The organism is Streptomyces sp. NBC_00075, assembly GCF_045041225.1.
GTDB lineage: Bacteria > Actinomycetota > Actinomycetes > Streptomycetales > Streptomycetaceae > Streptomyces > Streptomyces adonidis.
Window position 1 is genome coordinate 4,430,514 of sequence record NZ_CP108243.1, and the last position, 55,900, is coordinate 4,486,413.

The 55,900-nt window shown below is 70.9% G+C and carries 52 protein-coding genes and 1 pseudogene (1 of these 53 running past the window's edge); 19 read left to right on the forward strand and 34 right to left on the reverse strand.

Annotated elements, in window-relative coordinates; genetic code table 11:
* Positions 1 to 510, forward strand: coding sequence for a hypothetical protein (locus OG787_RS19045; RefSeq protein ID WP_369034447.1), 510 nt, complete (start codon positions 1 to 3; stop codon positions 508 to 510).
* 92 nt (positions 511 to 602) lie between these two features.
* Positions 603 to 1,349 carry a DUF899 domain-containing protein gene (locus tag OG787_RS19050; RefSeq protein WP_405535821.1) on the forward strand — a complete coding sequence of 249 codons (747 nt, stop codon included), beginning with the start codon at positions 603 to 605 and terminating at the stop codon, positions 1,347 to 1,349.
* A gap of 5 nt (positions 1,350 to 1,354) precedes the next feature.
* Here the strand turns inward: OG787_RS19050 and OG787_RS19055 are convergent, their stop codons facing one another.
* Positions 1,355 to 1,690: a hypothetical protein gene (locus OG787_RS19055; RefSeq protein WP_405535822.1), complete on the reverse strand. Its 336-nt coding sequence runs from the start codon at positions 1,688 to 1,690 to the stop codon at positions 1,355 to 1,357.
* 68 nt (positions 1,691 to 1,758) lie between these two features.
* Positions 1,759 to 4,221 carry an excinuclease ABC subunit UvrA gene (gene uvrA, locus OG787_RS19060; RefSeq protein ID WP_405540525.1) on the reverse strand — a complete coding sequence of 821 codons (2,463 nt, stop codon included), beginning with the start codon at positions 4,219 to 4,221 and terminating at the stop codon, positions 1,759 to 1,761.
* Positions 4,222 to 4,338: 117 nt separating this feature from the next.
* On the opposite strand from uvrA, the gene OG787_RS19065 reads away from it, so the two are divergent.
* Complete coding sequence (locus OG787_RS19065; protein WP_405535823.1) at positions 4,339 to 5,136, forward strand: MerR family transcriptional regulator; 798 nt, start codon at positions 4,339 to 4,341, stop codon at positions 5,134 to 5,136.
* Here OG787_RS19065 and OG787_RS19070 read toward each other — a convergent pair.
* The 4 genes from OG787_RS19070 to OG787_RS19085 are packed head-to-tail and all read right to left on the reverse strand — an operon-like array spanning position 5,087 to position 10,587.
* The gene (locus OG787_RS19070) at positions 5,087 to 7,501 is read right to left on the reverse strand and encodes a bifunctional serine/threonine-protein kinase/ABC transporter substrate-binding protein (protein WP_405535824.1); all 2,415 of its coding nucleotides are present in this window, start codon (positions 7,499 to 7,501) and stop codon (positions 5,087 to 5,089) included. The genes OG787_RS19065 and OG787_RS19070 overlap by 50 nt on opposite strands.
* 53 nt (positions 7,502 to 7,554) lie before the next feature.
* Complete coding sequence (locus OG787_RS19075; protein WP_405535825.1) at positions 7,555 to 9,702, reverse strand: bifunctional serine/threonine-protein kinase/ABC transporter substrate-binding protein; 2,148 nt, start codon at positions 9,700 to 9,702, stop codon at positions 7,555 to 7,557.
* Entirely contained in the window at positions 9,702 to 10,088 is a 387-nt protein-coding gene (locus tag OG787_RS19080) for a hypothetical protein (protein ID WP_405535826.1), read from the reverse strand. Before OG787_RS19080 ends, OG787_RS19075 begins: the two co-directional genes overlap by 1 nt.
* Positions 10,039 to 10,587, reverse strand: coding sequence for a hypothetical protein (locus tag OG787_RS19085; RefSeq protein WP_405535827.1), 549 nt, complete (start codon positions 10,585 to 10,587; stop codon positions 10,039 to 10,041). Before OG787_RS19085 ends, OG787_RS19080 begins: the two co-directional genes overlap by 50 nt.
* 174 nt (positions 10,588 to 10,761) lie before the next feature.
* Between OG787_RS19085 and OG787_RS19090 the strand changes: the two genes are divergently transcribed.
* Positions 10,762 to 11,070, forward strand: coding sequence for a hypothetical protein (locus OG787_RS19090; RefSeq protein ID WP_369034440.1), 309 nt, complete (start codon positions 10,762 to 10,764; stop codon positions 11,068 to 11,070).
* Positions 11,071 to 11,076: 6 nt separating this feature from the next.
* Here the strand turns inward: OG787_RS19090 and OG787_RS19095 are convergent, their stop codons facing one another.
* Positions 11,077 to 12,618, reverse strand: a complete 1,542-nt coding sequence (locus OG787_RS19095; protein WP_405535828.1) for a hypothetical protein — start codon at positions 12,616 to 12,618, stop codon at positions 11,077 to 11,079.
* Between the two features lie 190 nt (positions 12,619 to 12,808).
* Here OG787_RS19095 and OG787_RS19100 point away from each other — a divergent pair, with 190 nt between their 5' ends.
* Both OG787_RS19100 and OG787_RS19105 read left to right on the forward strand, forming a co-directional pair.
* Positions 12,809 to 13,750 carry a transglutaminase-like domain-containing protein gene (locus OG787_RS19100; RefSeq protein WP_369034438.1) on the forward strand — a complete coding sequence of 314 codons (942 nt, stop codon included), beginning with the start codon at positions 12,809 to 12,811 and terminating at the stop codon, positions 13,748 to 13,750.
* A 251-nt stretch (positions 13,751 to 14,001) separates the two neighbouring features.
* Entirely contained in the window at positions 14,002 to 15,180 is a 1,179-nt protein-coding gene (locus OG787_RS19105; RefSeq protein ID WP_405535829.1) for an alpha/beta fold hydrolase, read from the forward strand.
* Between the two features lie 30 nt (positions 15,181 to 15,210).
* On the opposite strand, the gene OG787_RS19110 is transcribed toward OG787_RS19105, so the two are convergent.
* On the reverse strand, positions 15,211 to 16,494 hold the full coding sequence (locus OG787_RS19110) for a PucR family transcriptional regulator (RefSeq protein ID WP_369034436.1): 1,284 nt from the start codon (positions 16,492 to 16,494) through the stop codon (positions 15,211 to 15,213).
* A 109-nt stretch (positions 16,495 to 16,603) separates the two neighbouring features.
* Between OG787_RS19110 and OG787_RS19115 the strand changes: the two genes are divergently transcribed.
* The 4 genes from OG787_RS19115 (at position 16,604) to OG787_RS19130 (ending at position 21,946) form a co-directional block, all read left to right on the forward strand.
* Positions 16,604 to 17,071, forward strand: a complete 468-nt coding sequence (locus OG787_RS19115; RefSeq protein WP_405540526.1) for a nucleoside deaminase — start codon at positions 16,604 to 16,606, stop codon at positions 17,069 to 17,071.
* Complete coding sequence (locus OG787_RS19120; RefSeq protein ID WP_369034435.1) at positions 17,064 to 18,041, forward strand: isopenicillin N synthase family dioxygenase; 978 nt, start codon at positions 17,064 to 17,066, stop codon at positions 18,039 to 18,041. Before OG787_RS19115 ends, OG787_RS19120 begins: the two co-directional genes overlap by 8 nt.
* A gap of 168 nt (positions 18,042 to 18,209) precedes the next feature.
* A complete protein-coding gene (locus OG787_RS19125; RefSeq protein ID WP_405535830.1) occupies positions 18,210 to 20,330 on the forward strand; it encodes a hypothetical protein in 2,121 nt (706 codons plus the stop codon).
* A complete protein-coding gene (locus OG787_RS19130; RefSeq protein ID WP_405535831.1) occupies positions 20,330 to 21,946 on the forward strand; it encodes an ABC transporter substrate-binding protein in 1,617 nt (538 codons plus the stop codon). Before OG787_RS19125 ends, OG787_RS19130 begins: the two co-directional genes overlap by 1 nt.
* Positions 21,947 to 21,958: 12 nt before the next feature.
* Here the strand turns inward: OG787_RS19130 and OG787_RS19135 are convergent, their stop codons facing one another.
* From OG787_RS19135 to hemL, 9 genes are all read right to left on the reverse strand, one after another.
* The gene (locus tag OG787_RS19135) at positions 21,959 to 22,963 is read right to left on the reverse strand and encodes a CU044_5270 family protein (protein ID WP_405535832.1); all 1,005 of its coding nucleotides are present in this window, start codon (positions 22,961 to 22,963) and stop codon (positions 21,959 to 21,961) included.
* The gene (locus OG787_RS19140) at positions 22,960 to 23,580 is read right to left on the reverse strand and encodes an RNA polymerase sigma factor (RefSeq protein ID WP_405535833.1); all 621 of its coding nucleotides are present in this window, start codon (positions 23,578 to 23,580) and stop codon (positions 22,960 to 22,962) included. Before OG787_RS19140 ends, OG787_RS19135 begins: the two co-directional genes overlap by 4 nt.
* A gap of 78 nt (positions 23,581 to 23,658) precedes the next feature.
* Positions 23,659 to 24,750: a c-type cytochrome biogenesis protein CcsB gene (gene ccsB / locus OG787_RS19145; protein ID WP_405535834.1), complete on the reverse strand. Its 1,092-nt coding sequence runs from the start codon at positions 24,748 to 24,750 to the stop codon at positions 23,659 to 23,661.
* Complete coding sequence (locus tag OG787_RS19150) at positions 24,751 to 26,490, reverse strand: cytochrome c biogenesis protein ResB (RefSeq protein WP_405535835.1); 1,740 nt, start codon at positions 26,488 to 26,490, stop codon at positions 24,751 to 24,753.
* A gap of 3 nt (positions 26,491 to 26,493) precedes the next feature.
* Entirely contained in the window at positions 26,494 to 27,270 is a 777-nt protein-coding gene (locus OG787_RS19155) for a cytochrome c biogenesis CcdA family protein (RefSeq protein WP_369034488.1), read from the reverse strand.
* A gap of 10 nt (positions 27,271 to 27,280) precedes the next feature.
* Positions 27,281 to 27,919, reverse strand: coding sequence for a TlpA family protein disulfide reductase (locus OG787_RS19160; protein WP_405535836.1), 639 nt, complete (start codon positions 27,917 to 27,919; stop codon positions 27,281 to 27,283).
* Positions 27,920 to 27,985: 66 nt separating this feature from the next.
* Positions 27,986 to 29,308, reverse strand: a complete 1,323-nt coding sequence (locus OG787_RS19165; RefSeq protein WP_405535837.1) for a hypothetical protein — start codon at positions 29,306 to 29,308, stop codon at positions 27,986 to 27,988.
* A 110-nt stretch (positions 29,309 to 29,418) separates the two neighbouring features.
* Entirely contained in the window at positions 29,419 to 30,141 is a 723-nt protein-coding gene (locus OG787_RS19170) for a histidine phosphatase family protein (RefSeq protein ID WP_369034426.1), read from the reverse strand.
* Entirely contained in the window at positions 30,138 to 31,460 is a 1,323-nt protein-coding gene (hemL, locus tag OG787_RS19175; RefSeq protein ID WP_369034425.1) for a glutamate-1-semialdehyde 2,1-aminomutase, read from the reverse strand. The genes OG787_RS19170 and hemL overlap by 4 nt, the downstream gene beginning before the upstream one ends.
* Before the next feature lie 593 nt (positions 31,461 to 32,053).
* Between hemL and OG787_RS19180 the strand changes: the two genes are divergently transcribed.
* Positions 32,054 to 32,491, forward strand: coding sequence for a hypothetical protein (locus OG787_RS19180; protein ID WP_019061278.1), 438 nt, complete (start codon positions 32,054 to 32,056; stop codon positions 32,489 to 32,491).
* Between the two features lie 144 nt (positions 32,492 to 32,635).
* The gene (locus tag OG787_RS19185) at positions 32,636 to 32,815 is read left to right on the forward strand and encodes a hypothetical protein (RefSeq protein ID WP_405535838.1); all 180 of its coding nucleotides are present in this window, start codon (positions 32,636 to 32,638) and stop codon (positions 32,813 to 32,815) included.
* A gap of 30 nt (positions 32,816 to 32,845) precedes the next feature.
* Here the strand turns inward: OG787_RS19185 and OG787_RS19190 are convergent, their stop codons facing one another.
* The 4 genes from OG787_RS19190 to OG787_RS19205 all read right to left on the reverse strand — a co-directional run bounded on the left by OG787_RS19190 (position 32,846) and on the right by OG787_RS19205 (position 38,066).
* The gene (locus OG787_RS19190) at positions 32,846 to 33,739 is read right to left on the reverse strand and encodes an RNA polymerase sigma-70 factor (RefSeq protein WP_405535839.1); all 894 of its coding nucleotides are present in this window, start codon (positions 33,737 to 33,739) and stop codon (positions 32,846 to 32,848) included.
* Between the two features lie 72 nt (positions 33,740 to 33,811).
* Positions 33,812 to 34,990 (reverse strand): NAD(P)/FAD-dependent oxidoreductase, encoded by a 1,179-nt coding sequence (locus OG787_RS19195; RefSeq protein ID WP_405535840.1) that lies wholly within the window; start codon positions 34,988 to 34,990, stop codon positions 33,812 to 33,814.
* Positions 34,991 to 35,215: 225 nt separating this feature from the next.
* On the reverse strand, positions 35,216 to 35,509 hold the full coding sequence (locus OG787_RS19200) for a putative quinol monooxygenase (RefSeq protein ID WP_405535841.1): 294 nt from the start codon (positions 35,507 to 35,509) through the stop codon (positions 35,216 to 35,218).
* 28 nt (positions 35,510 to 35,537) lie between these two features.
* On the reverse strand, positions 35,538 to 38,066 hold the full coding sequence (locus OG787_RS19205) for a GH32 C-terminal domain-containing protein (RefSeq protein WP_405535842.1): 2,529 nt from the start codon (positions 38,064 to 38,066) through the stop codon (positions 35,538 to 35,540).
* Between the two features lie 431 nt (positions 38,067 to 38,497).
* Here OG787_RS19205 and OG787_RS19210 point away from each other — a divergent pair, with 431 nt between their 5' ends.
* From OG787_RS19210 to OG787_RS19225, 4 genes are all read left to right on the forward strand, one after another.
* Positions 38,498 to 39,514, forward strand: a complete 1,017-nt coding sequence (locus tag OG787_RS19210; protein ID WP_405535843.1) for a sugar ABC transporter substrate-binding protein — start codon at positions 38,498 to 38,500, stop codon at positions 39,512 to 39,514.
* A gap of 214 nt (positions 39,515 to 39,728) precedes the next feature.
* Positions 39,729 to 40,724: an ABC transporter permease gene (locus OG787_RS19215; protein ID WP_405535844.1), complete on the forward strand. Its 996-nt coding sequence runs from the start codon at positions 39,729 to 39,731 to the stop codon at positions 40,722 to 40,724.
* Positions 40,721 to 41,560 (forward strand): ATP-binding cassette domain-containing protein, encoded by an 840-nt coding sequence (locus OG787_RS19220; RefSeq protein WP_369036531.1) that lies wholly within the window; start codon positions 40,721 to 40,723, stop codon positions 41,558 to 41,560. The genes OG787_RS19215 and OG787_RS19220 overlap by 4 nt, the downstream gene beginning before the upstream one ends.
* Before the next feature lie 73 nt (positions 41,561 to 41,633).
* Positions 41,634 to 42,656, forward strand: coding sequence for a LacI family DNA-binding transcriptional regulator (locus OG787_RS19225; protein WP_369036530.1), 1,023 nt, complete (start codon positions 41,634 to 41,636; stop codon positions 42,654 to 42,656).
* A gap of 58 nt (positions 42,657 to 42,714) precedes the next feature.
* Here OG787_RS19225 and OG787_RS19230 read toward each other — a convergent pair whose 3' ends face one another.
* The 5 genes and pseudogenes from OG787_RS19230 to OG787_RS19250 all read right to left on the reverse strand — a co-directional run bounded on the left by OG787_RS19230 (position 42,715) and on the right by OG787_RS19250 (position 46,564).
* The gene (locus tag OG787_RS19230) at positions 42,715 to 43,536 is read right to left on the reverse strand and encodes an MOSC domain-containing protein (RefSeq protein ID WP_405535845.1); all 822 of its coding nucleotides are present in this window, start codon (positions 43,534 to 43,536) and stop codon (positions 42,715 to 42,717) included.
* 79 nt (positions 43,537 to 43,615) lie between these two features.
* Complete coding sequence (locus OG787_RS19235; RefSeq protein WP_369036528.1) at positions 43,616 to 44,020, reverse strand: ArsI/CadI family heavy metal resistance metalloenzyme; 405 nt, start codon at positions 44,018 to 44,020, stop codon at positions 43,616 to 43,618.
* A gap of 28 nt (positions 44,021 to 44,048) precedes the next feature.
* The gene (locus OG787_RS19240; RefSeq protein ID WP_405535846.1) at positions 44,049 to 45,401 is read right to left on the reverse strand and encodes an NAD(P)-binding domain-containing protein; all 1,353 of its coding nucleotides are present in this window, start codon (positions 45,399 to 45,401) and stop codon (positions 44,049 to 44,051) included.
* 129 nt (positions 45,402 to 45,530) lie between these two features.
* A pseudogene (locus tag OG787_RS19245) lies at positions 45,531 to 46,241 on the reverse strand (aquaporin); the annotation flags it as partial.
* An 8-nt stretch (positions 46,242 to 46,249) separates the two neighbouring features.
* Positions 46,250 to 46,564 (reverse strand): ArsR/SmtB family transcription factor, encoded by a 315-nt coding sequence (locus tag OG787_RS19250; protein WP_369036525.1) that lies wholly within the window; start codon positions 46,562 to 46,564, stop codon positions 46,250 to 46,252.
* A gap of 81 nt (positions 46,565 to 46,645) precedes the next feature.
* Here OG787_RS19250 and OG787_RS19255 point away from each other — a divergent pair, with 81 nt between their 5' ends.
* Both OG787_RS19255 and OG787_RS19260 read left to right on the forward strand, forming a co-directional pair.
* On the forward strand, positions 46,646 to 47,077 hold the full coding sequence (locus OG787_RS19255) for an arsenate reductase ArsC (RefSeq protein ID WP_405535847.1): 432 nt from the start codon (positions 46,646 to 46,648) through the stop codon (positions 47,075 to 47,077).
* A 43-nt stretch (positions 47,078 to 47,120) separates the two neighbouring features.
* Positions 47,121 to 47,783: a precorrin-8X methylmutase gene (locus OG787_RS19260; RefSeq protein WP_405535848.1), complete on the forward strand. Its 663-nt coding sequence runs from the start codon at positions 47,121 to 47,123 to the stop codon at positions 47,781 to 47,783.
* A gap of 15 nt (positions 47,784 to 47,798) precedes the next feature.
* On the opposite strand, the gene OG787_RS19265 is transcribed toward OG787_RS19260, so the two are convergent.
* From OG787_RS19265 to OG787_RS19285, 5 genes are all read right to left on the reverse strand, one after another.
* Positions 47,799 to 48,917, reverse strand: coding sequence for a HoxN/HupN/NixA family nickel/cobalt transporter (locus OG787_RS19265; protein WP_405535849.1), 1,119 nt, complete (start codon positions 48,915 to 48,917; stop codon positions 47,799 to 47,801).
* Between the two features lie 114 nt (positions 48,918 to 49,031).
* Positions 49,032 to 49,778: a cobalt-precorrin-6A reductase gene (locus OG787_RS19270; protein WP_405535850.1), complete on the reverse strand. Its 747-nt coding sequence runs from the start codon at positions 49,776 to 49,778 to the stop codon at positions 49,032 to 49,034.
* Positions 49,766 to 50,332, reverse strand: coding sequence for a GNAT family N-acetyltransferase (locus OG787_RS19275; RefSeq protein WP_369036520.1), 567 nt, complete (start codon positions 50,330 to 50,332; stop codon positions 49,766 to 49,768). Before OG787_RS19275 ends, OG787_RS19270 begins: the two co-directional genes overlap by 13 nt.
* Before the next feature lie 31 nt (positions 50,333 to 50,363).
* Positions 50,364 to 51,092, reverse strand: a complete 729-nt coding sequence (locus tag OG787_RS19280; RefSeq protein ID WP_369036519.1) for an SDR family NAD(P)-dependent oxidoreductase — start codon at positions 51,090 to 51,092, stop codon at positions 50,364 to 50,366.
* A complete protein-coding gene (locus tag OG787_RS19285; protein WP_369036518.1) occupies positions 51,070 to 51,834 on the reverse strand; it encodes an SDR family NAD(P)-dependent oxidoreductase in 765 nt (254 codons plus the stop codon). The genes OG787_RS19280 and OG787_RS19285 overlap by 23 nt, the downstream gene beginning before the upstream one ends.
* Before the next feature lie 176 nt (positions 51,835 to 52,010).
* On the opposite strand from OG787_RS19285, the gene OG787_RS19290 reads away from it, so the two are divergent.
* Positions 52,011 to 52,925 carry a LysR family transcriptional regulator gene (locus OG787_RS19290; RefSeq protein WP_369036517.1) on the forward strand — a complete coding sequence of 305 codons (915 nt, stop codon included), beginning with the start codon at positions 52,011 to 52,013 and terminating at the stop codon, positions 52,923 to 52,925.
* Positions 52,926 to 52,979: 54 nt separating this feature from the next.
* On the opposite strand, the gene OG787_RS19295 is transcribed toward OG787_RS19290, so the two are convergent.
* From OG787_RS19295 to OG787_RS19305, 3 genes are all read right to left on the reverse strand, one after another.
* Complete coding sequence (locus tag OG787_RS19295) at positions 52,980 to 54,950, reverse strand: EamA family transporter (protein ID WP_405535851.1); 1,971 nt, start codon at positions 54,948 to 54,950, stop codon at positions 52,980 to 52,982.
* Positions 54,951 to 55,041: 91 nt separating this feature from the next.
* On the reverse strand, positions 55,042 to 55,212 hold the full coding sequence (locus OG787_RS19300) for a hypothetical protein (protein ID WP_369036515.1): 171 nt from the start codon (positions 55,210 to 55,212) through the stop codon (positions 55,042 to 55,044).
* A 176-nt stretch (positions 55,213 to 55,388) separates the two neighbouring features.
* Positions 55,389 to 55,900, reverse strand: partial view of an ABC transporter ATP-binding protein gene (locus OG787_RS19305; protein WP_369036514.1) — the 3' portion only. Its footprint extends 232 nt past the window's final position; the window shows 512 of its 744 coding nt (coding positions 233–744); its start codon lies off the right edge, out of view; it ends in the stop codon at positions 55,389 to 55,391.

Sequence of the window (55,900 nt, forward strand, 5' to 3'; positions counted from 1 at the left end):
ATGACCGACGAACAGCACATCGAGCCGGGGACGACGACGAGCCGGCGGGCGGCCATCCACCACTCGGGGCTCCACCTGCTCCCCGCCACGGTCTATCCGTCACCTCCCGTACCCGTCCCGGACTGCGCCACCTGCGACGAGCTGGCCGAGATGCGGCGCACCGCCCGGACCGAGGCCGACCGCAGCCGCGAGGCCGACGCGAACGTGCTGCTCCGCCGCCACCAGCGGCTGGCGCACACCGGGGACGGGGAGGGTGGGGTAGGTACGGAGAAGCCTCGCCGCCGCGTCTTCCGGTACGTCCCGTACTCCATCGTCCAGGACGGCTCCGCCGAGCCCGAGTACGAAGCGCGCTGCGTCTCGGGCGACGAGCACGACTGCGGGGCGGTGTCAGGACGGCACCCGGACCCTGCGAAGGTCGAGGAGTGGCAGCGCCTGCACACCCAGGAGACCCGCCACACCCGCTACCGCCGCTGCTTCGCCGACTACTCGGTACTGGAGCCGCAGGCATAAGAGCGAGCGCCCGTCGCGATGAGTTTCGACCGGGCCGGGAGTCTGTTGTGGTGACGACCGTCGCTGGAGCTGGAGTACGTACGGAGGACACCATGACGAAAACACCCGTCGTCGACCTGGCCACCTGGCAGGCCGCCCGTGACGAGCTGCTGGTCCGCGAGAAGGCCCACACCCGCGAGGGCGACGCGATCGCCGCGGCCCGCCGCCGACTGCCGATGGTGGAGTTCGACGGGACGGTCGAGGTCGTCGGACCCGACGGCCCGGTCCCGTTCCTGGACCTGTTCGAGGGCCGCGACGAACTCGTCGTCTACAAGCACATGTGGTACGACGGCGCACCGCACCAGGGCCAGTGCGAGGGCTGCACCACCACGGCCTGGCACCTGAAGGACGCCGTCTACCTCAACGCCCGGGGCGTGTCCTTCGCCGTCCTGACAACGGGCCCTTGGGACGAGGTGGCCGACTTCGTCGAGTTCATGGGCTACACCCAGCCCTGGTACTCGGTACGCGACGTCGACGGCCCGGCCGGCGGCGACATGGGCTACCTCACCTCCTACCTGCGCGACGGCGACCGCGTGTTCCTCACCTACTCCACGACGGGCCGTGGCAACGAACGGGTCAACAGTTCCCTGGGCCTGCTCGACATGACCCCGTACGGTCGCGGCGAGGCGTGGGAGGACAACCCCGAGGGCCGTCCCGAGGGAGGGGCCCCGTGCTGGTCCTGGCGCTCGGACGCCGACGGCAACCCCACCTGGGGCCCGACCAGCCGCCCGGTCCCCCAGTGGACCCGCCCCGACGCGGCCCCCGTCCAGACCCTCGGCCGCCACGGCCCCCACCACTGACACCGTCAGCGACGTGCCGTGGTCGCCGCCGACCACACGCCGGCCCCCACACATACGACGACCAACACCCCCAGAACGACGATCCCCGGGTTCACCCACACCGGCACGAGGTCGTAGTCCGCGTTGCACTTGTTGTGCAGCGGAAACCCCTGGCCCGGCTCCCGCCAGTGCTCGGCGCGGTACTCCTCGTCCACACGCTGTCCAAGGGAGGCGCAGGTCTCGTCGAGTTCGTGGCCGCCGGAGAACATACCAACGAAGTACGTCACCCCCAGCAGAAGCAAGGAGACGAAGGCCAGAGCGAGCCACACCAACGGCCGCAACAAGCCCGATCGACGTCGCATCAACTGGCCCTCCCCCAGGCGGCGTTCGAGGCCATCCTCCGTGATCACCGGGCCCCGCCACCCGGGAATCAGGTACCCCGAAGAAACCCACCCGTCAGGGAGCCACCCGCACCCGCCGCCATTTCCGCGACCTGCTCCGGCGTCCCCTCCGCCACCACGCGCCCGCCCCCGGCGCCGCCCTCCGGGCCGAGGTCGACGAGCCAGTCGGAGGCGCGCATGACGTCGAGGTTGTGCTCGATCGTCACGACCGAGTGGCCCGCGTCGACGAGTCGTTGGAGTACGTCGAGCAGGCGGGCGGTGTCGGCGGCGTGCAGGCCCGTGGTCGGCTCGTCGAGGAGGTAGAGGGTACGGCCGGTCGCGCGGCGCCCCAACTCCTTGGCCAGCTTGAGGCGTTGGGCCTCCCCGCCGGAGAGGGTGGTGGCCGGCTGGCCGAGGGGGAGATAGCCGAGGCCCACGTCCGAGAGCCGTTGCAGCCGGGCCGCGACCTGCCGTACGCCCCGGAAGACGGTCAGCGCCTCGTCCACCGTGGCGGCCAGCACCTCGGCGATGTCGTACCCGTCGTAGCGGATCGCCAGTACTTCACTCCGGAAGCGGCGGCCCCGGCAGCCCGGGCACCGCACCTCCACCGCGGGCAGGAAGTGCATGTGCACGGCGAGCACACCGGCGCCCTCGCACCGCTCGCAGCGCCCGCCCGGCACGTTGAAGGAGAAGGAGGCGGGAGTCAGCCCCTTGGACCTTGCCGTGTCCTGCGCGGCGAAAAGCTCTCTCACCGGCGTGAAGACATCCGCGTACGTCGCCGCGTTCGAGCGCGGCAGGCGGCTGATCGGCTCCTGGTCGATCGTCACGACCTTGTCGAGGTGCTCCCACCCGTCGATACCGTCATGTTCCCCCGGCGACAACACCCGTGCTGAGTCGAGGCGTTGATGTGCCGCCCGCCCCAACACATCCAGTATCAGCGTCGACTTGCCCGACCCCGACGGCCCGGTGACCGTCACCAGCCGCCCGAGCGGAATCCGTACGGTGACGTCCCGGAGGTTGTGGGCACGAGCCCCTCGGATCACCAACTCCGCATCCGTATCCGTCGAAGGCCGTTCCTTCCGTACGGGGTGCTGGAGCCGCCCCGACAGGTACGCCCCGGTGACCGATCCCTCCGTCGCCGCCACCTCCTCCGGCGTCCCCGAGGCGACGACCCAGCCGCCGTCCCGGCCCGCGCCCGGACCGATGTCGACGACGTGATCGGCGGCCCACAGCACGTCCAGGTCGTGCTCGATGACGAGGACCGTGTTGCCCAGGTCGCGCAGGCGGCGCAGTACGTCGACGAGGCGGGCGGTGTCGGCGGGGTGCAGTCCGATGGTCGGCTCGTCGAGGACGTACAGCATGCCGGTGAGGCCGGAGCCGAGCAGCGCGGCCAGGCGCAGCCGCTGGGACTCGCCGGCGGAGAGGCTGGTGCTCGACTGGTCGAGGGTCAGATAGCCGACCCCGGTGTCGACGAGCCGCCGTACCCGCTCCTCCAGGTCGGCCACGACGGGCTCGGCGAACCGCCACTCGTCGCCGACGGCATGCGACTTCAACTGCCCGACCCAGTCGGCGAGTTCGGTGATCGGCAGCCGGGCCGCGTCGGCAATCCCGAGGCCATGCACGGTGACGGCCCGGCTCTCGGCACGAAGCCGGGTGCCCTCGCACTCCCCGCAGACCTCCTTCACCATCGAACGCTCGGCCTTCTGCCGGTAGTCGGTGTCGTCGATACGGTCGGCGTAGCGCCGCATGAACGCGGTGACGACCCCCTCGAAACGGCCTGCGGAGACGGTGGCCGGGGGCTCGACAGCGGGGAAACGGTTGCGGAACTCCGGTGACTCGACGCCGTACAGGAGCAAGTCCCTTGTCTCCGGGGGTAGTTCGGCTACCGGGGTGTCCCCGTCGAAGGTGAGGCCGTAGTGGTGGGCCGCCGCCAACAGCAACCGCACGTTCCGCTCGACGAGTTGGCGGGGCCAGCCCCGCACCGCACCGGCGGCGACGCTCGACTCCTCGTCCACCAGGGTCCGTACCTCCACCCGGATCACCTCGCCGAGCCCCGTGCAGGACGGGCAGGCACCGGCGGGCTTGTTGAAGGAGAAGGAGCCCATGGCGAGTTCGGGCACGGAGGCGGAGCAGCGCGGACAGTCCGCGAGAGGGACGCGTTCCCCGCAGCTCGGGCACGGACGTACCCCGATCCGGGACCACAGCAGCCGCAGATAGGTGAAGACCTCGGTCGCGGTGCCGACCGTCGAGCGCGGGCCGCGCCCGGCCGGGCGCTGGTCGACGCTGACGGACGGGGACAGCCCGGTGATCGAGTCGACGGAGGGCCGGCTGACACCGGCGGTCGCCACGCCCCACGACTCCATGTACTGCCGGTGGCTCTCCCGGTGGAGGGTGTCGAGGGCGAGCGTGGACTTGCCGGAGCCGGAGAGGCCGGTCATGACGACCAGTTTCCGCTTCGGGATCGCGAGCGAGACGTTCTTGAGATTGTGGAGACGGGCGCCTTTGATGTGCATCACGGAACTTCGGTCAACCGTGTCTTCATCCATACCTTCAAGTTTTTCATTGAAGTTCCTGTTGAGACTTTTAGGCAGAAACACCGGGCCGCACTGCCCCTAAGCTTCAAATCCGTGATGAACCACGAGTCGCGACTCCGTCCCGTCGACCTCGCCCGGCTGTCGGGACTGTCGACGCAGCAGATCCGCAACTACGAGGACGCGGGCGTCCTGCCCCCGGCCGCGCGGACGGAGTCGGGATACCGCGTCTTCGGGGACGTGCACCGGCGCGCGCTGCTGACGTACCGGGCCCTGCAACCCGGGTACGGCCCACTGGCGGCGACCGCCGTCATGCGGACCCTGCACGACGGTGACGTACCGGGCGCCCTCGCGCTGGTCGACGCGGCGCACGCCGGGCTGCACGAGCAGCGGACGGCACTGCGGGCGACACGCGAGGCCCTGGAGGCGCTGGCCACCGGGCGCACTCCGGCGACGACGCCCCGTACGGCCGACCTCGGCCTGCGGATCGGTGAGTTGGCCGCACTGCTCGGCGTACGGACGTCCGCGCTACGGGTGTGGGAAGCGGCGGGACTGCTCACCCCGGCCCGCGAACGCGGCACGCGCTACCGGCAGTTCGGCCCCGACGACATCCGCGACGCCCGCCTGATCCAGACCCTCCGACGCAGCCACTACCCCCTGGACCAGATCCGCCCGGTACTGGAAGAACTGCGTCAGCAGGGCAGCACGGAGGAACTGCGGGCCGCGGTCGTGGCACGCGGGGAGGCGCTGGCGGGGCGTACTCGGGCGATGCTGGCGGGGGCGGGGCGGTTGGCGGAGTACATCGAGTACGTCGAGCAGCGCGTGACGGCCTGCGGAACGACGCCGGTCAGCTCACCTGGTCGTACCGGCCGAGGAAGCGGAACTCTCCGTCCTTGACCTGGTACAGGAAGCTCGTGTTCTCGGGCCTGAGGCCGTGGGTGATGTCCTGGTTGAAGCGGATGGGCTTGGCCACACCGTCGTAGGTGAGCTTGAAGAGGCGCTCGGCGACCTGCCCGGGGGTGATGCCGTCGCCGCCGCCGTTGGCGTTCAGGGAGGCGGCGATCAGACCCACCGCGTCATAGGCCTCGGCGGCCCAGCGGGCGGGAGGCGCGTCGTAGCGGTCGCGGTACGCGGCGGTGAAGGCCCGGGCGGCCTTGCTGTCCGACGACTGCGGTTCGCTGTAGGGCGCCCCCGACACCCAGCCCTCGGCGGCCTCGCCCGCGGCCTCCGGGAAAGCCGGGCGCATGACGGGTTCGAAGGTCACCCGGGGACCGGTGAAACCCGCGGTGGCCAGCGCGCGGGCACAGGCCGCGGCCCGGGTCGGCGAGGTGCCCGCGTAGACGACGGCCTCGGGGCGCGTGGCCAGCGCGGCGGCGACGACCGGGCCGAAGTCGTCCGTGCCGGACGCCACCGGGTGGACGGTGGTGGTGCCCTCACTGGGCGGTGTCTCGCGCAGGTCGCGGGCGAGGCCGGCGGCCATCCCGCCCGCGGCCTGGTCCTGGACGACGGCGGTGCGCTCGACCTTGTGGACCCAGGTCAGGTAGGCGAGCACCGGTGTGGTCCGGTACCTGCTCGGGGCCGTGGTCACGCAGAGGGTGCGTTCCGTGGCCGCGGACAGCCCCAGCGCGTCGTAGTCGGCCGAGACGAGCAGGACCGGCGTGGACGCCTCCCCGTACAAGGGGACCGCCACGCGGGCGGCGGCGACGGTGGTGGGGCCGATCACCGCGCACAGGGACCGCTCGGCGAGCAGCTCGCGGGCCCCTGCCTTCGCCCGCCCGGCCTCGCCCCGGTCGTCGTACGAGGTGAGGGCGAGCCGGAAGCGGGTGTCCTCGCGGGCGTTGTGGGCGGCCACGGCGAGCCGGGCGCCGCGCTCCTGCGCAAGTCCGACCTCTTTCTGGTCACCCGTCAGGGCGGCCTGGAAGCCGATGACATGGGTGGGCAGGTTCTGCGCCGCGCCTCCCTGTGCGGTTTTCTGACGGTTCGTCAGGATGATCGCGGTGCCGGTGCCTGACGCGGCGAGGACCGCGGCGGCCGAGCCGCCGATGGCGAGGATCCGGCGCCGGGAGGGCGCGCGTCCCTCGTCGACGACCGTGGGCTCCAGCAGGGTCATGGGCCCGTCCTGCCTGGGCGGCGGGTCCAGGGCGCGGGCCGAGCGGTCGGCGACCAGGCGCAGCACGGCGGAGGACAGCCAGTCGGGCGGGAGGGCGGCGGTGAGGGTGAACTCCTGTGCGGGGGAGGCCTGTTGATGGGGCGGCATGGCCTGGTGGTCGGGAGCGGCCCGGTGAGGGGGAGCGGCCTGGTGGTGGGGAGCGGCCGGTCGACGGGGATCGGCCGGTCGACGGGGATCGGCTGGTCGACGGGGATCGGCTGGTCGACGGAGATCGGCCTGGTGGTCGGGAGCGGGCCGGGGAAAGGGATCGGCCGGTTGATCTGAGCCCGTCGTCGGCTGCTCGGCAGCTCGCAGGGCGCGGGCGAGTTCTGCGGCTGTGGGTCGCCCGGCGGGGTCCTTGGCCAGGCAGCCGGTGATCGCCGTACGCAGGGGGAGCGGCAGCCGGTCGAGGCCGGGTACGTCGGGTTCCTCGTGCACGGTGCGGTACAGGACGGCGGCCGGGTCGCCGAGGCCGAAGGGCCGCTGCCCGGTGAGGGCGTACGCCAGCACACAGCCCAGGGCGAACAGGTCGCTCGCCGGGGCCGCCTCGCCACCGGTCCGGACCTGCTCGGGGGCGAGGTAGCCAGGGGTGCCGACGATCGCGCCGGGCTCGGTCAGCGCCGTGGCACCGCCGACCTGGGCGATGCCGAAGTCGATCAGGCGGGGGCCGTCGAGGGCGAGCAGGACGTTGCCCGGCTTGACGTCCCGGTGCACCAGGCCGGCACCGTGCACCTCGGTCAGTGCCTCCGCCAGCCGGGCGCCGAGCGCGGTGACGGCGTACGGCGTCAGCGGGCCGTGACCGTCCACCGCCTCGGCCAGGGACGGCCCCGGCACGAACGCGGTGGCCAGCCACGGCTCGCGGGCCTCGGCATCGGCGTCGGTGACCGGCACCAGCCAGCGGCAGGTGAACCCCCTGGCCAGCCGCGCCTCGCGCCGGAACCGTTCCCGGAAGGCCCGGTCGGCGGCGTACTCGGCGCGGATGACCTTCAGGGCGACCAGGGTCCCGTCGGCGGTGCGGGCCAGGTAGACCACGCCCATGCCGCCCGCGCCGAGCCGGGCGAGCAGCCGGTGCCCGCCCAGCTCGCCGGGGTCCCGCGCGTGCAGCGCCCGCATCGGTCCAGCTCCTCCAGTACCTGTCGCGTCGGATCGCGTCGGATCGCGTCGGATCAGTCTCCGGTGAGGTCCCGGGCGCCCGCGTAGGCGAACCGGCCGTTCTGGACGCGGTACTGGTGGAGCAGTTGCTGCTTCATCCGCTTCTGGTCGTCGAAGGCGTAGGTCGCGGCCACCCCGGTGAACCGGGCCGCGGCGAGGGCCTGGGTGAGCCGGTCGCGGGTGGGTCGCTTGCCGCCCTTCGGGGCGAGGGCGGTGAGCCGGTCGGCGAGCAGGCGCGTCACGTCGTACGCCTCGGCCGCCCACGGGCCCGGCGCGCTGCCGTACCGCTTGCGGTAGGCGGTGGCGAAGGCGCTCACGGGTGCGGCGTCGGGTCCGATGTACGACGTCAGCACCTGCCAGCCCTCGGCCGCCCGGCCGGCCCCGGAGACGAAGGCCTCGGCGGCGCAGGCGTCGTCGAGGTAGCGGGGCCCGGTGAAGTTCCGCTCCGCGAGGGTGCGGGCGACCGCGGCGGCACGTTCGGGGGTGCCGATGTAGTAGAAACCGTCGACACCGCGGCTGAGCATGTCGTCGGTGACGGGTGCCAGGTCGCTCGTGCTCGCGAGGGCGGGCACCACGCGCAGGTACAGCTCCAGCTGGCCGCTCGCGGCGCTGCTGGTCACGAGCACTGACTCCATGCCGACCAGCCCGCCCGCCCTGTCGCCCAGGAGACCCAGCTTGCCGACACCCCGCTCACCGAGTGCGGTGACGGTGGCGAAGGCGCCGTACGCGGACAGCGTCGCGGCCCTGAAGTACGAGCGCGGGTCGGTGCCGGCGATGCCCGCCTGCGCGGCGCGGGTCGACAGCTCCGACACCGTCAGCAGTGGCATCACGGCGCCGTCGTAGACCTCCAGCGCGGCCAGCGTCGAGGCGTAGCCGGTGGGGCCGAGCACGGCGAGGACATCGGCGGCGCCGGTCAGCCGCCGCGCCGCCCGGACCGCGCGGGCCGGCTCCCCCCGGTCGTCCTCGGTCCGCAGGGCGAGGGTGAACGGCCTGCCCTTACGTGCGTTGAACCGCTCCACCGCCAGCCGCGCGCCCCGCTCCTGCGCCCGCCCGCTCTCCCGCAGCGGGCCCGTCAGATCCGCGTGGAGGCCGATGACCCAGGGGCTGCTCGCGGTCGGTGTCCCCGGGTCGTCGTCGCGCAGCGCCGCCCACAGCGCGGCCCCTCCACCCGCCATGAGCAGCGCCGCGCCGCTGCCCAGGGCGAGGACCCTGCGGCGGCTGTGCCCCGGGGACTCCGGCGACTCCGGCGACACCTCGGTGGGCTCGATGCCCGGCAGGGCGAGCATCTCCGCCGACCGTTCGGCGATCATCCGTACGACCGGGTCGGGCAGCCAGTCCACGGTGCCGGCCGGGGCGTCCTCCACCAGTTCCGCGTCCACCTCGGCGGCCGTGGGCCGCTGTTCCGGCTCCTTCGCCAGGCAGCGGCCGAGCAGCGCCCGCAGCTCGGCATCCGCCACCCCGTCCAGCTCGGGCTCGTCGTGCACGGTGCGGTACAGCAGCGCGTCCGCCGCGCCGGTGCCGAACGGCAGACGGCCGGTGGCCGCGTACGCCAGCACGCACCCCAGCGAGAAGACGTCGCTCGCCGCGCCCACCCGCTGCGCCCGTGCCTGCTCGGGGGAGAGGAAGCCGGGGGTGCCGACCACCATGTTGTCCGAGGTCAGCTCGGTCTCGTCGGTCGCTGTCGGACGCGCGATGCCGAAGTCGATCAGGCGGGGGCCGTCGAGGGCGAGCAGGACGTTGCCCGGCTTGACGTCCCGGTGGACCAGGCGCGCCTCGTGCACGGCGGTCAGGGCGCGCGCAAGTACCTTGCCCAGCACCCGTACCGCACGGTCCGGCAGCGGTCCGCAGGCCGCGACCGCATCGGCCAGGGCGGGTCCGGGCACGAACGTGGTGGCCAGCCAGGGCGCCGCCGCCTCCGTGTCGGCGCCCAGCACCCGTACCACCCACGGGCTGTCGACCTGCCCGGCGGAGGACGCCTCGCGGCGGAAACGGGCCCGGAACTCGGCCTGGTCGGCGTACTCGGGCTGGATCACCTTCACGGCGGCCAGGTCGCCGGTCCCGGTGCGGGCCAGGTAGACCACGCCCATGCCGCCGGCTCCCAGGCGGCCCAGCAGGCGGTTGTCGCCGAGACGGGAGGGGTCGGCGGGAAGGAGACGCTCCATCACTCGCCGCCCTTCTTGTCCCCGACGGTGGGGCTGCCGGAGGGGGTGGCCGGGTCCGGTGAGGCCGAGTCGGCCCCGGTGGGGCTTCCGATCGCGTCCTGCACCCGCAACAGCATCCTTACGGCCACATCCAACTCGCTCGACGTGCCCTCCTGCCCTCCGCACGAGGACGCGGAGATCACGACCGGGCCGAACACGGACTGCGTCCACGAGTAGGGGTACGGACCGCCCCGGGTGTCGCTGACGCACGCGCCCGACTCCGACAGCGAGTCGTCGCTGGACGTGTTGCCGCTCTCGCCCCACGCGACGGCCACGGAGGAGAGATCGGTCAGCCGCTCACCCGCCCGCAGGGTCTGTTCCGGGCAGCCGACGCCCTCCTCCAGCATCCCGGCCTGCTCCCAGGCGGCGTCCAGCGCCGTCCGGTGCACCGTGAGTGGTCGACATCCGCACCGCCCCCTCGGCACCGCTCGCGGGCACCTCGAAGTGGCGGGTGAGCGTGGCCAGTACGTCCTCCGGCAGCCCCTCCCGCTGCCATGCGCAGTTCTCGCCCAGCACGGCCCAGGTGTTCGGGTCGCTCTCGTACGGCGTCCCCGGCGCCGCCCCCGACCCGACCAGCTCCGGATCGGCGATCACCTTCCGGACGAACGCCCACGCCTCGGCCGCGCTGTGCGGCTGCTTCGCCGGGTCCGCCTGTTCGGTCGGCGAGGCCGCGGGTAAGGCATCGGCGCCGGTGACCGCGTCCGTGTCGCCATCACTCCGGGCGACATCCGGGCTCGCCCCCCGCGTCGTCTCCCCGCCCGGACCGCCGCCGTCCGTACAGCCGGCCAGCAGCGTCGCGCACGTCATCACCGCCCCGCAGACCAACCGGGCTCTCGCATGCATCACGGTCTCTCCCCTCCCCCAACACCCCGTTTCCTCAAGGTAGTTCAGAGTGCTCGTGGTGTACGGGACATGCCTCGTGAACTGTCGGCAACCTGTGACACCGGCACCTGGGCCGGCGGAGTACATCGAGCGTGTCGAGGGGTAGGTAGCCTTGGACGAGGGGATGGGGGGACGGGCATGGGCAACTGGGTCGTGATCGCGCAGTACTTCAACGGTGAGACGCACAGCACCGAGTTCATCTGCCGTGGGCGGGAGACGAAGGGCCAGGCGCTGGAGGAGCTGCGTGCCGTCCTCCACACCTACCTGCCGAGCAAGAACATCATCGAGAAGCGGCGCCGCGTGTACCGCTTCACCGACCAGGAGTCCTACCTGGTGGTGATCAAGGGCAGGCTGACGGAGTGGGAGTGCACCCTGCGCGTCGCGGAGCTGCTCTCGGACTCGGCCGACCCTGACGGGCCTCAGGACCTGATCCCGCCCGGGTTCTGAGAGCGGCTAAGGCATCAGCTCCGGCATCACCGCGCACGGCAGCGACGGATTGCGGGCCGCCGCCTCCACCACCTCCGAGTGCTCGTCGGCGAGCAACTCCACGATGGCCGCGGGCGGGAGTGCCGGGTGGCCGGCGGCTATGGGTCTCGCCTGGATGTCCGCCAGGCACGCGAGCAGTGCCTGCGGGGTCGCGCGGGGGTGTCGGGCGATCTCGCGGAACGCCTTCTGTACCGGCGGCCGGTGGCGGGTGAGGTCCTCCAGCAGGGCGCCGGACGCATCCGGGTTGGTCGCCACCTTGGCAAGCACCCGGACTCCGTGCCGGTCGACCATGGCACGCAGCTGTGCCTCGGAGAGGCCCGGGTGCGGGGCGATCGACTTGAGCACCTTCGCGTCGGGGTCGGCGGCCAGCGCGTCGCGTATTCCGGCGGGCAGATCGCGGCGCAGGGCCAGGAGCATCCGTACGGTCGGGTCGGTCGAGCGGGCCAGTTCCGCTACCTCGGCGGTCGACGCGGTCGCGATCCGTGGGGGCAGGGCGGCGCCCAGTTTCGTGGTGGCGGCCAGGCGGGTGAGTGTGTCGAGCGGCACGTACGGGTTGTGCGCGAGGTGGCGTCGTACGCCGGGATCCTCGTCGTCGGCCAGCGTGCGCATCAGGGCGTCGTCGATCGCCGGGTTTCCGGCGAGGTCGGCCCGGATGCCGGGGATGGGGTCCGCGGCGAGGCGTCGGCTCACCTCCGGGGGGAGGTCAAGGCGTTCGGCGAGGGGCCGGCGCAGCATCGTCGACGGGTGGTCCGCGAAGGCGACCACGGCTTCGGTGGGCGTGGCGGGGTTCCGCAGGGCCGCGTGCTGTATGTCGTGCACGGTGGACTCGTGGGAGCCGTCGCAGGAGGCACCCGGCGGCAGATCGCAGTCGGCCCGATCGCAGTCCGGGGCGTGCGTGTACGGCGTCTCCTCACGTTCGCAGACCGAGCAGCGTCGCGCGGGCGGCAGCCCTTCGCCGCCGATCAGCGCCGCCAGTACGGCCGGCGGCGTCGCCTCGTTCCAGGCCAGCGCCCTGCGGACCTCGGCAGACGGATGCTCCGCGAGCCTCTTGGCGACCTCCGAAGCCGTCGTCCACAGGGCGAGTTCCGCGACGACCCGCAGGTCCGGGTCGGCGGCGAGCGTCTCGATCACATCAGACGGAAGGCCTGCACAGGCGGCCAGTCGCTCCCGGCGCACGGCCCATGGATCCGCCGCGAGGAGCCGGGCCCACTCCGGTTCGCCGCGCCCCTCGTCCAGCAGCGCGAGTGCGGCGTCCGGCTCGGCGGCGGGATCGACGTCGGCTGACGTCAGGCGCCCCTCGCGGGCCAGCAGTACGCCGGTCTCCGGGACGCGTGCGAACAACGCGAGCGTCTGCGCGCGGCTGAGGTCCGCACGGCCGGCGAGGTCGTCCACGAAGTCGGCGTCCGCCGCCGCGACCTCGATCAGCCGGTCGACCAGCTCCGACGGCAGGGCGGTGTTGGCGGCGAGCCCGCACAGGACACGGGCATGGACATGATTCGCAGGGGGCACAGGGGCATTCTGGCCGGGGCAGGACCGGCGTTCACATGCTTTTCCGCTCCCCTGCCAACCCCCCGGCCCGCTCCCCTGCCCGCTCCCCTGGACAATCTGCGGCGAATTTTGGCACGGTGGTGCGAGCCGGCCGACATTCGAACGTACGACCGAACACGTACTCGACCCCCAGTTCTCAGGGAGCCCCATCGTGCCGTCCACCCACCCCGGTCTCGCCCCGGAAGCCGCCGACTTCTACCGCACCCACAGCACCTTCTCCGACCCCGGCGACCTCGCCCCGCTGTACGCCGAACTCCCGTCCTCCCCCGCCCAACTCGCCCGTACGGCACGCGACTTGATGATTCACAGACTTGAGGGCGACCTCTTCCGGCACACACACCCCGCCGAGCGGCTGCGGCTCGACGCCGAGACCCGCTACATCGACGACATCCTGCGGATCGTCATCGCCCGCGACGGCTCCCCGCTGAACCGGCGGCGCGCGGCCGGGGACCGGTTCGTGGGCGTCTGCCGGGACTTCGCGCTGCTGCACTGTTCGTTGCTGCGGCACAGCGGCGTTCCCGCGCGGGTGCGGTCCGGGTTCGCCGACTACTTCGGGACGGACGGTTTCCACTGCGACCACGTCGTCACCGAGTACTGGGACGAGGCGTGCGGCTGGCGGCTGGCCGACGCGCAGCTCACCGATCCCGGCATCGCCGCCGCCTGGAACGTCGACTTCGACCCCATGGACGTACCCCGTGACCGTTTCCTGGTCGCGGGCCGGGCCTGGCGGGACATCCGGGCCGGGGACGCCGACCCCGCCACCTTCGGGCTGCACCCTCCGGAGGAAGGGCCGCTCAACGGCGAGTGGTTCGTGGCCGGCAACGTGCGGCTCGACCTCGCCGCGCTGAACAAGGTGGAGACCCTGCTGTGGGACATCTGGGGAGCCGAGGCCGAGGACCACGGGCGGACGATGCCCGAGCCTCTCCGTGAGCTGTACGACCGGGCCTCACTGGTCGTCGCCCCCGACGCCCCCGACGCCGTTCCCTTCGAGGCCGTACGGCAGTTGTTCGCCGAGGAGGACGGGCTGCGGACGCCGAAGACCGTGCTGTCGCTGTCCGAGTACCACGCTCCGCGCCACGTCACCCTTCGCTGAGCTGACCCATGTCCTCGACGCGCCACCTCGGCCGCACCGACGTAACGTGGAAAGTGCCTGCTCAACCCGTCGCGCTTTCGAGGCAGACGATCCGTTCCGTCCCCTTCGGCCACGGCTGCCGATGCGGCTGCCGCTGCCGCCTGTTGAAGCCTCGACGCGGGCGGAAGAGAACTCTCCAAGACCGCACTTGACGGATGGTGGGAGTTCGCCGTGAACAGGGGGGCTGACGCGACCAGAAACGGAGCACAGTCATGGCAGAACCGATCCTGACCGACCACAACATCCCGTGGACTTCGACCATCCCCGCGAACTACGGCAAGCCCGCCACGCTGTTCGTGCGGGAACGCAACGGCACCAAGCCGAACCAGCCGCGCAGGCCCGTCCTGATGCTCCACGGCCGCAGCGTGCCGGCCCTGGCGGGCTTCGACCTCCGGCACGGCAAGTACAGCTGGGCCGAGTTCCTGGCCGACGCGGGCTACGACGTGTTCGTCATGGACCTCCAGGGGTCCGGCCGGTCCACCCGCCCCCAGATGGACGACCCACGCAATGTGAACCCCGCCCAGAAGCACCTCCTCACGACACATCCGGGCGGCGTGCTGGACCCTGTGCAGTACCCCCACCAGCTGGACAACTCCCAGAGCAACTGGGAGGAGGTGCACAAGGTCGTCACCTTCATCCAGGGCCTCACGGGCGCGTCCAAGGTCGACCTCATCGGCTGGTCGGCCGCCGCGCAGCAGCTCGGCCCGTACGCCATCCAGCACAAGGAGAACGTCAAGAGCCTGCTCCTGCTCGCGCCGATCTTTCCGCCGAACGGCAGGCAGAGCAAACCCGGGACGCGCTGGGACCCGCCCGTGCCGCTGCCGCAGAGCACACCCGCCGCCTTGTTCGGCTTTCCCATGACCCTTACCGGCAAATCGGGTCTCGAGTCCTCGTGGGACAAGGACGTGAAGTGCCACAAGCAGCGGGAGGACGGGATCGTCGACGTGGTGTGGAAGGCGATCATGGAGAACGACCCCATCGGCGCCAAGTGGGGCCATGAGGTGGAGGGGATGCCTGGGGTGCCCGGGGGCCTCGCGCGCGTCAAGAACCCGTACTGGTGGGGCTGGAACTCCACCACCGTGCCGCTGGACGGCACCCTCGGCTCGGACGTTCCCGTGCTCATCATCTACGGGGAACACGACTCCGTGGTCAACACGTCGCCCGACCTCGGCCTGCTGTACTTCTCGGTGCCCGCGCTCTACAAAGCCGTCCCCGGCGGCCAGAAGCTGATGTTCCGCATCGCCTGCGCGGGCCACCAGATCGTCTGGGAGCGCCAGGCCAAGGTGGTGCACAACATGTCCAAGCAGTGGCTGAAGAACGGCACTGTGGAGGACCTGGCGAAGGGCAGCTACTTCCTGGACGAGGACGGTGTCGTCACCTCGACGGAATGACGGCAGAACCTCCCCCGGCTCCCGCCTCCCCTACGCCACCGTCCGCAGGCCCCTTACTCCCGCCCCCGCCGCCCCGGTCCCCCGCACCACCCGCCACGCACAAGCCGCCGTCAGCAGCTCCCCCAGCAGGTCCGGGTCGTCGATCTCCAGGCCCAGGAGGGACTCGATGCGTTCCAGGCGCTGGTAGAGGGACTGGCGGCCGATGTGGAGGAGGGTCGCCGTGCGGGTCGGGGAGCAGCCGTTGCGGAGGTGGACCTCCAGGGTGCGGACCAGGTCGCTGGGGTGGGCCGCCTCCCAGGCCAGCAGGGGACCCAGGGTGTGCTGGACCAGGCGGGTCAGGCGGTCGTGGTTGGCGTCGACTCCGCCTCGGGTCAGTTCCCGTTCGAGGGCCAGGGCACGGGACGAGGTCACCAGGGGGCCCTGGGGTGCGTTCGGCTCCGGGGGCGGCACCGTCAGTGCCAGTTCCAGCGTCGTACGGGCCGCGCGCAGCGTCTCGCTCCAGCGCAGCCAGCCGCTGCCGGCGTCGACGGCGTGGCCCACGGCCACGGTGAGGCCGGGGGCGGCGGCCGACGTACGGAAGGCGTCCTGCACCGCCCGTACCGGGTCCCGGCCCCTCGCCGTCTTCGCCCCCGCCTCCGGCAGCACCGCCACCAGCGCCAGCACGTCCCCCGGGAACGCCGCCCGCAGTACCGCCCCGCCCAGGGTCCGCACCGCCCGGTCCACCGCCCCGACCTCCCGCGTGCCGTGCACGGAGACGCCGATCAGGCGGGCGCCGGGGCCGGGGTGGAAGCCGGACAGGGCCGCGCGGGCCTCGACCTCGGGCTGGTTCAGGGGCTGGGCGTCGGCGAGGTCGGCGAGCAGGGCGGCGGTGTGGTCGTCGCCCCAGGGGCGGACCACCGTACGGCCGGACAGGCCCCGGGCGACGATCGCGCGGTTGGCGGCCTCCGTGATGCGTACGAAGGGGACGACCCGGCGCAGCGCCAGCAGGGGCAGGCCAAGGCGGCGGGCCTCGTCCGTCACTTCGGGCGGCATCGCCGGGAGCGAGCGGCCGATCTCCACCGCGAGGCCCGCCGCACCCCGGGCGGTCAGCTCACGGACGTACCGGCGCCGCACCTCCTCGTCCGTGTCGGTGAGGCCGAAACCGTTGGTCAGCAGCAGCTCGCCGCCGTCCAGGAAGTTCGCGCCCTCGTACACCTCGCTGGAGTGGACCCAGCGCACCGGACGGTCCAACGCGGCCTCGCCGGTGAGGAGTTCGGGCTCGGCGGCGCGGACCGGGTCGAGGATCAGGACTTCACGGAGGGTGAGTGCGGGCACGGGTGCCTCCAGGGGCGCTGACACTTCGTCCTGCTGCGGGATGTCCGGAGAGTACTTTCCGCACGTTGCCCCGGTGTTTCCGTCGAAGGAGAGTGGACCCATGGATCAGATGGATCAGATGGTTCAGCTGGATGAGGTTCGGGCCCGCTCCTGGCTCGCCGTCGCCGTCGAGGAAGCCCGTGCCGGGCTCGCCGAGGGCGGTATCCCGATCGGTGCCGCGCTCTTCGGCGCCGACGGCACGCTCCTCGGGCGTGGGCACAACCGGCGCGTCCAGGACGGCGACCCCTCGACACACGGGGAGACGGCCGCGTTCCGGAACGCGGGACGGCAGCGTTCGTACCGTGGGACGACCATGGTCACCACGCTCTCGCCCTGCTGGTACTGCTCCGGTCTGGTCCGGCAGTTCGGTATCTCCCGGGTGGTCGTGGGCGAGGCCGTCACCTTTCACGGCGGCCACGACTGGCTCGCCGAGCACGGCGTCGAGATCGTGCTGCTCGACGATGCCGAGTGCGTCGGGCTGATGCGCGACTTCATCAAGAACAATCCCGCACTGTGGAACGAGGACATCGGTGAGTGACCTTCGTACGACCCCGCGAATCCCGACCGTGGACCTGCGCCCCTGGCTCTCCGGGGACCCCGACGCCCGCGCCGCCATCGCCCGTACCGTCGACGAGGCCCTCCAGACCGCCGGTTTCCTGCTGGTCACCGGGCACGGCGTCGATCCCGCCCTGCGCGCCGGGGTCCGGGAGGCGGCCCGGGCCTTCTTCGCGCTGCCCGCCGAGGTGAAGGAGCGGTACGCCGTCAAAGTCGGGGGGAGGGGGTGGCTGGGGCCCGGGGCCGAGGCCAACGGGTACTCGGAGGGGACCGAGACCCCGCCCGATCTGAAGGAGTCGCTGTCCTTCGCCACTCACGAGCCCTTCGACGACCCGGTCGTCAACGCCGAGTGGTACGCGCCCAACGTCTGGCCCGCCGAGGCGCCCGAGCTGCGGGCGCTGTGCGAGGAGTATCTCGACCGGATGGGCGAGCTGGAGAAGGAGCTGCTCACCCTGCTCGGTGACGCGCTCGGGCTCGAACCCGACTTCTTCTCCCGGCACATGGACCATCCGACCTACGGCTTCAACATCAACTGGTACCCGGGGATCGAGGTCGTCGGCGAGCCGGAGCCGGGACAGTTCCGGATCGGGCCGCACACCGACTTCGGGACGGTCACCATCCTCGACCGGCAGGCCGGGAAGGGCGGGCTTCAGGTCTACACGGACGAGGGCGGCTGGGAGGACGCGCCCTTCGATCCGGAGGCGTTCACCATCAACATCGGTGATCTGATGGCCCGTTGGACGGGTGATCGGTGGCGGTCCGGGCGTCATCGCGTACTGCCGCCGCCGGCCGACGCGCCCGCCGAGGAGCTGATGTCCCTCGTGTACTTCGGCGAGTGCACCCCGGGCACGATCGTCGAGTCGGTGCCCGCGCCGGTGGGGCGGGTCGCGTACGAACCCTTCGACTCGCACGTCTATCTGCGGGGCCAGCTGGACTCGATCACGGTCGAGTAGGGGGCCGTTCAAAGCTGAGCATCGGGCCGATAATTTCGTAACTCAACGGACATCTCACTATCTGGTCCGATGCAACTCCCTCTTCTTACACTGGTGTTGCTGCGACACACAGCAGACTGAACAGCGCTGCTGCACAGCACTTCGAACCGCGCCAGGGGGAGGGATGCGGTGCTCAGACGGCTGCACGGACGCGGGGCGCTCTTCGACACCGAGCCGCCGGGGCTCGCGCCCCGGCTCATCGGACTGCGGCCCCACCACCACATCGCCGCTCCCCTCGAACACCCCCGCGAGCTGCCGTTCGTCGTGCTCACCGCCGGGCGCGGGCTCGGCAAGAGCGCCGTCCTACGGGAGCTGCGCGCCGCCTACCAGGGGCACACCCCGATCGCGCTGATCGACTGCGAGGACCCGCAGTTCACCGGGTCGTTCGAGTCTCGTCCGGCGCAGGCCTGGTCGCCGCTCGCGCAGGCGCTCCTCGTGATCGCCGAGCAGCTCGCCGAACCGGTCACCGGCGCCCGGCGGATCGCCTTCCCCCGGCTGATGTCGGGGCTGATCGCGGTGGCCGCCGGCGGCTGGGGCAACGCCGACACCGAGCGCATCCGGTGGGAGGTCCAGCGGATGCTGCTGCTCAACGAGAGCGGCTCGTGGTTCAGCGGGTTCGCCGCGCGCTGGGCGGGCCGGGTGGCCGCGAAGGCGGTCGCTGCGGCGATCAGCGACGACCCGCTGGTGTCGGCGGTCATCGAGGCGACGCTGGAGGCCATGACGGAACGCTCCTCGGGCGCGCGCCAGCGCCGGGCGTCCACCTGGTACCGGACCTACCCCAACGCCGGGGACCGCGCCGAACTCGGACTCCGGCTGCTCTCCGACCACTTCAGGGCCGGCGGCACCTCCCGCGAGCACGCCGAGCGCTACCTCGTCCGCGCCCTGCTCGCCGACCTCACCGACGCCTACAGCGGCGTGCGGGCGCACCTCCAGCGGCTCGGCCGTCCGCTCGTCCTCGTCGACAACGCCCAGGGATCGCCGGGCCGCGAACTCATCGAGCAGGTGCTGCGCGACCGGTCCGAGGGCATCACCGACCAGGTCGCCTTCATCGCCGCCGTACGCGGCAGCGGCGGCCAGTCCGCGCTGCGCAACGCCGTACGCCGGGACCTGCGCGAGACCGCCCAGCGCACCCGCTGGACCCCGGCCGACACGGTCGCCTCCCGGGCCCTGCTGGTGTCGCTGCCACCGCTCTCCTCCGACGACACACTGCACATCGTCGACGCGGTCTGCACGGGTACGGCGGTGCCCGTACCGGCCGAACTCCCGCCCGCCACCCACCGGTTGACGTGCGGGAACCCGCTGGGCATCGCGCTGCTCGCCGAGTCGGCCCGGCAGAACCTGCCCCAACTGCCGCCCACCGCGCCCTTCGGCGCCCTGCTCACCGCCGACCTCGTCCTGTACGAGGACCGCGACGGCCGTCCCGCCTACCGCGAACTCCTCGACCGGCTCGTCCCCGCCGACCGGCTCGACGAACTCACCGTGCTGGCCGCCGCCCACGACCACGACTCGGCCTGTCTGCTCGCCGCCGTCCAACTCCCGGACGACTTCGGCCCGTCGAGCGTCCGCGCCCTGGAGACCCGGCTCACCGCGGAGGGACTGCCCGCCGTACCGGGGCAGTTCGTCGGCGACGCCTTCGTCCGCACCCTGCTCCTGCTGCGCCTGCACCACCGGCACGCCGACCACGGCAAGTGGCGGGACGTCCACGAGACCCTCATCCAGCACTACGAGGGACCCGAACCGTCGGCGGCCCGCTACCGCCTCCACCACGAACTCGCCCTCGGCGACACCGGACCGGCGGTCGCCCATCTCCGCGACACCTTCCACAGCCTCGACACCCGCACCTGGCTGGACACCCTCCTGTTCGTCGCGTCCGCGCCCTACTTCCACGCCCACGACACCGAGGGCCACGACTTCGCGGGCGGCGACCACCTCCGCGCCCGGATCGCCCTCGGCCACACCGACGCCGAACAGCTCCCACCGGACGACGTGGACGCCGTACTGCATCTGCGGGTACGCCGACTCCTGCACGCCGTCTGGCAGTTGACCGATCCGCTGGTGCTGCCCGACCGGAAACTGTGCGACCGGCTGCGCTACGAGCTGGAGCAGCTGTCCAACGACCCGCTGGCCAGCAACGCGCTGCTGTGGCAGGCCTCGCAGGAGTGGCCCGAGGACGCGCTGGCCGGGCGCCCGCTGCGCGTCCCGGGCGACGAGGACTCCGCCGACGACGACCGCAACGACGGAGGCGCGTGATGGCCCGCACAGGTTCCAGGGGTACGGGGTCCAGGGGTGTCGGCCGGTGGCTGCGCGAGGGGGTCTGGGCGATCCCGTTGCGCCGCTATCTGGCCCTGCTGGTCACGGCGGCCCTGGTGACCGGGCTCGGCTTCACCGTGCGGAAGCTCACCGAGGACGACCGTTCCTGCGCGCCCGGAGTGGTCAGACCGGCGGGCAGCGACGAGTGCGTGGGCGTCTCGACGACCGGTTTCTCCTTCGGGCGGAAGCAGCTCGCCGACACGATCACGGCGATCGACCGCGAGAACGACTCCCTCACCGACGGCAAGGACGACAAGGGCTTTGTCACCGTCGCCCTGTTCGAGCCGTTCACCGCGACCGACGCGGACAACCTCGGGGATGTGCTGCACGAACTCCAGGGCGCGTACCTCGCCCAGTGGAAGGTGAACCACGACGCGAACGGCGAGGGTCCGCCGATCCGGCTTGTGCTCGCCAACCCGGGCCGCACCGGCGCCCATTGGGAGCACACGGTCGACCAGCTGGAGAAGATGACGACCACCTCCGACCGGCTGCGCGCGGTCACCGGGATAGGGCTCAGCACCGAGGAGAACGCCCGGGCCGTCAAGGAGCTGACGAGCCGTGGCATCCCCGTCGTCGGCACCTCCATCACGGCCGACAGCCTCGCCAACGGCCAACAGGACAACCCCGAGGGCATGATGCCCTTCCCGGGGCTGGCCCGCGTCGCCCCCACCAACACCGACGAGGCCCTCGCCCTCGCCTCCTTCGCCAAGGTCGCGGCCGACAAGGCGGTGCTGGTGTACGACGATCCGGGCGACCCGTACACGCTCACCCTGCAAGCCTCGTTCGAGAAGCTGCTGAAGGGCTCGCGCTACCAGCCGTGGCCCTTCACCCCGCTCGCCGACCGCACCAAGGAGGGCACGACCGCCAACGACTTCCGGCAGATCAGGGAGCTGGTCTGCGACACCGCGCCCGCCGTGGACACCATCCTGTTCGCCGGCCGCCACACCCAACTGCGCCAGTTCATCAACGCACTTGGCGAACGGGGCTGCCAGCAGCGCGAGTTCACCATCCTCACCGGTGACGACGCCTCCTATCTCACCGGCGACGCGAAGCTCGACCCCGAGGCCCTGAAGCACGGCATCTCGGTCCGCTACAGCGCCCTCGCCCACCCGGACGCGTGGATCAAGAGCCCCCCGAAGACCGGGGGTTCGGCGGCCGACGCCCAGGACCTGGCCGACCTGCTGACCGCCGCCCAGGCCAACAGGACGGCCAAGACCGACAGTCCCCTGCCGATCGGCGAGGTCGACCTGGAGGACGGCCAGCTGATCGTGGCGTACGACGCGATGCGGCTCACCGTCGAGGGCATCCGCGAGGCCACGCCCCGCGGCCAGTCCGCGCCGACGCTCGCCGACGTCGGCGACGAGTGGACCCTCATCAAGGGCTCCTCGGGGCGGGTGAACGGCGCGAGCGGCTGGATCTGCCTCGACAACTACGGCAACCCGTACGACAAGGCCGTACCGATCGTGGAACTGACCCCCGACCGGCACGCCCGCTTCGTCGAGATCGCCTGGCCCACCGGGAAGCCCCCGGAGAAGGACTGTCTGCCGCCGTCGTGACTCCTTACGTCCTTACGGGCGTTGGCCGGTCCGGTCCACCACCGCCCGCTCCAGGATCGCGCTGCTGCCGACCAACTCGCCGTCGCGGAGCACCCGTTCGCCGAGGAAGGTGTACGTCTTCCTGTCGAAGATCAGCTGCTGCTCCTCACCGTCGGCGCCGGTCCTGGTGACCGCGATCCCCGTCCTGCCCTCCGTGTCCTTCACGTCCGGGACCACCTCGACGCCCGGGATCTTCGCGGCGGCCCGGTAGAGCGCGGCGCTCACCTTCGGGGGCATCAGGGTCTCCCGGATCAGGTCGCCGAAGAGGACGAAGGCCCGGTAGTCCTTGTCGGGCTGCTCGTCGTCGACCTCCTTGCTGACCGTCTCGTACAGCCAGGCGAGCATCTTGTCGGGGTCGGCCGGCAGCTTGGACAGGGAACGGTAACTGGTGGCCGACGGGGTCTTGGGCCGCTCGAACAGGTCCCCCTCGTAACCCAGTACCTGGTGCTCGTGGCCCTCCTTGTCCTCCTCCAGGAGTCCGTCCCGGATGCCGTCCACCGACAGCCAGACCTCCCGGTCGTGGACCGGATCCAGCTTCCCGGGCCCGCCGTTGGTGTAGGTCATGTAGGCGAGCCGGCTCTTGATGTAGACGAACTGGTCGTCACGGATGCCGCTGGGCAGTTCGGTGCCCTCGGCGGCGAGCGCGATGTTCTCCAGCAGGGTCGTCGCCGTCTGAACGGTCGTCGTGCCCGTGGTCGACCTGGCGGGGGGAGTCGCGGGCGGAGTCGCGCTCGTACCGTCCGCGCCGCCGCCGGGAAGGGCGACGAAGGTGAGCGCGGCGACAGTGGCGACGGCCCCGGCGGTGATCGCGGGCCGCAGCCACGGATTGCGACGCACGGCCTTCTTCTCGCCCTCGTGCCGTATGTCGCGCTGGCTGTCGTGCCGGATCTCGGTCATCAGATGCTCCTTGAGGAGTCGGTGACGGCCCGGCGGAAGGTCTCGCTCGGAAGATCCGGAGAATCCGGGGGGTGTGCTCATCGGTTTCCCTCCCTCATGGGCCCGACCGCGGTGATGCGGTCACCTCTCATCTGTCCGCGTCCGGTGGGCGGTTCCAGGTTTTTGACATGTTTCGCGAGCTTTGTACGGGCCCTCGACAGCCGCGACCGTACGGTCCCCACCGGCACCCCCAGCGCCTCGGCCGCCGCCGGATAGTCGAGCCCCGACCACACGCACAGCGCCAGCACCTCCCGCTCGGGCCGCCGCAGCAACGCCAACGCGGCCCGTACGAGGGACAGTTGCTCCGTGTCGTCCAGGCGGCCCGCGACCTCGTCGGCGAAGTCCCGCTCGACCTCGTCCCGGGGCAGCCGGGCGACGGCGGCGGCGTGTCTTCGGGCGGCGCGGCGGGTGTTGCGCGTGACGTTGGTGGCGACGCCGAGCAGCCAGGGCCGCAGCGAGCCGCCCTCCTCGTCGACCCTGTCGCGCAGCCGCCAGGCGTCGAGAAAGGTCAGCGAGACCACGTCCTCGGCCGCCGACCAGTCCCCCGTCAGCCGGAAGGCATGGTTGTAGACGGAGCGCGCGTACGCGTCGAAGAGTTCACCGAAGGCGTCGTGCTCCCCCGCGCGGATCCGTTTCCGCAGATTCGTGTCCACGCCCATTTACCTGTCCGTACGCCGAAGGCCGGTTCCCGTGACCTGAGTCACGCGAACCGGCCTTCGAGGCAATGGAGTTACGGCTCAGACTCCGGCGTACGAATGCTTGCCGCTGACGAAGATGTTGACGCCGTAGTAGTTGAAGAGGAAGCACGCGAAGGCGATCAGCGCGATGTACGCGGCCTTGCGGCCCTTCCAGCCGGCCGTGGCGCGGGCGTGCAGGTAGGTGGCGTAGGCGACCCAGGTGATGAACGCCCAGGTCTCCTTGGGGTCCCAGCCCCAGTAGCGGCCCCACGCGTCGCCCGCCCAGATCGCGCCCGCGATGATCGTGAACGTCCACAGCGGGAAGACGGCCGCGTTGACGCGGTACGAGAACTTGTCGAGGGACGCCGAGGCGGGCAGGCGCTCCATGACGGAGGTCGCGAAGCTGCCGGGCTTGCCGCCGGACGCGAGCTTGTTCTCGTACGAGTCCTTGAAGAGGTACAGGATCGTGGCGACCGCGCCCACGTAGAAGACGGCACCGCAGAGGATCGCCGTGGAGACGTGGATGTACAGCCAGTACGAGTGGAGCGCCGGGACCAGCTGGTCGCTCGCCGTGTACAGGACGGTGACCGCGAGGCCGAGGTCGAGCAGGACGGACGTCACCAGGGGCAGGCCCAGCCAGCGGATGTCCTTCTTCAGCGCGAGGAAGACGAGGTAGACGCCGACGGCCGTGGTGGAGAAGGTCAGGTTGAACTCGTACATGTTGCCCCACGGCGCCCGCTGCACGGACAGCGCGCGGGCCAGCACCCCGGCGAACTCGACGAGGAACGCGACGACCGTGAGGGACACGGCGATCCGCCCGTAGAGGTCGCCCTGCTCGTCCCCGCCATGGGCACCGGGCCCGTCCGGCACGTCCCGGGCCCCGGCCGCGGCCCGTACGACGACCTTCGGCCGCTCCAGTACGGCGGTCCCGCCTGCCTTCTGGACGGTCACCTCCGGCGCCTTCGCACCGGCCGCCCCGGCCGGCTTCGCGGTGAGCGCGGCGGCCGTACGGCTGACCTTGCTGCGGCTGCCGAAGATCCACTCGGCGATGTAGGTGAAGAAGGCCAGGGTGTAGACGGCCATCGCGGAGTAGATCAGCGTGTTGCTGATGTTCGCGAGGTTCTCGTTGGTCGCGGCGGCGAGAGATTGCATTTACTTCTCAGCCCCTTCGGCAGGTACGACTTTGGGGTCGGGGGTATCGGAGTCGGGGTCGGGACTGGCATCAGGCACGCCCGGCGCCTGGTCGTACAGGATTCCGGCGAGTTCGCCGAGTTCCTCGGGCACCTTCGCGGACTCGCTGCGGCCGAGGCCGCCCAGCTCGACGACGGTCACGCCGTCGGAGCCGCGCACCGCCCGCACCCACACCCGTCGGCGCTGGATGAACAGGGAACCGGCGAGGCCGAAGATGGCGACGATCGCGCCGGCGAGCGCCCAGCCGCTGGCGGGCTGCCGGGTGACCTGGAAGTTGGCCCACTCCTGGGTGCCCTCGTAGGTGACCGAGCCGGCGCCGTTCGGGAGGGTCATGGTCTCGCCGGGCTTCAGGTTCTCCCGTACTTCCTTGCCCTTGGCGTCCTTGAACACCTTCATGTGGCTCTTGTCGAGCTGGTACACGCTCTGCGGGATGCCCGCGTTGACCCCGAGGTCGCCGTGGTAGCCGATCAGGTTCAGCACCGGGTTGTCGAGCGCCGGGAACTGCGAGGCGATCTCGTTGCCCGGCACGTAGGTCGGCAGGAAGAAGGCCTGGAAGCCGAGCTGCTCCTCGACGCCCTTGGCGTTGCGGTAGCCGTCCATGACCTTGATGGCGCCGGAGGAGGTGACGTTCGAGTCGAGCGGCAGCAGCGCCACGGGCTGGCTGTAGACGACCTTGCCCTTGCCGTCGCGGACGGTGATGACGGGCGCGTAGCCGTGGGCGGTGAGGTAGACCTTCGAGTCGCCGATCACCAGCGGCTCGTTGACCTTGATGGTGCGCTTCTGGTCCTTGCCGTACGCGCCCACGCTGTAGTTGACGTCGGCCTCGTACGTGCGCGGCGTACCGCGGTTGGGCCCGGACACCTCGTACGTGCCCTTGAAGTCCTTCAGGGTGAAGCTGAAGGGGTCGAGGTCGTCGGTGTCGAAGAGGGTGCCCGACTTGAAGTCGTCGTACTGGGTGAGCGTGTTGGAGAAGCCGTCGCCTTCGAGGATCAGCTTGTTGCCCTCGGACTTGTACAGCTGGCCCCAGGCGAAGGCGGTCAGCATCACGATCAGCGCGATGTGGAAGGCGAGGTTGCCGACCTCCCGCAGATACCCCTTCTCGGCGGCGACCGCGTCCCCGGCGATGGGGGCACCTCCCGCGTCCTTAAGACTGTGGGGGAGGGCGCGGAAACGCCGCTTCCTCAGCAGGACGAGGGCCGCCTCACGCACCTGCTCGGGCTCGGTCTCCGTACGCCACGTCGTGTAGGCGGGCAGCCGGGTCAGCCGACGGGGCGCGCCCGGCGGGCGGCTGCGCAGCTGGCCCACGAACTGCCAGGTGCGGGGCACGATGCAGCCGATGAGCGAGATGAAGAGAAGGATGTAGATCGACGAGAACCAGACCGAGCTGTAGACGTGGAACAGTCCGAGCTTGTCGTAGATCGGCCCGAGGAAGTCGTGCCGCTGCATGAAGTCGGCGACCTTGGTCTCATCGGTCCCCGACTGCGGGATCAGCGAGCCGGGGATCGCCCCGAGCGACAGCAGGAACAGCAGCAGCAGCGCGACCCGCATCGAGGTGAGCTGCCGCCAGAACCAGCGGAACCAGCCGATGACACCCAGGGCGGGCACACCCGGCGCCTCCTCCTGGGGGGCGGTGGACAGCTGGGAGCCGGCGGCGCCGAGTTCCTGCTCGTCGCTCTTGCTGTCGGCGGTGGTGTTGCTCATGGATCAGATCCCCACAGTGAAGCCGTTGGACCAGGTCTGCATCTCCTGCACAAGACGGTCCCACGCGCCGGTAAGGAGCAGGACACCGGTCAGGATCATCATCGTGCCGCCGATGCGCATGACCCAGACATAGTGGCGCTTGACCCAGCCGAAGGCACCGAGCGCCTTGCGGAAGGCGACCGCCGCGAGCACGAAGGGCACACCGAGGCCGATGCAGTAGGCGACCGTCAGGATGGCCCCGCGTCCGGCGCTGGCCTGGTCGAAGGCGAGGCTGTTGACGGAGGCGAGGGTCGGGCCGATGCAGGGCGTCCAGCCGATGCCGAACAGCGCGCCGAGGACGGGGGCGCCGAGCAGCCCGCTCACCGGCTTCTTGTGGAAGCGGAACTCGCGCTGGGTGAGCCAGGGCATCATGCCCATGAAGAAGACACCCATGAGGATCATGAGCACGCCGAGCACCTTGGACAACGTGTCCTGGTGCTCCTGGAGCGTCTGCCCGAAGTACCCGAACAGGGCGCCCGTGGACACGAACACGGCGGTGAACCCGAGCACGAAGAGCGAGGCCCCGGCGACCATCCGCCCCCGGCGGGCCTCGCCGAGATCGGTACCGGTCACGCCCGTGACGTACGACAGATAACCGGGTACGAGGGGCAGCACACAGGGCGAGAAGAAGGAGACGAGGCCGCCGAGCAGGGCGATGGGGAGGGCCAGTATCAGGGCGCCGTTCAGCACGGTCTGGTTGGCCTCGGGCACGGAGGCGGCCAGCGTCAGCGCACCGGTGATGCCGGACACGTCACTTCTCCGCGAGAACGGGCTTGAGCATCTTGCGGAGGTTGTCCTCGCTGAGCGCCTGGAGCGTACGGGCCGCGATCTTCCCCTGCCGGTCGAGGATCAGGGTGGAGGGGATGGCCTGCGGGTTGAGCGTGCCCTTCTTGAAGCGGAGCATCAGCTTGCCCGTCGGGTCGTACAGACTCGGGTACGTGACCCCGTACTGCTTCTCGAAGGCGACCGCCGGACCGGTGCTGGTGTCACGGGTGTTGATGCCGACGAACTGGACGCCCTGGTCCTTGAGATCGGCGGAGACGGCGACGAAGTTCTTCGCTTCGAGCCGGCAGGGCCCGCACCACGAACCCCACACATTGATGACGACGACCTTGCCCTTGTAGTCGGCGACGTCGAGCTGCTTGCCGTCGATGGTCGGGCCGGAGAGATCGGGGGCGGCGACCCGCTCGCCCTTGGCGACGGTGGCGATGCCGTCGGTCCCGGTGACGAAGTTGGTGTCGCCCGAGCCCCCGGACGTACCACCGGAACCGCACGCGGTCAGGGCGAACGCGGAGGCGACGACCGTGGCGGTGAGCGCCATGGCCCTGCGGCTACTGACATGGCCACGGGGACGGTTCGAGGAGAGGGGGGCGCGGCTGGCGGCACTCATGTGAAAAGTTTCGCATGTCCGTTCCGAGGATCTTGCGCACCCCCCTTGCGGGCGTAAACCCGCATTTCAGGCGGCGTTTCCGGTGCTCGACGCGGAGGCCGTCCCGGCAGCCTTCCCGGCATCGGCGAGGAACTCCTTCCAGCCACCCACCGGCTGCGTCCCGACATCGAGGGTCCGCAGCTTCTCCAGCACCTCGGGCTTCTGTACGTCCATCCAGTCGACGTACTGCCGGAACGAGACGAGCCTGATGTCCTCACCCTTCCCCTTCTCCCGCGCGATGTGCTTGAGGGCGGCCTCGACGGCGTCCATGTAGATGCCGCCGTTCCAGTGCTCGAAGTGGTTGCCGACGAAGAAGGGGGCGCGGTTCGTCTCGTACGCCCGCTGGAAGCCGGCGATGTAGGCGCCGGCCGCCTGCTCGCGCCAGGCCGGGTAGTTGTAGGCGGGCGCGTTGGTCGAGTTGATCGACTGGTTGGCGAGCATGTTGTAGTCCATGGACAGGACCTCGAACTGGCGGCCGGGGAAAGGTATCGCCTGGAGGGGCAGGTCCCAGACGCCGTTCGTCTTCGTGGGCCAGACCTGCCGGCCGCCGGGCGAGGAGGCGTCGTAGCGCCAGCCGAGTTCACGGGCGGTGGGCAGCAGGTTGTCCTGCCCGAGGAGACAGGGCGTACGACCGCCGATCAGCTCCTTGTCGTAGTCGAAGGGGAGGGCCGGGAGGTCGGTCCACCCGGTGTTGGTGCGCCACTCCTTCACGAACCCCTTGGCCTGGTCTATCTCGCTGCGCCACTGCTGGGGCGTCCAGTTGGCGACGGTGCCGTGGCCGGAGCAGAAGTGGCCGTTGAAGTGGGTGCCTATCTCATGGCCGTCGAGCCAGGCCTGGCGGACGTTGGTGAGGGTCGCCTTGACGTGCTCGTCGGTGAGGTAGCCGATGTCGGAGGCGCCGGGGGCGTTGTTCGGCGGGAGGTACTTGCGCTTCTGCGACTCGGGGAGGAGGTAGAGCCCGGAGAGGAAGAAGGTCATGTGGGCGCCGTGCGTCCTGGCGAGTTCCAGGAAGCGCGGGAAGAGGCCGTTGCCGACTTCCCCCGCTCCGTCCCAGGAGAAGATCACGAACTGGGGAGGGGTCTGGCCGGGCTCCAGCGGTACGGGCTTGGCGGGCTGGTGGGGCTGCTTGCCGGTGAAGGAGGTGGAGCCGTCACCGATGGGCTTGGCGATGGAGGTGGCGGTGGGCGACGGCTTGCCGGAAGGTCGGCCGTCACTGGAACCTCCGGACCCTCCCGACCCCTCTTGCAGGACGGTTCCGCAGCCGGCGGTACCGAGCGCTGCGGCGGCCCCGAGACCGAGGCCGAGCGCACCTCGCCGGCTGAAGCCGGCGGCACCCTTCTTGACGTGCATGTGTTCCCCATCCGTCGTACCCGCTGGTGGTCACCCAGTCAGAGGGCACGACGAATGGGGAGGTTCCTCCTGTTGTCACGCAGTTCGGAACAATTGCAACAACTGTGTCACTACGCCCCGAAGGCCTTGTCCTTCCCCTTCACCGGCTTGGCGCCGGCGAGGAGATGGGCCGGGACGAGATCGCGGGCGGGCTCGCTGTACCCGACGGACACGATCTTGTCGCCGCGGTAGGTGAAGCTGGTGAGGGAGGCGAGCGTGCACTGCCGCTTGCGCGGGTCGTGCCACAGCCGCCGCCGCTCGACGTACGAGCGCACGATCCAGATCGGCAGCTGGTGGCTGACGAGCACGGCCTCGTGCCCACGGGCGGCGTCCTTGGCGGCGTCCAGCGCCCCCGTCATCCGTACGACCTGATCGACGTACGGCTCCCCCCAGGACGGCTTGAACGGGTTGACCAGGTGCTTCCAGTTCTCGGGCCGCTTGAGGGCGCCGTCGCCGACGCCGAAGGTCTTGCCCTGGAAGACGTTGTCGGCCTCGATGAGCCGGGCGTCGGAGGCGAGGTCGAGCCCGTGCGCCTTGGCGATGGGGGTCGCGGTCTCCTGCGCGCGCTCCAGCGGGGAGGCGCAGACGTACGTGACATCGCGGGAGGCGAGGTGCTCGGCGACGCGGTCGGCCATACGGCGCCCGAGTTCGGAGAGGTGGTAGCCGGCGAGCCGTCCGTACAACACCCCGTCGGGGTTGGCGACTTCGCCGTGCCGCATGAGGTGGACGACGGTGATGTCGGACTCGTTGGAGCCGGTGCTCTGGTTGCTGCTGTCGTTGCTGATGTCGCTCATGCTGCCGTGGCCTCCGCCGCCGCACGGGCCGCCGCCGGGAGGGCGTCGGCGATTTTCTGGATGGCCCGCTCGTCGTGCGCGGTGGAGACGAACCAGGACTCGAAGGACGAGGGCGGGAGGTAGACGCCGCTCGCCAGCATGGAGTGGAAGAACGCGGTGAAGCGGAACGACTCCTGCGCCTTGGCGCCCTCGTAGTCGCGCACCGGCCGGTCGGTGAAGAACACGGAGAACATGTTGGAGGCGTTCTGCACGGTGTGCGCGACGCCCTCCTTGCTCAGCGCGTCGGAGACCAGCGCCTGCACCTGCGCGGAGACGGCGTCGACGGTGACGTACGCGGCCTCGTCGAGCAGCCGCAGCTGGGCGAGCCCGGCGGCGGTGGCGACGGGGTTACCGGAGAGGGTGCCGGCCTGGTAGACGGGCCCGGCGGGCGCGAGATGGGCCATGACATCGGCACGCCCACCGAAGGCGGCGGCGGGGAACCCACCACCCATGACCTTCCCGAAGGTCATGAGATCGGGCCGTACGCCGTCGATCCCGAACCACCCGCTACGACTGGTACGGAACCCGGTCATGACCTCGTCGGAGACGTAAAGCGCACCGTTGGCGGCGCACGCGTCCTTGAGCCCCTGATTGAAGCCGGGCAGGGGCGGTACGACGCCCATGTTGCCCGGGGAGGCCTCGGTGATCAGGCAGGCGATCTCGCCGGGGTGCGCGGCGAAGGCGGCGTGCACGGCGTCGAGGTCGTTGTAGGGGAGCACGATGGTGTCGCCGGCCTGGGCGCCGGTGACGCCGGGGGTGTCGGGCAGCGCGAAGGTGGCGACACCGGAGCCGGCGGCGGCGAGGAGCGAGTCGACGTGACCGTGATAACACCCGGCGAACTTGATCACCTTGGCGCGCCGGGTGAACCCACGAGCAAGCCTGATCGCGGACATGGTGGCCTCGGTCCCACTGGACACGAGCCGCACCTGCTCAAGGGGGTCGATCCTGTCGACCATCTCCTCGGCGAGAGCGACCTCCCCCTCCCCCGGCGTACCGAAGGAGGTGCCGCGCGAGACGGCGTCCTGGACGGCGGCGATGACCTCGGGGCGGGAGTGGCCGAGGATCATCGGCCCCCAGGAGCAGACGAGGTCGACGTATTCACGCCCGTCGGCGTCGGTGAGATACGGGCCACGCCCCGACACCATGAACCGGGGCGTACCCCCTACGGCACGGAAGGCACGCACCGGCGAATTGACTCCGCCGGGTGTGACGGCCGTCGCACGGTCGAAGAGGCCCTGCGAGACGGGCGCTTCATATGAATAGGGCAACCCACTAGCCATCCCGCTGGCTGCCCCGCTAGACATTTCGCTAGACGTTTCGCTCATGACCTGCGACTTCTCCGACTTCTCGGACTCCGGTTGCCAGTGACCCCCTCAGGGTAGGCGGCCGGACAGCGGCCCGTCGGCCCCACCCGTCTGCGAAACTGGGACCGAACACACACAGGGACACTCAGAGACACATGGCCCATCGGCCCGTACATACGAACGATGGGTGCACGATGAGCGGACGACGGTGTTCAGAGGCTGCGAAGATCCTGCGGACAGGTGTTTCAACGCACGTTTCGGCGGGCGGACGTGGGGGAGGTCACTGACACGATGATCGGGTTGCGCGGAGGGGTTCGCGCGTCCTAGAAAAGCAGTCGGGTGGAGATATGCATCGCGGTGGCGGACTGGGCGAGGGGACCGACGGCCTGGGTCCTCGACGTGCGCAGCGGGGAAGGCACCGACGCGACGCGGAGGAAGCGGCAGCGGCAGAAGCGGCACGGCATGGACAGGGAACGGGTCCTGGGCAGGGCCCGGGATCGAACGGTGTGCCCGAGGGCCTCGACCGGAGGGTCGAGCGGCTCCGGGCGGCGAGCGGGAATGGTGGTCGGGTGGGGGTGACGTACAAATACTTCGGCGCGCCGGACGGCGCCACGGCAGCCCGCGTCCCGATCTCGATGCGCCCCGAGGAACTCGGCGGCGACGAACTCGGCATGAACGGCATGTTCACCAAGATCAAGCCCGAAACGATGGCCGCGATGGTCCTCACGGGCATCGAGGGCGTCCCCCTCAACAAGGTGCCACCGCTGGAACTGGTCGTGCTGCACCCGGACTACGCGGTGGTGAAACTCCCCATGACGGTCGTCGACCCGTTGCGGGGCATCGGCGAGGAGGCGGTGGGCGCGGCGGCGTTCATCTGGTCGACGGTGCCGGACCGGGGTGGGCCTCGGGATGCGTTCAATGTGTACCAACTGCTGCATGAGTGGCAGGACTTCAGCCATCGGCTGCATGAGGCGGGGCATCAGCCTTATTGCCTTGTGTGGCCGTGAGCTGCGGGCTCGTGGGCAGGTAGTAGTGGGCGGGGCTTGCGGGTCCCGCCCTTGTTGTGTGCCTGCCTTTTTGTGCCCGAGTGTCGCTACCGTGCCCGATCTTCACCTTCCGGCCTGGGAGCCTGCGGCTTGCGGTGCTTGCCGGTGCCCGAACCGAGCGGCGCACAGGAAGTCTTCGCACGCGCCGCCGAGCACGTGGTGGAGTTCACCGACACCCTGCTGGACACAGCCGCCACCACAGGTAGCACCGGCGCGCTGGTGGCCGCAGTAAGGGCCTGCGAACTGATCGACCGGGTTCGACAGCGGAAGGGGCCCCGTCGGTGATGAGGATCTCCGAAGACTCAAAATCGAACGCTAGGGCAGCGCCAAGCTGTTGTCGGGGGTCAGGCCGCTGAGCTTTTCGGGGTTGACCTGGAAGCGCAGGTTCTGGATGCGGCCGTCGACGAGGTCGAACGAGAGGGCGCCGACGGTGTGGCCGTCGAGGGTGGCTATGACGCCGAGCTCGCCGTTGATGACGGCCGGCTCCATGGTCAGGGCGGCCAGTTCGGGCTTCGCCAGGAAGCCCATGAGCCAGCGCGCGACGCGGTCGGTGCCGTGGAGGGGGCGGCGGGCTGCGGTGACCTTGCCGCCGCCGTCGGACCAAGCGGTGACCTCGGGGGCGAGCAGTTCCATGACGGCGTTCAGGTCGCCGCCCGCGCAGGCCGCCAGGAACCGGGTGGTGACCTGTCGGCGTCGGGTCTGGTCGGCGTCGAAGCGGGGGCGGCGGGCCTGGACGTGCTCGCGTGCGCGGTGGGCGATCTGGCGGACTGTCGGCTCGGGACGGTCGAGGGTCTCGGCGATCTCGGCGTGCGAGTAGCCGAAGACCTCGCGGAGCAGGAAGACGGCGCGTTCGACGGGGCTGAGGGTTTCCAGGACGACCAGCATCGCGGTGGAGACGCTGTCGGCCAGTTCGGTCTCCACGGCGATGTCGGGGGAGGTCAGCAGGGGCTCGGGGAGCCACGGCCCGACGTAGGTCTCGCGGGTCGCCCGTGCGGAGGTGAGGCGGTTCAACGAGAGGTTGGTGACCGTGCGCACCAGGTAGGCCTTGGGGTGGCGGATCGCGTCGCGGTCCGCGGTGCTCCAGCTCAGCCAGGTGTCCTGGAGGACGTCCTCGGCGTCGGTGACGGTGCCCAGCATGCGGTAGGCGGTGGCGAACAGGAGCCTGCGGTGTTCGATGTACGGGTCCTGCTCGTCCCTGGCGTCGACCATCGGCTCATGCTGCCAGCGCCGTAACCGGGGCGGCAAGGCCCGGGATCACGGCGCTGGGAGCCGATGTGCCCGTCATACCGCGGGCTTGCGGGTGGCGCGGCCGCCCTTGGAGACGATGGTGGTGACGTTCATGCGCTTGCTGAACCGGTAGGTCGTGAGCGGGCTGCCGCTGACCATCTCCTTGTACGCGACGGCGATCCGGCCGGTGAGGTGCGTGCGGCGGGGGGTTTCGTCGGCCCTGGTGAACTGGATGACGGCGTCACGGCGGCCGAGACTGACCGGTTGGTGGAAGTAGCCGAAGCGGAACGGCTTGACGGCCTTGCCGCGCACGAGCCGCGCGATGGTGTCGGCGGTGTACTGGGCGGTGGGCAGGCCGCTCTGGCAGGTGCCGTGGATCTGCCCCCAGGCCAGACGGACGGCGGCGGCGTCGCCGATGGCGTGGATCTCCGGGTGGGAGACCGAACGCAGGGTGGCGTCGACCAGGATGAGGCCCCGGTCGTCGGTGGCGATCCCGGCGTCGGCGGCGAGCGGCGACACCTTGACGCCGGTGGTCCACAGGCAGGCGTCGGAGCGGACGAGCCGGCCGTCGGCCAGTTCGACCGCGTCGGGCAGCACCTTGGTGACGCGGGCGCCGGTCTCAAGAGTGACGCCGAGGCGGTCCAGCGCGTCGTGGAGGTGGGCGCGGGCCTTGGGACCCATCATGCCGCCGGGCTCGTCCAGGCTGATCAGCGTGACGTTCAGGCCGGGGTGGCTCTCGGCGATCTCGGTGGCAGCCTCGATGCCGGTCAGGCCGCCGCCACAGACGGTGACCGTGCCGCCGGACGCGGCGACCTCGGTGAGGCGCGCGGCAAACCGACCGGCGGTCTGCGGGTTGTTGAGGGTGAACGCGTGGGTGTCGGCGCCGGGGACCTTGCCGGTGTCGGTCGAGCTGCCCAGCGCGTAGACGAGCGTGTCGTACCCGAGGGTCTCGGCGCCGTCGACGGTGATCTGCCGGGCCTCGGCGTCGATGGAGGTGGCGGCGCCCTGGACGAACGTGACGCCGGTCCCGGCGAGCAGGTCGGGGATCCGGTGGTCGGCCAGCTCCTGACCGGCGGCGATCTGGTGCATCCGCAGCCGCTCGACGAACCGGCTGGAGGGGTTGACCAGGGTGATCCTCACGTCGGTCCGGCGGGTGCGGTGGGCCAACCGGATGGCGCTGAACAAGCCCGTGTAGCCGGCGCCGAGGACGACGATGCGGTGGTCGTTGTTCATCGGATCTCCCAAGGTCGGGCACCGGCTTCGGTGCCGGTGACGCCCATGGGACAAGCGACCCGCACCGCACGTGACAGGTCGCCGATGTGGGCTGCATCACACCAGAAGCATCGTTGGCATGCCGCCAAGAATCCGTCGGCTGACTCGCTGTACCGGGACCGGGACCGGGACCGCGGCGCGGGACCGGTCGACGTCAGTCACCAGATCGGGCGAGGTCAGGTCAGGTCAGGTCACCGGATCGAGGAACGTCAGCACCGAGGCGTCCTCCTCGATCAGCGGGGTGAGGGCGGCGTTGAACGGGCCGCCGTACGGGGCCTTCAGGTGTGTCTGGAAGGCGTCCTCGTCGCGGTACACCTCGAAGATCCAGAAGGCGCGTGGGGCGGCCGCCTTGGTGTAGACGTCGAAGGCGAGGTTGCCTTCCTCCTCGCGGACCTTCAGGGCGTAGTCGCCGATCAGGCGGGCGACCTCGTCCTCAGTGCCCTCGCGGGCGGTGAACTCGGCCAGCAGGGTCTTCTTCACGGTTTCGTGTCCTTGTCCGTTGCGGGTGTCACTCGTGGGCCGAGTCGAGCTGCCAGACCACGGCCTCGTCCAGCTTCGCCGAGCCGTTCTCGGCGAAGATCTGCACTCCCTCGCCGGCGGGGTCGGGGAAGATCTGGTCGGTGATGACGGCCTCGCCGTTGCCGCCGAAGACCTCGACGGATGACCAGTCGACGAGGATCCGCAGCTTGACCTTGCCGTTCTCGGCCTTCAGGGGTGCGGTCTGGACGCCGGGGAAGGTGCTGTTGAAGTCGACGGCGCCGGAGTGGGTGCGGTCGACGTACAGCTCCTCGGTCGTGGTGTCGTAGCCGATGACGGTCTCCTCGCCGTTGGCGCCTGTACGTACCTTCAGGCCGAAGCGGTCGGCGTCCGCGAGGGAGAAGGTCGCCTCGATGTCGAGGGCCTTGCCCTGGACCGCGGGGTCAGACAGGGGCTGAGAGGTGTTCGTGACGGTGACACCGGCCGCGGTCGCCGGGGGCTCCTGTCGCAGGGACGTCACGCTGTTCACCGGCTCGCTGGTCAGCCGGATCCGGCCGTCGACCGTACGGAGGGCCATCTCCCGGGGGACGCTCTGCGCACCGCGCCAGGGGGAGGTGGGGACGGCGCCGCCGTAGTCCCAGTTGTTCATCCAGCCGATCATGTACCGCTTGCCGTCCGGCGCGTCCTCCCAGGACACCGCCGCGTAGTAGTCCTTGCCGTAGTCGGCCCAGTCGGCGCGCTGGACGACGGACTTGGCGGCGGTGTCGGCGGTGGTGAACCGGTCGGCGAGGACGTGGCCCCAGCCTGCGGTGTTCATGTCGACGAGCTGGATCCGCGCCTGCTTGCCCGCGTAGGGGCGCAGGTCGAAGGAGGCCCAGTCCAGGGTCTCGCTGTCGGAGCCGGTGGCGCTGCGGACGGCCTGACCGTCGACGATCAGATTGACGGAGGTCTCCTGGGAGCCGGGCCGGGCCTCGGTGTCGGACAGCACGATCTGGTCCGCGTTGATGTGGCCCCAGCCGCCGGTGTTGTTGTCGACCACCCTGATCCGCGCCTTCTTGCCCGCGAGGTCGCTGACGTCCCAGGCGGCGGTCTCGAGTGCCTCGGCGTCCTTTCCGGTGGCACTGCGCACGACCTGGCCGTCGACGAGGAGTTCGAGGGCGGTGGGGTTGGCCGAGTCTGCGGGGTGGTTGCCGCCGCCGATGAGGAAGTTGACGTATCGCTTGTCGAGGGTGAACTCGGGGGAGGTGAGGGTGCCGGTGGTGCCATCGCCGTTCAGGAAGGTGTCGACCAGGCCGCCGCCCTGGAACCCGGAGACCTGCTGCTGGCCGGGGAGGGTGCCGGTGGCCGGTGCCTGGCCGAAGGCGTCGCCGGTCGTCGTCCAGTCGCCGTAGGTACCACCCTCGAAGTCGGCGAGGACCTTCCCGGGCCGGTGCGGGTGCCGGCCACCGCCGATCTTGAAGTTCAGGTAGGGGCTGTCGACCGTGAAGGAGGGCGAGGTGAGGGTGCCGGTGGTGCCGTCCCCGGAGTGGAAGCTGTTGGCGAGGCCGTCGCCGTCGAAGCCGGAGACGGCCTGCTGCCCGTCGAGCGTCCCGGCTGCCGGTCCCGGGCCGAACGCGCTGCCCGTGGTCGTCCACGTACCGAAATCCGTGCCCTCGAAGTCCTGCACCACCGTGCCGGTGGGCGGGACGTACGGGCCCTTGTCCTCGGCGGTGAACCTCGTGCCGTCGAAGTCGCCGACGAAGTACTGGGCGGCCGAACCGCCCGCGATACCACCGGGGTTGATGTTCACGACCAGGACCCACTTGGTCTTCGTCTCGTCGCCGTCGACCGCGAGGGGGAACAGATCCGGGCACTCCCACACCCCGCCCGTCGCACCCGCCGGGCCGAACTCGCTCTGAAGCTGCCAGTCCTTGAGGTTCTTCGACGAGTAGAACCGCACCTTGTGCTCGGCGGACATCGACACCGTCATCAGCCAGCTGTTCGTCGGCGCGTACCACTGGACCTTCGGGTCGCGGAAGTCCCTGGAGCCGATGTCGAGGACGGGACTGCCCTGGTACTTCGTCCAGGTACGGCCGCGGTCGGTGCTGTAGGCGAGCGACTGCGCCTGGATGCCCGTCGTGCTGTTGTGGCTGGTGTAGATCGCCACCATGGCCGGGTTCTCCGTCGTGCCGAAGCCGGTGGTGTTGTCCCGGTCGACGACCGCGCTGCCGGAGAACACCATCTCGTTGTCGTCGTACGAGAGGGCGAGCGGGAGTTCCGTCCAGTGCACGAGGTCCGTGCTGACCGCGTGGCCCCAGGACATGTCTCCCCAGGAGTTGCCGTTGGGGTTGTACTGGTAGAAGAGGTGGTATTCGCCCTGGTAGTACACGAGGCCGTTGGGGTCGTTCATCCAGTTCTTCTCCGGCGTGAAGTGGAACTGGGGCCGGTAGGTCTCGGAGTACGGCGGGGTGTCGGCGGCCACGGCCTGGGGGGCGAGCGGGGCTGCGGACAGGGCGCAGACCGTCGCCACGGCCGCGATCATCCGTGTGCGGGCATGCCGGGACACATGTGCAGCGCTCATGGGGTCTCCTGTGCTGCGGCCGTCCGGGCAGCGAGGCCCGCTGCCCGGCGCGGATCCGGCCGCTGAAGTAGCGCCTCGCCGGTGCCGTCGTCCCACGGCACCGGCGAGGCGAGGAGTGTCATCGTTGACTTGAGTCATCGATGACATCGAGTGGCCCGATGATGAAGGCAATCCGGCCGGTGCGTCAACGGTTCGGCCACGACGGCCTGTTGAGCGGCACGCTCGCCCGTCAGGCGCGGTCGGCCGTCAGGCGCGGTCGGCCGCGGGTGTTTGCCAACTTGTGATGAGCACGGGGCATTGACGTCTCCGGGAGACGGAGTCCATCATCCTCGCCAGGCAGTGTCAACGATGACATAAGTCAACGATGACACTCCGGGGCGGTGTGCTCTGATCCCACTTCCGTGCCGCTCGCTATCCCACAGGAGCCGATGATGTCTCGTACCACTCGCCTGTCCTCCTCCCTCCTCAGAGTCGCCGCCGTCTCGGGCGTCGCGGCCCTCACCCTGACGGCCTGCGGGTCCGGCTCCGGATCGGGCTCGTCGAGTTCCGGCTCGGGCGAGGTCAAGGTCGGTCTGATCACCAAGACCGACACCAACCCGTTCTTCGTGAAGATGAAGGAGGGCGCGGAGAAGGCCGCCAAGGAGAACGGCGTCCAACTGTCCACCGCGGCGGGCAAGTTCGACGGGGACAACGCCGGGCAGGTCACCGCCATCGAGAACATGGTCGCCGCCGGGGTCAAGGGCATCCTGATCACCCCGAGCGACTCCAAGGCGATCGTGCCCGCGATCGAGAAGGCCCGCGCCAAGGGCGTCCTGGTCATCGCCCTGGACACCCCGACCGAGCCGGAGAGCGCGGTCGACGCCCTCTTCGCCACCGACAACCTCAAGGCCGGCGAGCTGATCGGCGAGTACGCCAAGGCCGCGATGGCGGGCAAGACGGCGAAGATAGCCGCGCTCGACCTCGCGCCGGGCGTCTCCGTCGGCGTCCAGCGCCACGACGGTTTCCTGAAGGGCTTCGGCGCCACCGACAAGGACGTCGTGTGCGCCCAGGACACGGGCGGCGACCAGGCCAAGGGCCAGACGGCGATGGAGAACTGTCTCCAGAAGGAACCCGACATCAACGTCGTCTACACCATCAACGAGCCGGCCGCGCTGGGCGCGTACACCGCGCTGAAGGCCAAGGGTCGGGAGAAGGACGTACTGATCGTCTCCGTCGACGGCGGCTGCACCGGTACCCAGGCCGTCAAGGACGGCAAGATCGCCGCGACTTCGCAGCAGTATCCGCTGAAGATGGCCGCGGAGGGTGTCAAGGCGGTTGTGGCTTACGCCAAGGACGGTACGAAGGCGTCCGGTTACACCGACACCGGGGTCACGTTGATCAGTGACAAGGCGCAGGACGGGGTGGCGTCGAAGGACACGGCTTATGGCCTGGAGAACTGCTGGGGCTGAGCGGGGCGCTCCGCTGGGGGGGGCGCGGTGTTTGGCTGCGGGTCCGGTGGGGGCTGGTCGCGCCCGCGCGGCGGAGCCGCATATCGACACAGCCCCGCGCCCCTGTCGGGGGCGCTGTCGCGCCACCCGACATCGCTAGCCCCCCCGGCCGCCGTCCCCCGCCCCCGTCTCCCGTCCGCCGACCCGGCCATCTGTCTTCCGACAAGGACTTCGCATGACAGCCACGACCACCCCGTACTCGGAGCTCAAAGCACCGACGACGGCTCGCAGACTACTCACGGCGCCGACCACCGGGCCTCTGGTCGCGCTTCTTCTGGCCTGTGCCTTCTTCTCGATCTCTACCGATCAGTTCCTGACCGGCGGGAACTTCTCGCTGATCGTGCAGCAGGTCATGGTCGTGGGTACTCTCGCCATCGGGCAGACCCTGATCATCCTGACCGCCGGCATCGACCTGTCGTGCGGGGCGGTGATGGCGTTCGGCAGCATCGTGATCGCCAAGATGGCCGCCGAGGGGTCGCTGCCGCCGCTGGTCGCCATCGCGCTCGGCATCGGCGTCTGCGGTGGGTTCGGGCTGGTCAACGGGCTGCTGGTGCAGAAGATCCCGCTGCCGCCGTTCATCGTCACCCTCGGCATGCTGAACGTGGCGTTCGCGCTGACCCACATCTACTCCGAGGAGCAGACGGTCAGCAACCTGCCCGGCCCGCTGACCGCCCTCGGCGAGACCTTCCCCCTCGGCCACACCGACATCACCTACGGCTCCCTCGTCACCATCGCCCTGTTCCTCCTCTTCGCCTACGCGCTGAGCAGCACCGGCTGGGGCCGGCACGTGTACGCGCTGGGCAACAGCGCCGAGGCCGCCCGGCTGAACGGCATCCGTACCTCCCGCCTCACCATCGGCATCTACACCGTGGCCGGACTGCTGTACGGCATCGCCGCCCTGCTGCTCATCTCCCGTACCGGAGTGGGCGATCCGCAGGCGGGGCAGACCGACAACCTCGACAGCATCACGGCCGTGGTCCTCGGCGGCACGAGCCTCTTCGGGGGACGCGGATCGGTGCTCGGCACCTTCATCGGCGTCCTCATCGTCGGTGTGTTCCGCAACGGGCTCCAGCTGATGGGGGTCGCGTCCATCTACCAGACCCTGATCACCGGCGTCCTGGTGATCCTCGCGGTGACCGTCGACCAGCTCTCCCGGAAGAAGGCCCGATGACCGCCAACACCGGCACCCCCGTCCCTGTCCTTCAGGCCCGCGGTCTGGTCAAGCGGTACGGCCAGGTCACCGCCATCGACGGCGCCGACTTCGACCTGCTGCCCGGCGAGGTCCTCGCCGTCATCGGCGACAACGGCGCCGGCAAGACCAGCCTGATCAAGGCCCTCACCGGAGCGGTGACGCCGGACGCGGGCGAGATACGGCTCAATGGCGAGCCCATCACCTTCTCGGGCCCGCAGAGCGCCCGCGCCCACGGCATCGAGACGGTCTACCAGGACCTCGCCGTGGCCGCGTCCATGGACATCGCCTCGAACGTGTTCCTCGGGCGCGAACTCCGCCGCCCCGGCGTCCTCGGCAGTGTCTTCCGCATGCTCGACAAGAAGCGCATGCGCCAGGAGGCCGCCGAGCACATGGCCGACCTGAAGATCGGTCTGCGCTCGCTGACGCAGTCGGTGGAGACGCTCTCCGGCGGTCAACGGCAGGCCGTCGCGGTCGCCCGTTCCGTCGCCTGGGCCAGCTCCGTCGTCGTCATGGACGAGCCCACCGCCGCGCTCGGCGTCAAGGAGTCCGGCCAGGTCCTGGACCTGATCCGCCGAGTCCGGGACAAGGGCATGCCGGTCGTCCTGATCAGCCACAACATGCCGCACGTCTTCGAGATCGCCGACCGGATCCACGTCCACCGCCTCGGCCGGCGCGCGGCCGTGATCAAGCCCTCCGACTACTCCATGGCCGAGGTCGTCGCCATCATGACCGGCGCTCTGACCGTGGACGCGGCCGGAGATACTGTCGTAGCGGATTCCGAGGCGGCGAAGGCCGCGGGAGTCCAGGCCACCTGACAGCACGACCCAGCTCTCGTGGTTTCCGGCCGAGGCCGCGGCCGGGACCGAGAGCCCACAGGACGGTTTCTCCATGGCAGCGAACCGCCGCCCCACCCTGACCGATGTCGCCCGAGAAGTCGGTGTCAGCGCGAAGACGGTCTCCCGAGTCCTCAACGAGGACGGACCCGCTTCCGCCCGGACCAGGGAACAGGTACTGGCCGCAGTCGCCAAGCTCGGCTTCCAGCCGAACCTGATGGCCCGCAACATCCGCGTCGGCGGACCCGACACCACGGTCGGACTGGTCATCCCGGACCTCGGGAACCCCTTCTTCGGGGCCGTGGCCCGGAGCATCGAGGACACGGTCCGCGACCGGAACCTGACCCTGCTGATGGGCTCCTCCGCGGACGACCCGGTACGCGAACGGGCCCTGACGGACAAGTTCCTCGCCCGCCGGGTCAGCATCCTGATCGTCGTACCGTCCGTCGGCGCCGACCACTCCCACCTCAAGTCCCAGCGTACGGCAGGACTGCCGGTGATCTTCCTCGACCGACCCGGAGTCGGCCTCGCCACGGACAGCATCGTCAGCTCCAACCGCGCCGGAGCCCACGACGGCGTCGCCCACCTCGTCGCCCACGGACACCGGCGCATCGGCTTCGTCGGCGACCTGCCCCCGAAGCTGTACACGCGCCGCGAACGTCTGGCCGGCTACCGCTCGGCCCTCCAGGAAGCCGACATCCCCTACGACCGCTCGCTCGTCACCAACGCCCACGACCAGCAGGGCGCCGAGGCCGCGACCGCCCAACTCCTCGGCCTGGCCGATCCCCCCACGGCCCTGTTCGCCGGCAACAACATGATGGCGCTGGGGATAGTCGCCGAACTCGCCCGCAGCAAGCGCAAGGACGTCGCCGTCGTCGCCTTCGACGACGTGTCCCTCGCCGAGGCACTCGAACCGGCCCTGACGGTCGTCGCCCAGGACGCGGAAGAACTCGGCAGAACCGCGGCCACCACCGCCCTGACCCGACTCGACGGCGACCGCACCCGGGCCCGCACGATCACCGTCCCCACCCGCCTGATCGTCCGAGGCTCGGGCGAACAGCCCGCGCCGACGCCGTAGACAACTCCGCAGCCGGCCCGACCTTTTCAGTGCGGGCGAGCCCGCGGCACCGCACCGATCACGCCCACCGAACGGTGTCACCGAGCCTGATCCGGCCCGGAGCGACGACCTGTGCGTACGCTCCGGCGCAGGGCATGGGGGCCATGGAGTCCAGCGGGACGACCCGGTTGTGGTCGGCGAGCACCCGCAGGGCGGCCGTGTTCGCCGGTACGGGGCCGTGCGCGAGGGTGGGGGCCGCGCAGCGTGGGGTGCGGGCGATGACGTGGAGGGTGAGGTCGTCGCCTATGTGGAGGGTGCGGCCGGGCCAGTCGTTCTCGGGGAAACCGGTGCCGTCGGGTGTGTCGACGACGATGTTCGGGCGGTAGCGCACGGCGTCGGCGGCGCCCGGGGCGAGGGCGTCGACGCGGGCCAGGGCGGCCGTGGTGAGCAGGTGGACGGGCGCGTAGTCGACGAATGTGCCGGCCGGGGCCGCGCTGCCGATGTGGCTGATGTCGATGCCGATGTCGGTGGCGCCGCGCAGGAGGTCGTCCGGGCGGGCCCGGTCGAGGGTCGGCTGCGCGGGCGGGGTGTCGGTCAGGGTCACGTCGCGGCCGATGAAGCCGGACAGCCGGTGGTCCGCGTCCGGGTCGGTGGAGTGCCACACCGTGCCGTCCGGGGCGGTGATACGGACCTCCCCGGCGCCGAGTTGAGCGGTCAGCGCCAGCAGACGGCCCCACCGGCGTGGGTGTTTGGCGCTGGCGATCTTCCCCGTCTCCGTGTCGACGAGGGCGAGCCGACGGTCGTGGGCCAGACCGCGCTCGGTGACCTCCGTGGCCGTGATCGCCTCACCCAGCAGGGATTTGACCGGGTAGCGGTACAGGCCGCCCACCGTTCCGATCACGGCTGCTCCGGGTTCGTCATGCTCAAGACACTAACCCGACCCGATCGTCGCGAACTCCGATGTCAGTGAGTCGGTCGGCTCAACAGGCGCTGCCCTGCTGCTTGGCCAGGGAGTCCGCGTCGGCCTTGACGACGTACACCTCCCAGGGTTCCCGGCCGGGGCCGTGGACCCAGACCTTGTCCTGGAGGGCGTAGCAGCAGGTGGTGTCGTTCTCCTCGGTCGTGGTCAGGCCGGCCTCGGTGAGGCGGGCGGTGGCGGCGTGCACCGCTTCGGTGCTCTCGACCTCGACGCCGAGGTGGTCCATGCGAGTCGCCTCGCCCGCCGTTCCCTCGATGAGGACGAGTTTGAGCGGGGGCTCCGTGACGGCGAAGTTGGCGTAGCCGTCGCGGAGTTTGGCGGGCTCGGTGTTGAAGAGCCGTGTGTAGAAGGCCACGGATGCGGCGAGGTCGGGGACCCGGAGGGCGAGCTGTACGCGGGACGTCATGGCGAACCTCCTTGTGTGGGTGGGGAGTTCAGCAGCCGCCGGAGGTGGTGGCCGGGCTGCCGATGCCGATCTGGAGCGTGCTGGGAGCCGCGCAGCATCCGCCGCCCGACGCCTCGGTGTTCTCCGGCTCGTCGAACAGGCCCGCGCCGCCGCACACCCCCGTCTCCGGGAGGGTCAGTTCCACGCGTTCGGCGGACTCGTGGTCGCCCGCGAGTGCTGCCGCGATCGAGCGGACCTGCTCGTAGCCGGTCATCGCGAGGAACGTCGGGGCTCGGCCGTACGACTTCATGCCGGTCAGGTAGATGTCCTGTTCGGGGTGGGATAGTTCCCGAACGCCGTGCGGGTAGACCGTGCCGCACGAGTGGACGTTCGGGTCGATGAGCGGAGCCAGGGCCGTGGGGGCCTGGAGGCGGTCGTCCAGGGCCAGACGGAGTTCGGAGAGGTAGGTCAGGTCCGGGCGGAAGCCGGTCAGGGCGATGATCTCGTCGACCGGGGGCAGGCTGCGGCCGTCCTCCGCGACGAGGGTGAGGCGGTCGCCCTCCCGCTCCACAGCCTGTGTACGGAATCCCGTGACCGCACTCGCGTGGCCGGCCTCGACCGCCGCCTTCGCGCGCAGGCCCAGAGCACCTCGGGCCGGGAGCTGGTCCGCCTCGCCGCCGCCGTACGTGTCCGCGCCGATGCCGCGCCGCAGGACCCACACCGCGTGCGTGCCGGGCTCCCGCTCCGCCAGGTCGGCCAGGAGCGCCAGGGCCGTGAAGGCGGAGGCTCCGGAGCCGACCACCGCGGTGCGCCTGCCCGCGTAACGGGCACGTACGGACGGGTCGTCGAGGTCCGGGACACGGTAGGCGATGCGGTCGGCGGCCGACTTCTCGCCGAGGGCGGGCAGGCCGTCCGCGCCGACGGGACCCGGGGTGGACCAGGTGCCGGAGGCGTCGATCACCGCGCGGGCGGTGATGCGCTCCTCGGCGCCGTCCGCGGAGTGGATGTGCACCGTGAAGGGCTGCTCCTCGCGGCCCGCGTCGACGACACGGTCGCGGCCGGCGCGGGCCACTCCGGTGACTGTGGCGCCGTAGCGGACCTTGTCGCCGAGGGCGTCGGCGAGCGGCTGGAGATAGCGCTCCGCCCAGTCGCCGCCCGTCGGATATGCGGAGGCGTCGGGGCGCGTCCAGCCCGTTGGGGCCAGCAGCTTCTCCGCAGCCGTGTCCACCACCTCACCCCACGTCGAGAACAGGCGGACGTGTGACCACTCGCGCACGGCGGCTCCCGCCGCTGGGCCCGTCTCCAGGACCAGGGGTTCGAGGCCGCGCTCGACCAGGCGGGCGGCGGCGGCCAGGCCGACGGGTCCGGCGCCGATGACCACGACGGGCAGGTCCTCGTCCATGGGGTGCTCCTCAAGTAGGGCGAAGGCGATGTTTCGACAGTCGTCGATATAAGGCTCGGAGCCAGTGTCACTCTTTAATTGATGAACGTCAATATAGGCGCACGTCGAAGCAGGGCGTGGCGCGTCGCATCACACGCCCCCTGCCCGTCCTTCGGCCAGCGGACCCGGCCGGCCCGGCACGAAGATCAGCGCAACCAGCGCCAACCCGACCACCCCGCCCACGAGCTGCGCACCGATGAACCCCGCCACCGAACCCGGCGCGATCCCCGCGAACGTGTCGCTGAAAGCCCGGCCGATCGTCACCGCCGGGTTGGCGAACGACGTGGACGACGTGAACCAGTAGGCGGCGCCGATGTACGAGGCCACGGCCACGGGGGCGTACTGGAGGCGGTCGGTGCGGGCCAGGCCGAAGATCAGGAGGATCAGGCCGGCGGTGGCCACCACCTCGCCAAGGAGCAGATGACCGGCCGAGCGGTCGTGCGTGGACCACTCCACCAGCGGCTCGCCGAACATCGCGTCGGCGAGGATCGCGCCCGCGATCGCACCGACGATCTGCGCGGGGACGTACACCGCGACCTCGCGGGCCGTGACACCGGCGCCGCCGCCGCGTCGGACCGTCCACCACTCGGCCAGGGTGACCACCGGGTTGAAGTGCGCGCCCGAGACCGGGCCGAGCAGCAGTATCAGGATGCCGAGACCGAAGACCGTGGCGATCGAGTTCGCCAGCAGTTGCACCCCGACGTCCGTCGTCAGCTCGGTGGCCTGGATGCCCGAGCCGATCACGATCGCCACGAGGAGTGCGGTGCCCAGCAGTTCGGCTGCGGTCCTGGATATCAGCGGGCTCGTCTTCAAGGACAGGACCTCTTGACGTTGTTCTCGACGGTGACCCGCGCGGTCTCCGCCAGGTCGGCGAACCGGCCCGCGAGGGAGGCGATGACGTCGGGCTTGAGGCGGTAGTAGAGGAACCGGCCACAGGGTTCCGTCTCCACCACCCCGGCCTCGCGCAACACCTTCAGGTGGTTGGAGAGGTTGGTCTGCCTGGCACCCGTCTCCTCGATCAGGTGGGTGCTACAGAGCGTCTCCTTCGCGAGCAGGGTGACGATCCGTAGGCGGAGCGGGTCCGCGAGAACCCGCATCAGATCAGTGTCGACTGACTTCAGCATGGACTGATACTTTCACATCACTCCGAATACGCCCACATGAAGACGCGCACCATGAAGTACGCACATATGAAGGAAGGGCCCATGTCCTCCAGCCCGCTCAGCCCCCTCGCCTCCGTGCTGTTCGTCTGCGTCCACAACGCCGGGCGTTCCCAGATGGCCGCCGGTTTTCTCGACCACCTCGCGGGCGACCGGATCGAGGTCCGTTCCGCCGGTTCCCTCCCCGGCGACCAGGTCAATCCGGCCGCCGTCGAGGCCATGCGCGAGGTCGGTGTCGACATCGCCGGTGCCACGCCGAAGATCCTCACCACCGAGGCCGTCCAGGCGTCCGACTACGTCATCACCATGGGCTGCGGAGACGCCTGCCCGGTCTTCCCCGGCAAGAAGTACCTCGACTGGGACCTGGCGGACCCGGCCGGCCAGGGCGTCGAGGCCGTGCGTCCCATCCGCGACGAGATCAGGGACCGTATCGAGGCCCTGATCGCCGAGATCGACGGCGCGAAGCGGGAGGTGTGATCCCGCCCCGTGATCGGCAGGGGCAAAATGTCACACCAGAGGCATGCCGACCGCGAGCAGTGAGAAGAGCGCCGTGACCACGTACGACTACGAGAAGGACGGCGCGGCCATCTACCGTCAGTCCTTCGCCACCATCCGCGCCGAGGCCGACCTCGCGGGTCTGCCGGCCGACGTCAGTCAGGTCGTCGTCCGGATGATCCACGCCTGCGGGATGGTCGACCTCGTACGGGACCTGTCGTACACGCCCGGTGTCGTGGCCCGCGCCCGTGAGGCGCTGCGCGGCGGCGCGCCGATCTTCACCGACGTACGGATGGTCGCCAGCGGCGTGACCCGCAAGCGGCTGCCCGCCGGGAACGACGTGCTGTGCACCCTCACCGACCCGGCCGTCCCCGAGCTGGCCGCGAAGCTCGGGACCACGCGCAGTGCCGCCGCCCTGGAGCTGTGGCGGGACCGGCTGGAGGGGTCGGTTGTCGCTGTCGGCAACGCGCCGACCGCGCTCTTCCGGCTGCTGGAGATGATCGAGGAGGGTGCGCCACGGCCCGCCGCCGTCATCGGCGTTCCGGTCGGGTTCGTCGGTGCCGCCGAGTCGAAGGAGGCCTTGGCCGCGCATCCGTCGGGGCTGGAGCACATCGTCGTACGGGGTCGTCGCGGGGGCAGTGCCATCGCCGCCGCCGCGATCAACGCGATCGCGAGTGAGGAGGAGTAGGAGAGGAGTGAGCGGTCAGCTTCTCTCGGTCGCCGGGGTCGGCTGTGTCGCCAGGCCCGCCGTCCACTTCTCCTCGATGCGGCCGACCTTCCACACCAGCAGGGCCAGCGCCCACGTCGCGAAGAACAGCCCGACGATGACGTAACCGATGATGTTGAGGTCCAGGCCGGAGACCCAGTCCCAGAACGGGCCGTGCAGGTCCGCCTGTTCGGCGATCAGGCCGAGCAGCTCCACCGTGCCGATGATGAGCGCGACGGCGACCGACAGGCCGGTGATCGTGAGGTTGTAGTAGACCTTGCGGACCGGCTTGGAGAAGGCCCAGCCGTACGCGAAGTTCATGAACGAGCCGTCGATCGTGTCGAGCAGCGACATACCGGCCGCGAAGAGGACCGGCAGGCACAGGATCGCGTACCAGGGCAGGCCCGAGGCCGCACCCGAACCCGCGAGGACGAGGAGCGCGATCTCGGTCGCCGTGTCGAAGCCGAGGCCGAAGAGCATGCCCAGCGGGTACATCTGCCACGGCTTGGTGATCGACTTCATGAGGCGGCCCAGAAGGCGGTTCATGAAGCCCCGGTTGTTGAGCTGCTCCTCCAGGGCCTCCTCGTCGAAGTGGCCGGTGCGCATCTGGCGGAAGACCTTCCAGATCCCAGCCATGATCACGATGTTGATGATCGCGATGAGGTAGAGGAAGGTGCCCGAGACCGTCGTACCTATCCAGCCCGTGACGTTGTGGAGGTCGGAGTTGTCGTCCGCCACCGGGCCGGACAAGGCCTTGACGCCGAGGGAGAGCAGGAACGCGAGCGCGAACACGATGCTGGAGTGGCCCAGCGAGAACCAGAAGCCGACCGACAGCGGGCGCTGTCCCTCGCTCATCAGCTTCCGGGTGGTGTTGTCGATCGCGGCGATGTGGTCGGCGTCGAAGGCGTGCCGCATGCCGAGTGTGTAGGCCGTGACGCCGATACCGATGCCGAAGGTCTTCGTGCCCAGGCTGTAGTGCTCCGGGGCGACGATCACCACCAGCGTGAACCAGCCGATGACGTGCAGCGCCAGGATGAACGCGGCCATCCCGCCCAGGCTCGTCCACTCCTTGCGGGTCATCGAGGTGCGGATGCGCTGCCGGGGAGCGGTGGTCATGGGGGACGGGCCTCACCTGTCGACGGGACGGCCGCCTTCAGCCGCACATCACAGGTTTCTGCATAGAGGTTGCAAGTAGAAGAAGAGGGCGGCAAAGCCCGTGCAAGGTTTCCGTCAGGCAGGTCTCAGCAGTTCGCCGATCCAGGTCGCCGCCGTCTCCGGGTCGGCCGCGACCGGCACGCCCTCCGGTACGGGTGGCCGGCGGACCATGACCACGGGCAGCCCGGCCTCCCGTGCCGCCGTCAGTTTCGGCGCGGTCGCCGCTCCCCCGCTGTCCTTGGTCACCACGACGTCGATGCGGTGGCCGCGCAGCAGCTCGCGCTCGCCGTCGAGCGTGAACGGGCCCCGGTCGAGCAGCACTTCCATCCGGGCCGGGTGCGGGGGCTCCGCTGCGTCCACGGAACGTACGAGGAACCACAGGTCGTCGAGCGCGGCGAAGGCGGCCAGTCCCAGGCGCCCGGTGGTGAGGAACACCCGTCGGCCGAGGGCGGGCAGCAGGGCCGCGGCCTCCGCCAGGGAGCCGACGTCGTGCCAGTCGTCCCCCGCGACCGGGGTCCAGCCGGGGCGTCGCAGCGCGAGCAGCGGGACCTGGGCCGTGGCCGCGGCACGCGCCGCGTGGAGACTGATCGTGGCGGCGAAGGGGTGGGTGGCGTCGACCAGCACGTCCACCCGGTGCTCGCGCAGCCACGCGGCCAGCCCCTCCGCTCCGCCGAAGCCGCCGATCCGGACCTCGCCGGGGGGCAGCCGGGGGCCGGTCACCCGTCCGGCGAGGGAGCTGGTCAGGGTCAGGTCAGGGGTGGGGGCGAGCAGTTCGGCGAGGCGGCGGGCTTCCGTGGTGCCGCCGAGGATCAGTACGTGCATGGAAGTCCGGGTCCGTCCCCCCGCGTCCGCGCCGGGTACTCCGAGGCGAGGAGGCCGAAGAGGACGTCGTCGGTCCACTCCCCCTTGATCCAGGTGCTCCGCACGAGGTGGCCCTCGCGGCGGAAACCCACGCGTTCCAGCAGCCGCGCCGAGCGGACGTTACGTCCGTCGCAGGCGGCCGAGACCCGGTGCAGCCCCTCCTCCACCAGCAGGAACTCCACCGTCCGCGCGACCGCCTCGCTCGCGTACCCGCGCCCCTGGAACTCCGGCGCGAAGGTGAAGCCCAGCTCCGCCTGGCGCCCGTCGTCGCTCCGGCACACCCCGACATCGCCGATCAGCCCCGGTACGTCCAGCCGCTCGACGGCGTACTGGAACCACCCCGGACCACGCGGATCCCCTGCCGAGAGCGTGGCCGCCAGCCGCTCGGCCTCCGCCGACGGCACCGGCGACTCCCACGACTGGTACCGGCTCACCTCGGGGTCCGAGCGGTACGCCGCCAGGGCCGGCGCGTCGGCCGGGGTGAACCGGCGGAGCCGCAGCCTCGCTGTCTCCATGCCGTCGAGCCTACGTCGGGCCCCGCGCGGCTCAGCGGACCGTGATCCCCCCGCCGATCACCAGCGTCTCCCCCGTCACATAGCTCCCGTCGCACAGCTTCCACACCCAGTCGGCGATCTCCGCCGGCTGGGCCGCGCGCCCCAGCGGCACGGACTTGACCGCCTCCTCCATGCGGCCTCCGGCCCGGGTGCCCGGGGTGTCGACCCAGCCGGGGGCGACGGCGTTGACCGTGATGCCGTCGGGGGCGAGTTCCTGGGCGAGGGAGCGGGTCAGGGAGACCACGGCCGCCTTCGAGGCGCTGTAGACCAACTGGCCCGGGGAGACGGCGAAGGCGTCGATCGAGGCGAAGTTGACGACGGTTCCGCCACCGGCCGCACGCAACGCGGGGACGGCTTCCGCGGTCACGTTGAGGGTGCCGAGGACGTTCACGTCGAAGACGCGGCGGTAGGTCGCCTCGTCGTAGTCGGCGAGGAGGGTGGCCGGGTAGATGCCGGCCGCGTTGACCACCGCGCGCAGGTCCTCCGGGGAGCCGAGCGCCTCGGCGACCGCCGCGCGTTCGGTGATGTCCACCGGTACGGGGTGGAAGGCGGCGCCCAGTTCGGCGGCCGCCTTGGTGAGGGCCTCGGCGTCGCGGTCCACGGCCAGGACCGTCCAGCCCTCGGCGAGGAAGCGTTCCGCGACGGCCCGGCCCATGCCGCTGGCGGCGCCCGTCACCAGGGCCGTCGGACGCGTGGGCTCAGTGGGCGAGGAAGCCGCCATCGACGATCATCTCCGTTCCGGTGGTGAAGCTGGAGTCGTCCGAGGCCAGGAAGGCGACGGCCCCGGAGATCTCCCGGACATGGGCGCGGCGGCCCAGCGGGGTCTGCGGTATCACGCCGCCCTCCTTCTCGTGCTCGTTCATGGGTGTGCTGACCCCGCCGGGACAGATGGCGTTGACGCGGATGCCGTCGGCAGCCAGTTCCAGCGCGGCGGTCTTGGTGAGGGCGACGAGGGCGCCCTTGCTGGCGCAGTAGGCGACGTAGCCGGGGGCGCCGACCACGCCGAAGATCGACGCGACGTTGATCACCGAACCGCCGCCGCCCGAGCGCATCAGGGGTACGGCGGCCTGGATCCCGAGCAGCGGGCCCGTGGTGTTGACCGCGAGGGTGGTGTTCCAGTCCTCGGTACGTTCGTCCAGGAGCGGGTTGACGTGGATGATCCCGGCGTTGTTGACGAGGACGTCCAGGCGTCCGGTCGCCGTCCTGGCCCGGTCGACGGCCCGGGCCCAGTCGTCGGGCGAGGTGACGTCGAGGTGCAGGTACTCCACGTCGAGCCCGGCCTCCTGGAGGCGGGCGGCGGTGGCCTTGCCCTCGTCGTCGAGGACGTCGCAGGCCAGGACCCGGGCGCCCTCGGAGGCGAGCCGTTCGGCGTGCGAGGCGCCCTGGCCCCGGGCCGCCCCGGTGATCAGGGCGGTCCTGCCGGACAGCCGTGCACCGGCGGACGGGGTGGGGAGCGCGTTCAATGCTGCCTCCTCTGGCGGGTGTCCCTAGGGGGGTTCTTCAGGTCCGGCGACGGCGATGCGCGCTCGGCCGTTGACCGGCTCAGCACTTGCGGAGAGTATGAAGAGCCTTGGAGCGATTGGTAAACCCTCGAAGTCCGAGAGATCCCCAAGCCTCACCCTTTGGCAGGCACCCCGTCATGACTCTGGCTCAGTTGACCTACTTCCTCGCGGCCGTGGAGCACGGCTCCTTCTCCGCGGCGGCCGAGGCGATGTACATCGCCCAGCCGAGCCTGTCCGAGCAGATCCGCCGCCTGGAACACTCGCTCGGCGTCCCGCTCTTCGTCCGCACCAACCGCAAGCTGGTGCTGACCGAGGCCGGCCAGTTGCTGCTGCCCCGCGCCCAGCACGCCCTCGCCGCCGCGAAGGAGGCGGCGGATTCGGTGCGCGGAGTGCGGACGCTCACCGGCGGCACCGTCACCTTCGGCACGTTCAGCAGCGCACAGCACCTGCTGCTGAGCGACCTGATCGCCGATTTCCACGCCTGCCATCCGCAGGTACGGGTGCGGGTCGTCGGGCTGAACTCCTCGGAGGTCGCCGACGCCGTCCGCGACGGCACGCTGGAGGCGGGGCTCGTCTCCCTGCCCGTCGACGACCGTGGCCTCGACGTGGGCAACGTCGTGTGGACCTGCGAGGCCGTCTACCTCAGCACCGACCCGTCGCGCGTCACCACGCCGCCCACGGCCGAGCGGCTGTCCGAGGCACCGCTCATCCTCCCCGAGGCGCGCTGGGGCAACGCCGACCCCACCCGGCGCCGGCTCCTGGAGCGGGCGCAGGAGGCGGGCGTCTCGCTCACCCCAGCGGTCGAGGTCGAGTCCCCGGCCCTGGCCCTGGCCCTCGCCGCCCGCAGCATCGGTGACACCGTCAGCTCCCTGCCCCTCGCCCACGCCCTGGGATACATGGACCGTCTTCACGCGGTCTCACTGGACCCGCCGCTGCACGAGACGTTCGCGTTCATCACACGCCGCGAGGCCCACGTGTCCCCCGCCACGCGCGTGCTGATCGAACTGGCCACCAAGCACCTCGCGCGGCTGGAGTCGCCGGCACAGCCATAGGGAAGCCCCGGCACTCCGCCGCCGGGGATGTCGCCGGTTCGCCGGTTCGCCGGTTCAGTACACGGTTCCCGCATGTTCGTGGTTCTCCTGGCGGGCCCGGTGGATGACCGCCCAGGCGGCCGCGGCATCCTGCACGCCCAGGCCGACGCTGCCGTAGAACACGATGTCGTCGGGATCGGTGCGGGCTGCCGCGCGGCCCACGACGACATCGCCGAGGGCGACAAGATCCTGCCGTCCGATCTCTCCCGACCGCAGCGCCGCCACCACCGGCCCGCAGTGCCCCGCGGCGGTGGCGGGATCGTCGACGACGACGGCGCCCGCCCGGCGCAGCACCTCCGCGTCGGTCTCGCAGCGCGTGGGTTCGACGGAGCCGACGCTCACGACCGTGCAGCCCTTCGGCAGCCAGGAACCGAGGACGACGGGTGTCTCGCTGAGGGTGCACACGGCGACGATGTGCGCGCCCGCCACCGCGTCCTCGGCGGTGGCCGTGGCCTGCACGTCGATGCCTTCGGTCCCCGGTTCGGCGGCGAGTTCGGCCGCGGCGGCCAGCCGGTTGCGCGGTGTGGGGCTCCAGATCCGCACCTCCCGCAGTCCGCGCACCCGGGCGATGGCCCGTACGTGGGCGCGGGCCTGTACGCCCGAGCCGATGACGGCGAGCCGGGTGGCGTCCGGGCGGGCGAGCAGGTCGACGGCGAGGGCGCTGGCCGCGGCCGTGCGCAGGGTCGTCACGGTCGTTCCGTCCAGCACGGCGACGGGCCGGCCGGTTTCCGGGTCGAGCGCGGTGATCAAGGCGTGGGTGCTGGGCAGTCCACGCGCGGAGTTCCCCTGGTTGACGCTCCCGAACTTGCTCACCGCACCGGTGTCCGCCGACAGCCGGGAGGCGTAGCAGAAGACGATCGAGCCGTCGAAGCGGCTGGAGTAGAGGATCTTCTCCGGCGCTTCGGCGGTCCCGTCGCCCAGGGCGGCGAACGCGGCGCGCTGGGACTCGATCGCCGTACCGGGATCGAAGAGACGATCCACCCGGCTGCGGGACAGGAACAGGATCTCTTCCGGCATGTCGTCCGGCATCTGCTCTCGCTTCCTCGTGACAGGGACCCGCGCCGCCGCACGGCGGGGTACCGGCGACACGGCGACCGGGCGCCCGTCCGGCTGGTCCGCGGCCGCCGCGGAGGCGCCGAGTGCCACGCCGGCCGCGACGAGGAGGCTGCCCGCCAGCTGTCCCGCGCCGAAGGTCCCCGTGCCGACGACCGGTGCCGTCAGCGCGGCGGAGACCGGGATGAGCCCGGACAGCAGTGCCATGCCCACCGCCCCGATCCGGTGGATGGCCCCGAACCACAGCACGATGCCCAGCACCGTCACCGCGAGGACCTGCCACGCCAGTGCCGCCGCCTCCACACCGTCCGGCATCCGTACCCACGCCGGGCCGTCCACGGCCAGCCCCAGTGCCGCCGCCTCCACCGAGGCGATCGCGCAGGCGCAGGTCGTCAGGAGCAGCGGACCCAGGACCCGCAGCACGGGCACGACGGACAGGGCCATGACCACTTCCCCGCCCATCGCCGCCAGTGACCAGAGCAGTCCTGCCGCGTCGGTCCGGCCGAACCCCTGGACCAGCGCCGCCCCGGCCACCACCACCAGGGCGCCGCCGGCCACCCGCCCCGAGGGGCGCCTCGCCGCCATCAACGGCGCCAGGATCGCGACCACGACCGGGGTGCAGCCCACGACGACGCCCGGGACAGCGGGCTCGGCGGTGCGCTCCGCGGAGAGCACCGCCACGTTGAACCCCACCAGGCCCGCCGCCGTCACCAGCGTGAGCCGTACCCACAGCCGTGGGGTGAGACGGCGGACCGGTGCCCATCCCCGCCGCGCGCAGACCACGGCCAGCAGCAGGAATCCGAGGGCGTAGCGCACCGCCTGTCCGCCCAGGAACGGGTAGTGCGCCATCATGCTGCTCGCCACGAAGGACACCCCGACCAGAACGGCGGAGGCCGCTCCCATCAGCACGCCGAGCCGCTGCCCTCGCGTCATCCGCGGCACGCGCACGGCTCGTGTGCACCCGGGGCGGCGGCGATCAGGGGGTCGTGCCGTGTCTCCGGGCCGAGGGCGCGACGGCGCCGCCTCAGCGGCCTCCGGTGGCCGGCGCACCGGCCCGCCGGTACCGGGTCACGGGTCGCCGCGGCGGGACCGGCCGGACGGTGTCCGGCCGTATGCCGCTGCCCGTGCCCGCGTTCACCAGCGCGGTGGCGGGTGCCGAGGCGGCGACGCCGGGCATCGCCCGACCGCTCGCCACGAGGCCGTCGTACCGCACGGCTCCCGGCCTCGGCGACCGCGGCCGCGCGCCCGTCTCCGGCGAGTCCCGTCGCCCCTGCCCTCACTGCCGTGCCACCTCCCCCGTCCTGTCCTCGCGTCTGTCCGCGGCCTGCCGGGGGCACGGGCGGGCACGCCCATGCCCCCGTTCCCGCGGGGTCAGCCGCCGAGGTACGCCTTCACGATCTCCTCGTCCTCGGCCAGTTCGGCCGCGGGCCCGTGGAGTTTCAGGGAGCCGGATTCCAGTACGTAGGCGCGGTCGGCGACTTCGAGTGCGGCCAGCGCGTTCTGTTCCACGAGCAGGACGGTGGTGCCCTGTTCGCGGATGCGGACGATGGTCTCGAAGATGACGTCGACGAGCACCGGGGCTAGACCCATGGAGGGCTCGTCGAGCAGGAGCAGCTGCGGCTTCGCCATCATGGCCCGTCCGACGGCGAGCATCTGCTGCTCGCCGCCGGACATGGTGCCCGCCTTCTGGTTCAGGCGTTCGCGGAGGCGGGGGAAGAGTTCGAGGACCGTCTCCCGGTCCTCGGCGATGCCTTCCTTGTCCTTGCGCAGGAAGGCGCCCATGTCGAGGTTCTCGTCGACGGTCATCCGGGGGAAGATGCGCCGGCCCTCGGGCGAGTGGGCGATACCGCGTCGGACGACCTCGTGGTCGGCGACTCCGTTGA

Excerpts from the sequence above, each read along its gene's own strand:
- OG787_RS19290 (WP_369036517.1), top strand. The coding sequence starts at position 52,011 with ATGACTCTGGCTCAGTTGACCTACTTCCTCGCGGCCGTGGAGCACGGC.
- OG787_RS19235 (WP_369036528.1), bottom strand. The coding sequence starts at position 44,020 with ATGACGTCCCGCGTACAGCTCGCCCTCCGGGTCCCCGACCTCGCCGCA.
- ccsB (WP_405535834.1), bottom strand. The coding sequence starts at position 24,750 with ATGCAATCTCTCGCCGCCGCGACCAACGAGAACCTCGCGAACATCAGC.
- OG787_RS19130 (WP_405535831.1), top strand. The coding sequence starts at position 20,330 with ATGGCCCGCACAGGTTCCAGGGGTACGGGGTCCAGGGGTGTCGGCCGG.
- OG787_RS19160 (WP_405535836.1), bottom strand. The coding sequence starts at position 27,919 with ATGAGTGCCGCCAGCCGCGCCCCCCTCTCCTCGAACCGTCCCCGTGGC.
- OG787_RS19055 (WP_405535822.1), bottom strand. The coding sequence starts at position 1,690 with ATGCGACGTCGATCGGGCTTGTTGCGGCCGTTGGTGTGGCTCGCTCTG.
- OG787_RS19075 (WP_405535825.1), bottom strand. The coding sequence starts at position 9,702 with ATGGAGCGTCTCCTTCCCGCCGACCCCTCCCGTCTCGGCGACAACCGC.
- OG787_RS19265 (WP_405535849.1), bottom strand. The coding sequence starts at position 48,917 with ATGACCACCGCTCCCCGGCAGCGCATCCGCACCTCGATGACCCGCAAG.
- hemL (WP_369034425.1), bottom strand. The coding sequence starts at position 31,460 with ATGGCTAGTGGGTTGCCCTATTCATATGAAGCGCCCGTCTCGCAGGGC.
- OG787_RS19260 (WP_405535848.1), top strand. The coding sequence starts at position 47,121 with ATGCCGACCGCGAGCAGTGAGAAGAGCGCCGTGACCACGTACGACTAC.
- OG787_RS19050 (WP_405535821.1), top strand. The coding sequence starts at position 603 with ATGACGAAAACACCCGTCGTCGACCTGGCCACCTGGCAGGCCGCCCGT.
- OG787_RS19250 (WP_369036525.1), bottom strand. The coding sequence starts at position 46,564 with ATGCTGAAGTCAGTCGACACTGATCTGATGCGGGTTCTCGCGGACCCG.
- OG787_RS19150 (WP_405535835.1), bottom strand. The coding sequence starts at position 26,490 with ATGAGCAACACCACCGCCGACAGCAAGAGCGACGAGCAGGAACTCGGC.
- OG787_RS19170 (WP_369034426.1), bottom strand. The coding sequence starts at position 30,141 with ATGAGCGACATCAGCAACGACAGCAGCAACCAGAGCACCGGCTCCAAC.
- OG787_RS19275 (WP_369036520.1), bottom strand. The coding sequence starts at position 50,332 with ATGGAGACAGCGAGGCTGCGGCTCCGCCGGTTCACCCCGGCCGACGCG.
- OG787_RS19045 (WP_369034447.1), top strand. The coding sequence starts at position 1 with ATGACCGACGAACAGCACATCGAGCCGGGGACGACGACGAGCCGGCGG.
- OG787_RS19190 (WP_405535839.1), bottom strand. The coding sequence starts at position 33,739 with ATGGTCGACGCCAGGGACGAGCAGGACCCGTACATCGAACACCGCAGG.
- OG787_RS19220 (WP_369036531.1), top strand. The coding sequence starts at position 40,721 with ATGACCGCCAACACCGGCACCCCCGTCCCTGTCCTTCAGGCCCGCGGT.
- OG787_RS19195 (WP_405535840.1), bottom strand. The coding sequence starts at position 34,990 with ATGAACAACGACCACCGCATCGTCGTCCTCGGCGCCGGCTACACGGGC.
- OG787_RS19135 (WP_405535832.1), bottom strand. The coding sequence starts at position 22,963 with ATGAGCACACCCCCCGGATTCTCCGGATCTTCCGAGCGAGACCTTCCG.
- OG787_RS19065 (WP_405535823.1), top strand. The coding sequence starts at position 4,339 with ATGAACCACGAGTCGCGACTCCGTCCCGTCGACCTCGCCCGGCTGTCG.
- OG787_RS19295 (WP_405535851.1), bottom strand. The coding sequence starts at position 54,950 with ATGACGCGAGGGCAGCGGCTCGGCGTGCTGATGGGAGCGGCCTCCGCC.
- OG787_RS19240 (WP_405535846.1), bottom strand. The coding sequence starts at position 45,401 with ATGGACGAGGACCTGCCCGTCGTGGTCATCGGCGCCGGACCCGTCGGC.
- OG787_RS19210 (WP_405535843.1), top strand. The coding sequence starts at position 38,498 with ATGTCTCGTACCACTCGCCTGTCCTCCTCCCTCCTCAGAGTCGCCGCC.
- OG787_RS19165 (WP_405535837.1), bottom strand. The coding sequence starts at position 29,308 with ATGCACGTCAAGAAGGGTGCCGCCGGCTTCAGCCGGCGAGGTGCGCTC.
- OG787_RS19080 (WP_405535826.1), bottom strand. The coding sequence starts at position 10,088 with ATGCTGGAGGAGGGCGTCGGCTGCCCGGAACAGACCCTGCGGGCGGGT.
- OG787_RS19205 (WP_405535842.1), bottom strand. The coding sequence starts at position 38,066 with ATGAGCGCTGCACATGTGTCCCGGCATGCCCGCACACGGATGATCGCG.
- uvrA (WP_405540525.1), bottom strand. The coding sequence starts at position 4,221 with ATGCACATCAAAGGCGCCCGTCTCCACAATCTCAAGAACGTCTCGCTC.
- OG787_RS19280 (WP_369036519.1), bottom strand. The coding sequence starts at position 51,092 with ATGGCGGCTTCCTCGCCCACTGAGCCCACGCGTCCGACGGCCCTGGTG.
- OG787_RS19215 (WP_405535844.1), top strand. The coding sequence starts at position 39,729 with ATGACAGCCACGACCACCCCGTACTCGGAGCTCAAAGCACCGACGACG.
- OG787_RS19140 (WP_405535833.1), bottom strand. The coding sequence starts at position 23,580 with ATGGGCGTGGACACGAATCTGCGGAAACGGATCCGCGCGGGGGAGCAC.
- OG787_RS19270 (WP_405535850.1), bottom strand. The coding sequence starts at position 49,778 with ATGCACGTACTGATCCTCGGCGGCACCACGGAAGCCCGCCGCCTCGCC.
- OG787_RS19070 (WP_405535824.1), bottom strand. The coding sequence starts at position 7,501 with ATGCGGGCGCTGCACGCGCGGGACCCCGGCGAGCTGGGCGGGCACCGG.
- OG787_RS19090 (WP_369034440.1), top strand. The coding sequence starts at position 10,762 with ATGGGCAACTGGGTCGTGATCGCGCAGTACTTCAACGGTGAGACGCAC.
- OG787_RS19255 (WP_405535847.1), top strand. The coding sequence starts at position 46,646 with ATGTCCTCCAGCCCGCTCAGCCCCCTCGCCTCCGTGCTGTTCGTCTGC.
- OG787_RS19115 (WP_405540526.1), top strand. The coding sequence starts at position 16,604 with ATGGATCAGATGGTTCAGCTGGATGAGGTTCGGGCCCGCTCCTGGCTC.
- OG787_RS19225 (WP_369036530.1), top strand. The coding sequence starts at position 41,634 with ATGGCAGCGAACCGCCGCCCCACCCTGACCGATGTCGCCCGAGAAGTC.
- OG787_RS19105 (WP_405535829.1), top strand. The coding sequence starts at position 14,002 with ATGGCAGAACCGATCCTGACCGACCACAACATCCCGTGGACTTCGACC.